A 51,542-nucleotide genomic window follows, 5' to 3' on the forward strand; every position below is an offset into this window, starting at 1 on the left:
GTCGTCGTCTCCACCCGCGACTGCTCACTCCAGCGCCGCCACCAGAAGCTCGTCGAAGAGGCCCCCGCGCCGTTCCTGAGCGAGGCCCAGAACGCCGAGCTGTACGCCGCCTCCAAGGCCATCCTGAAGGAAGCCGGCTACGTCGGCGCCGGCACCGTGGAGTTCCTCGTCTCCGCGGACGGCCTGATCTCCTTCCTGGAGGTCAACACCCGCCTCCAGGTCGAGCACCCGGTCACCGAAGAGGTCTCCGGCATCGACCTGGTCCGCGAGATGTTCCGCATCGCCGACGGCGAGGAACTCGGCTACGGCGACCCCGCCCTGCGCGGCCACTCGATCGAGTTCCGCATCAACGGCGAGGACCCCGGCCGCGGCTTCCTCCCCGCCCCCGGCACCGTCACCAAGTTCAACCCGCCCACCGGCCCCGGCGTCCGCCTCGACACCGGCGTCGAATCCGGCTCGGTCATCGGCCCCGCCTGGGACTCCCTCCTCGCCAAGCTCATCGTCACCGGCGCCACCCGCGAACAGGCCCTCCAGCGCGCCGCCCGCGCCCTGGCCGAGTTCGAGGTCGAGGGCATGGCCACCGCCATCCCCTTCCACCGCGCCGTCGTCACCGACCCCGCATTCACCTCAGATCCCTTCCAGGTCTACACCCGCTGGATCGAGACCGAGTTCGTCAACGAGATCCCGGCCTTCACGGCACCCGCCGCCGAGGAGGCAGAGGACGAGCCGGGCCGCGAGACCCTGATCGTCGAGGTCGGCGGCAAGCGCCTCGCAGTCTCCCTGCCGTCCTCGCCGGGCATGACCCTGGCCCGCACCGCCTCGGCGGGCGGGACCAAGCCCAAGCGCCGTGCCGCCCGGAAGTCCGGCCCGGCCGCATCCGGCGACACCCTCGCCTCCCCGATGCAGGGCACCATCGTCAAGGTCGCCGTCGAGGAGGGCCAGCAGGTCAACGAGGGCGACCTGGTCGTCGTACTCGAGGCCATGAAGATGGAGCAGCCGCTCAACGCGCACCGCTCCGGCACCATCGTCGGCCTGACGGCCGAGGTCGGCGCGTCCCTCACCTCCGGCGCCGCCATCTGCGACATCAAGGCCGAGTCGTGACCGGCGCCACCGTGTCCGAGAGCACGGAGGTCACCGGGTGGACGGAGGTCCCCGGCTGGACGGTGCGGCTGCGCCCCTCGGTCCGTCCTGCCCGCCGGCTGCTCGTCTTCCCGCATGCGGGGGCGGGGCCGGCCACGTACGCCCGGCTGCTCGACGGCCTGCCCGCCGACGTGGAGCTGCTCTGCGTCACCCTCCCCGGCCGCGAGCACCGCGCCGCCGAGCTGCCCGGTACGACCCTGGCCGAAGCCGTGGCGGGCATCACCGGCGAACTGCGGCGCCGGGAGCCGCTGCCCACCGTGTACTACGGGCACAGCATGGGGGCGCTGCTGGCCGCCGGAACGGCCCACGCCGACCCTTCGCTGTGCCGTGCGCTGGTGATCACTGCCGGCCTGCCGGGGCCCGACGCCCTGGAACTGCCCGTCGAGCTGGACACCCCCGAAGGGCTGGAGCTGATGTTCGCCCGGCACCGGGTGCCGCTGCGGGCCCTGGACGCCGAGCTTGCCCGTACCCCGGACGAGTACCTCCTCGCCCACGACCTGGTGCTGGCCCGGGAGGCCCTGCTCTCCGTCGCCGGGGTGCGTCTCGGCTGTCCGGTGACGGCGTTCGGGGGCCGCGACGACCAGCTCGCGCCGGCGTCGGCGATACCGGCCTGGGAGCGGTACACCACGGGGCCGTTCACCCACGCGACGTTGAAGGGCTCCCATTTCTTCCCGTTCCTGCCCAAGAGCGGGCCCGTCGTACTGGCCGCGATCACCCGGGCGCTGGAACCGGTCCTGAACACCCCCACAGGAGGCATTGGATGACCACCCCGGCCAAGGCGCCCTTCCAGGGCGCCCTCAGTCCGGTGACGGAAGAGGTCACCGCCTTCGACCTGCCCGTCACTGGTATCCTCCCGCCCGAACTCGTCGGCCGCTTCCTGCGCAACGGCCCCAACCCGCTGGTTCCCGGCGATCCGCGCAACCACCTCTTCCGGGGTGAGGGCATGGTCCACGGTGTGCGGCTGCGGGACGGGAAGGCCGAGTGGTACCGCAACCGCTGGGTGCGCTCCGCCGCCGTGTCGCGCGCCCTCGGTGAGCCCCGGCGGCGCGGCGCCGCCGCGGCGCGCGCCGACATCTCGCCCAACACGCACGTCATCGGGCACGCCGGACGGACCTTCGCCCTCATCGAGTCCGGGTTCCGTCCGTACGAGCTGAGCGAGGAGCTCGAGACCTTCGGCGCCTGCGATTTCCAGGGCTCCCTGCCGGCGGGCTTCACCGCCCATCCCAAGCTGGACCCGGAGACGGGCGAGCTGCACGCCGTCGCGCACGCCACCCGGTTCCCCTTCATCCAGCACCTCGTCGTCTCGCCGTCCGGACTCGTCACCCGTGTGGTGAACGTCCCGGCACCGCACCGTCCGGTGATGCACGACTTCGGCCTGACCCAGAGGTACGTCGTCCTGTACGACCTGCCGGTGGTGAACAGCCTGGCGGCGGCCGCGGCGGGCGAGCAGATGGTCTACGACTGGGACGCGTCCCGGCCGGCCCGGATCGGGCTGCTGCCGCGCAACGGCACCGAGGTGCGGTGGTTCGAGATCGAGCCGTGCTGGGTCTTCCACACGCTGAACGCCTTCGACGACGGCGACCGTGTCGTGGTCGACGTGATCCGCTACCCGAAGATGTTCGACGGGCTGCGGCTGGACGGCAACACCTTGCCGACGCTGGACCGGTGGGTGGTGGACACCGTATCCGGGAAGGTCACCGAGACGCGTCTGGACGACCGCCCGCAGGAGTTCCCGGGCGTCAGTCCGGCCCGGGTCTCGATGCCGCACCGCTACGGCTATGCCGCCGGCGTTCCCGACCTGCTCGACTACTTCGGCCCGGCCGGCGACGGGCCGGACGCGGACGTCACCGACCGGCTGACCGGCGATGCGCTGCTCAAGCACGACTTCACCGCCGGCACCACCGAGCGGCGGGCCTTCCGCTCCGGCCACTACACGGGGGAGCCCGTGTTCGTGCCGGCCGCTTCCGCCCGCGGCGAGGACGACGGCTGGCTGCTCACCTACGTCTACGACCCCGAGCGCGGCGCCTCCGACCTCGTGGTGCTCTCCGCCGAGGACTTCACCGGCCCGCCCGTGGCGACCGTGCACCTGCCCGCGAGGGTTCCGCTCGGCTTCCACGGCAGCTGGATATCCGACCCGACCTGACCGCAGGAGCTGCGTTGTCCGTTCTGACTGCCGCCCCCGACTCCGTCGTCACCCGCCTGCGGACCGCCTTCACGTCGGGCCGTACCCGGCCGGCCGCGTGGCGCGTCCAGCAGCTCACCGCGCTGCGCGCCCTGTTGGACGGCCACCGTGCGGAGCTCGCCGACGCGCTCCACCAGGACCTGGGCAAGAGCCGGACCGATGCGTTCGCCGTCGAGGTCGACTTCGTCATCCGGGAGATCGACGGCCTGCTCGGCCATCTCGAGGCCTGGATGGAGCCGCAATCAGTGGCGGTGAGCGGCTGCCCGGCCGGCTCGACGGCCGCGGTGCACAACGTGCCGCTGGGCGTGGTCCTCGTCGTCGCGCCGTGGAACTATCCGGTGCAGCTCGCGCTGCTGCCGCTGGCCGGGGCGCTGGCCGCCGGCAATGCGGCCGTGGTCAAGCCGAGCGAGCTCGCCCCGGCGTCGTCCGCGCTGCTGGCCCGGCTGCTGCCGCTCCACCTGGACGCGGAGGCCGTGGCCGTCGTGGAGGGCGGGCCCGGGACGGCGCAGGAGCTGCTCGCGCAGCGCTTCGACCACATCTTCTACACCGGGAGCACGGCCGTGGGCCGGGTGGTGATGCGCGCCGCCGCGGAGCACCTGACCCCCGTCACCCTGGAACTCGGCGGCAAGTCGCCGGTCTTCGTCGACCGGGACGCGCCGTTGGCACACACCGCCAAGCGGCTGGTGCGCGCCAAGTTCACCAACGCCGGCCAGGCGTGCGTCGCCCCCGACTACGTCCTCACCGATCCGGCGACGGCCCGTGCTCTGGAGCCGGAGCTGGTGCGGGCCCTGCACCGGCTGTACGGGCCGGACCCGTCGACCGCGCCGGGGTACGGGCGGATCGTCAGTACCCGCCATTTCGACCGCCTGGCGGGGCTGCTGGACGCGGGGCGGACGGTGACCGGCGGCACCGGCGACCGTGACTCCCGGTACCTGGCCCCGACGGTGCTGGCCGAGGTGCCGGCCGACGCCCCGGTGATGCGGGAAGAGGTGTTCGGTCCGGTGCTGCCCATCACGGAGGTGTCCGGCCTGGACGAGGCCATCGGGTTCATCAACGCCCGGGAACGTCCGCTCGCCGTCTACGCCTTCACCGGCAACGACGAGACCCGCCGGCGGCTGGCCGCCGGGACCACGTCCGGTGCGGTGGTGTTCGGGATGCCCGCGGTGCAGGTGATGGCGCCGGAGCTGCCGTTCGGCGGGGTCGGCGCGAGCGGTACGGGCGCCTACCGGGGGCTGCACTCGCTGGCCGCGTTCAGCCACCGCAAGCCGGTGCTCGACGTGCCGTTCCGCTCCGGCCCACGGCGCTGAGCGGCTCCGATCGGCGCTCCCGGCGCCATCCACTTCTTGAGGAGACAGACCACGTGAAGATGCTGTTCGTGGCGGCGGGAAGCCCCGCGACCGTGTTCGCCCTGACCCCGCTGGCCACTGCCGCGCGCAACGCCGGCCACCAGGTGGTCATGGCCGCCAACGCCGACATGACGCCCGTCGTCACGTCCATGGGCCTGCCCGCCACCGAGACGACCGACCTGCCCATCAAGCACTTCATCACCACCGGCCGCGACGGGAAGCCGGTGCAGATTCCGTCGGACCCGGGCGGGGAGGCGGAATTCACCGGCAGCTGGTTCGCCCGGATGGCTCTGGCCGGGCTGCCGCGCCTGCTGGAACTGGCCGGGCACTGGCGTCCGGACGTGGTGGTCGGCGGCACCCTCAGCTATGTCGCGCCGCTGCTGGCGGCCCACCTGGGCGTCCCCCACGTCCGCCAGACCTGGGACGCGATCGACGCGGACGACATCCACCGCGGCGCGGGGGCCGAACTCGCCCCCGACCTCGCCGCGCTGGGCCTGGACCGGCTGCCCGACCCCGACCTGCTCATCGACATCTGCCCGCCGAGCCTGCGTCCCGCGGACGCCGCTCCGGCCCTGCCGATGCGCCACATCACGGCCGTCCGGCAGGACGGCCGGCTCGAGCCGTGGATGTACTCCCGCGGTGAGCGCCCCCGGATCTGCGTCACCTCCGGAAGCCGCGTCGCCAAGGACAGCTACGACGACAACTTCGCCTTCCTGCGCACCCTTGCGGGCGATCTGGCCGCCTGGGACGCCGAGCTCGTCGTCGCCGCGCCCGAGGGGGTGGCCGAGGCGCTGCGCCCCGAGCTGCCCGGGGCGCGCGTCGGCTGGATGCCCCTGGACGTGGTCGGCCCGACCTGCGACCTGATGGTGCACCACGCCGGCGGGGTGACCACCCTGTCCGGCCTGGCCGCCGGTGTGCCGCAGCTGCTGATCCCCAAGGGCGCGGTGCTGTGCACGCCCGCCCGCCGTGTCGCCGACCAGGGGGCGGCCATCGCGCTGCTGCCCGGCGAGGACACCCGGGAAGCGGTCGCCGCCGCCTGCCGTGACCTGCTCGAACAGCCGGGGTACCGCAAGCGGGCCGGTGACCTGGCCGCGGAGATCGCCCAGATGCCGTCGCCGGCGGCGCTGGTGCCCGTACTCGAACAGCTCGCACGCAGTTGACCCCCGCTGCCCTCCCCGCGCCCCGGCGCGCGGTGGAGTGCACCCCCTCGCGAACCGAAAGGACCCCTCCCATGAAGGCACTGGTTCTGTCAGGCGGGTCGGGCACGCGCCTGCGCCCGTTCAGCTACTCGATGCCCAAGCAGCTCATCCCGGTGGCCAACACCCCGGTCCTCGTCCACGTCCTGCGCAACATCCGGGAACTGGGCATCACGGAGATCGGCGTGGTCGTCGGTGACCGCGCCCCCGAGATCGAGGCGGTCGTCGGCGACGGCTCCCGCTTCGGCGCGAGCGTGACGTACCTGCGCCAGGACGCTCCGCGCGGCCTGGCCCACACGGTTGCCGTGGCCCGCGACTTCCTGGGCGACGACGACTTCGTGATGTACCTGGGCGACATCATGCTGCCCGACGGCATCGTCGCCGCGGCGGACGAGTTCGCGGCACGCCGGCCCGCCGCCCAGGTGGTGGTCCACAAGGTCGCCGACCCGCGGGCGTTCGGTGTGGTGGAGCTCGGTACGGACGGTGAGGTGCAGCGGCTGGTGGAGAAGCCCGAGGACCCCCGGAGCGACCTCGCCCTGTGCGGGGTGTACTTCTTCACGTCCGCCGTGCACGAGGCGGTGGCCGCGATCCCGCCGAGCCCGCGCGGCGAGCTGGAGATCACGGATGCGGTGCAGTGGCTGGTGACGGCCGGCGCGGACGTCCGTGCCCACCTGTACGACGGGTACTGGAAGGACACCGGCAGGGTCGAGGACGTCCTCGAGTGCAACCGGCATCTGCTCGGCCGGCTGGACCGCCTGGTGTCCGGACACGTCGACGCGGAGAGCGAGCTGATCGGGGAGGTCGTGGTGGAGCCGGGGGCGCGGATCGTCCGCTCCCGGATCACCGGACCGGTGATCGTGGGTGCCGGCTCGATCGTCCAGGACAGCCAGCTGGGTCCGTACACCTCGGTGGGCCGTGACTGCGTGGTGACGGGCAGCCGCCTGGCGGACTCCATCGCCCTCGACGGGGCTTCGGTCACCGGCATCGCCGGCCTGCGCCACTCCCTGATCGGACGGTCCGCTTCGGTGGGCGCCGTCACCGAGGAAGGCGACCACGTCCGGCTCGTCGTGGGCGACCACACGCGCGTGGAGGTGGCCGCATGAGGATCCTGGTCACCGGCGCCGCCGGCTTCATCGGTTCCCACTTCGTCCGCCGCCTGCTGGACAACCACTACCCGCAGTGGACGGACGCCCAGGTCACCGCCCTGGACAAACTCACGTACGCCGGGAACCGCGACAACCTTCCGGCCGCCCACCCCCGGCTGCGGTTCGTCCAGGGAGACGTGTGCGACCGGGCGCTGCTGGACGAGCTGCTGCCCGGCCACGACGCGGTGGTCCACTTCGCCGCCGAGTCGCACGTGGACCGTTCCCTGGACGGCGCGAGCGAGTTCTTCCGCACCAACGTGCTGGGCACGCAGACCCTCTTCGACGCGGCGGTGGCCGCCGGGACGGCCCGGGTCGTCCACGTCTCCACCGACGAGGTGTACGGCTCGCTCGACGAGGGCTCGTGGACCGAGGACCTGCCGCTGCTGCCCAACTCCCCGTACGCCGCCTCCAAGGCCGCCTCCGATCTGGTGGCCCGGGCGTACTGGCGCAGCCACGGCCTGAACGTGTCCGTCACGCGGTGTTCCAACAACTACGGGCCGTACCAGCACCCCGAGAAGCTGATACCGCTGTTCGTCACCAACCTTCTGGAGGGCGAGCAGGTCCCGCTGTACGGCGACGGCCGCAACGTCCGCGAGTGGCTCCACGTCGACGACCACTGCCGGGCCATCGCCCTCGTCCTGGACGGCGGCCGGGCCGGCGAGGTCTACAACATCGGCGGCGGCAACGAGCGCACCAACCTCGCCATCACCCAGCAGCTGCTGGAGCTGCTCGGTGCCGGACCGGAGGCGGTCCGGCGGGTGGCCGACCGCAAGGCGCACGACCTGCGCTACTCCATCGACGACTCGAAGATCCGGGAGGAGCTGGGGTACGCCCCGGCGATCGGCTTCGAGCAGGGCCTCGCCGACACCGTCGCCTGGTACCGCGACCGCCCGGACTGGTGGAAGCCGGTGAAGCACGGCTCGGACGGCGTCGCCGGCTGATCACCGCTGATCACCGCGCGCCGGACGGCTGCCCGGAGCCCTCGGGCTCCGGGCGGCCTCACCTGCGTACGTGCCCCCTCACTACCGGAACAGGACCACGCGCATGCACATCGTGGGAAACGGCTTCCTCGCACGGAACCTGCAGCCGCTCGCCGACCGCCACCCCGACACGGTCGCCCTCGCCGCCGGCGTCTCCTGGGCCAGCGGCACCAGCGAGGCGGACTTCGCCCGCGAACGGGCGCTGCTCGCCGACACGGCCCGCCACTGCGCCGCCACCGGCAGGCGGCTGCTCTTCTTCTCCACCTCCTCCGTCGGCCTGTACGGCCGCCTCGACGGGCCGGCCCGCGAGGACGTCCCCGTCACGCCGTCCACCCCGTACGGCGCCCACAAGGTCGCCCAGGAGGAACTGCTGCGCGCCAGCGGGGCCGACCACCTGATCCTGCGCCTGAGCCACCTCGTCGGCCCCGGCCAGCCCGACCACCAGCTGCTGCCCACCCTCGTGCGCAACCTGCGCGAGGGCGCCGTACGCGTCCACCGGGGCGCCACCCGGGACCTCATCGCCGTCGCCGACGTGGTCCGCGTCATCGACCGGCTGCTCGCCCTCCCGCTGCGCTCCGGCACGGTCAACGTCGCGTCCGGCACCGCGGCGCCCGTCGAGGACATCGCCGCGTACCTGCGGCTCCGGCTGGGCGTCGAGGCGCGCACCGAGCACGTGGACGCGGGCCCCGTCCACCCGCACACCGTCTCCATCGACAAGCTGCGGAGCCTCGTAGTGGAGACCGGTGCCCTGGGACTGGACCCCGACTACCACCACCGGCTCCTCGACGACTACCTCGCCGCCACGGAGCCGTGGCCCTCCCCCGCCTGACCTGGCCCCCGCCGCCCCGGAACCGAGGAGAGAACTGGGATGCTGTCCCTCACCCCGAGCCCCACCGCCCCCACCGCCCCCACCGCGTCGCCCACCGCGCTCCAGCCGCGCCAGAGCACGGCGCTCGGCACCCGCCTCGCCATTTCCGCCGCGACCCCCGACGGCGTGCACCTGCGCACCGCGGACTTCGCCGACTGGCTGGCCGACCGCGGCCGCGCCCAGGTCTTCCAGGTCGACCGCATCCCCTTCGACGCCCTGGACGGCTGGTCCTTCGAACCCGGCAGTGGCAACCTGCGCCACCGCACCGGCCGGTTCTTCACCGTCGCGGGGCTGCACGTCCGGCAGGAGGGCGAGCCCCTCGGCGACGGCCCCGCCGCCGAGTGGTACCAGCCCACCATCAGGCAGCCCGAAGTCGGCATCCTCGGCATCCTCGCCAAGGAGTTCGACGGCGTGCTGCACTTCCTGATGCAGGCCAAGATGGAGCCGGGCAACCCCAACCTGCTCCAGCTGTCCCCCACCGTGCAGGCCACCCGCAGCAACTACACGGGCGCCCACCGCGGCGCCGCCGTCCGGTACGTGGAGTACTTCAGCGGGCCCGGACGCGGGCGGGTGCTCGCCGACAGCCTCCAGTCCGAGCACGGCTCGTGGTTCTACCGGAAGGCGAACCGCAACATGGTGGTGGAGGCGCAGGGCGACGTCCCGCTGCACGAGGACTTCTGCTGGCTGACGCTGGGCCAGATCAATGCGCTGCTGTACCGGGACAACACCGTCAACATGGACTCCCGCACCGTGCTGGCCTGCCTGCCCGCGACCCCCGGTCCGTTCACCGGCCAGGCGGTGCTCGGCGACACCGAGCTGCTGTCCTGGATCACCGGCGAGCGCTCCCGCCACCACGTGCGTGCCGAGACCGTCCCGCTGGCCGGGCTGCCCGGCTGGACCCGCGGCAAGGACGCGATCAGCCACGACGAGGGCCGCTACTTCGATGTCGTCGCCGTCGCCGTGCGGGCCGGCAGCCGCGAGGTGTCCGGCTGGACGCAGCCCCTCTTCGCGCCCGTCGACCGCGGGGTCACCGCGTTCCTGATGCGAGAGTTCGGCGGCGTCCCGCACGTACTGGTGCACGCCCGGGTCGAGGGCGGCTTCCTCGACACGGTCGAGCTCGGGCCCACCGTCCAGTACACGCCCGGCAACCACGCCCACCTGCCCCCGGAGCGGCGGCCCCACTTCCTCGACACCGTGCTCGCGGCCCGCCCGGACACCATCCGGTACGAGGCCGTGCACGCGGAGGAGGGCGGACGCTTCTTCCACGCCGAGAGCCGCTACCTCCTCGTCTCCGGTGACGAGGGCAACGCCCCCGCCGACCCGCCGCCCGGCTACGCCTGGGTCACCCCGGCGCAGCTGTCCTCGCTGGCGCAGCACGGCCACTACCTCAACGTCCAGGCCCGCACGCTGCTCGCCTGCCTCAACGCCCTGCCAGGGGGCGCGCGATGACCGACGCCGTGCGGATCGGCGTACTGGGCTGCGCGGACATCTCCGTACGCCGGATGCTGCCCGCCTTCGCCGCGGACCCCGGCACGGTGGTCACGGCCGTCGCCAGCCGGGACGCGGACAAGGCCCGCCGGACGGCCGAGCGCTTCGGCGCCCGGCCCGTGCACGGCTACGCCGAACTCCTCGCCCGGGACGACGTCGACGCCGTGTACCTCCCGCTCCCGGTCGCGCTGCACCCTGCCTGGACCGAGGCCGCTCTCGACGCGGGCAAGCACGTCCTGGTGGAGAAGCCCCTCGGACAGGACGCGGCCACGGCCGCCGGGCTGTGCGAACGGGCGCGGAAGGCCGGCCTGGCCCTGGTGGAGAACGTGATGTTCGTCCACCACCCGCAGCACGCGGCGGTACGGCGGCTGGTCGCCGAGGGTGCGGTCGGTGAAGTCCGCTCCCTGCAGGCCGCGTTCACCATCCCCGCCCCCGCGGACGGCGACATCCGCTACGCCCCGGAACTGGGCGGCGGCGCCCTCGCCGACATCGGCCTGTATCCGGTCCGCGCCGCCCTGCACCTCCTCGGCGGCGAGCTCGAGGTGGTCGGCTCCCACCTCTGGGCCGGACCGGGCCGGCGCGTGGAGACCTCCGGCGCCGCGCTGCTGCGCACCCCGCACGGCGCCACCGCCCACGTGGAGTTCGGGATGGCGCACGCCTACCGGTCGGAGTACCGGATCTGGGGCAGCGAGGGCGGCATCCGCGTCGACCGGGCCTTCACCCCGCCCGCCGGCCACACACCCGACGTCGTCCTGCACCGGGGCGGTCGCACCGAGCGGATCCCCCTGGAGCCCTTCGACCAGGTCGCCGCGGCGGTCCGGGCCTTCGCCGCAGCCGTGCGGGAAGGTGCCGCGCCCGACGGGGCGATGGTCGCGCAGGCGGGGCTGCTGGACGCGGTCCGCCGCGCCGCCGGGGCCCCGCATGATGAGGGTCCGTAGACCGCCCGCCCCGTACACCACAAGAGACACACCGAACGGCACACGAGGAGACCAAGAAATGCAGCAGCAGACCGCAGTGCGGGCCGAGTTCGTCGTGGACGTGATCTGCGCCCACTCCTACATCGGCTGGACCCGGCTCGCCCGGGCCGCTGCCCGCCTGCGCAACGAGGGCGTCGAGGTCCAGCTGGACGTCCTGCCCTTCGAGCTGGCGCCCGGAGCCCCGACCACCGGCCAGCCCCTGCTCACGGTGCTGCGCCACGTCTTCGGCGAGCACGCGGTGACCGACGCCCTGGCCACGGCCGAGCGGGCCACCGCCGACGGCCTGCGCCTGGACTACGAGAACGCCGTGGCCACCGGGACGTTCGAGGCCCACCGGCTGATCCTGCTGGCCGGCCGTCAGGGCCGCGCCGAGCAGATGACGGAACGCCTCTTCCGCGCCCACTTCACGGACGGCCTGCACATCGGCGACCCGCAGGTGCTGGCCCGACTCGCCGCCGAGGCGGGCGTGCGCACCGACGAGGAGGCGGACGCCGACAGCGCCGACGAGCTGAAGGAGCGCCTGGCCCACGTCCGCGGCAAGGGCGTGACGGGAGTACCCGTGTTCGTCGTCGACGGGGTGCCGCCGATGAGCGGTGCGCAGTCCGAGGACACGGTGTACCGCGCCCTGCGGGCCGGCGCCGGCCCCCGGTAGGCCTCCCCGGGGCCGGCGACCACCCCCCGTCGTCGGCCCCGGGCCCTGCGCGGGCGCAGCCCGCCGGCCGCGCTCTGCCCGCGGAACATACAGACCGGCTGGTCCGTTCTAGGCCCCCGCCGCCAGGCAGTCCTCCAGGAAGGTCAGCACCCGCAGGTGGTAGGCGGGGGCCGCGTGGCCGAGGCTGATGTTGTGGCCCGCCGCCGGGAGGTGTTCCAGGGTGACGCGCGGGGACGCGGTGAGGCGGGCGGTCATCGCCGTCAGGGTGGCGGGGGCCAGGTCCCACCAGGCCTCGTGTTCCGCGAAGGTGAGCCGGACCGGGATGCGTACGCGGTCCGCGAGGTCCTCGTACTGGCCCGGCCAGCGCAGGGTTTCCGCCGACTCCCGGGGCGGGGTCGGGGAGAGCAGGGCGCGGCTGGCCTGGAAGGTGCCGCGCGGGTAGAGGGGCAGGGGGCCCCAGTTGAGCTTGGTGGCGCCGCCGCCGAGGGTGGACGGGAAGTGCAGGGCTTCGGGGTTGTAGCGGTAGCCGACGCCCGAGGCGTCCAGGCCGAGGAGGGGCACGCCGCCGGACGCGGCGGCCGTGTGCAGGGCGACCTTGCCGCCGTCCGAGTGGCCGAGGAGGAAGACGCCGGCGCCGATGTCGTACCCGGCGGCGTGCTCCTTGAGGGCCGCGTGGAGGGTTTCCGCCTGCTCGGCGAGGCGCTGGCCCTCGGGGAGCAGGTTCGCCGAGTCCCCGTAGCCCGGCCGGTCGACGGCCAGGACCGCGTGGCCCAGGCTGGTGGCGAGGGGGATGAAGGAGTTCCAGTAGGCCGCCCGCATGCCCCGGCCGTGGATGGCCAGGATCGTGGAGCGGGGCGGTGCTCCGCCCTCCGGCAGGGCGAGGATCGCCGACAGCGGGATGCCCGCCGCGTTCAGGGTGTAGGGGCGCGCGCCGGTCAGGAGAGTGGTCATCGGACCGCCAGCTCCTTCCGCGCCCCGGCCATCGCGTCCACCCAGGCCGTCGGGGATCCGGTGCGCAGCAGCGAGGTGCCGACCAGCAGGCCGCCGAAGCCGGCGTCGAGGAGTCCGGCGGCGGTCGCCGGGCCGTCGATGCCGCTGGCGCTCACCGGGCAGGCGGTGCCGATCGCGCGGAGCGCCGGGAGCAGGTCCAGGGAGCGGCCGAGGTCGCCGGCGCCGCGCTCGCGCGTCTTGATGTCCTTGTTGTTGACCGCGATCACGCACTCCTCGGGGTGGTGGACCGCTTCGAGTTCGGATTCCTCGGTGACCTCCACGAACGGGGTGAGGCCGGTCAGCAGGCATTCCGTGACCAGCGTGCGCATGCTGGAGGCGGGCAGCAGGGCCGCCGTCAGCAGCACCGCGGACGCGCCGAGTTCCTTCGCCGTACGGATCTGGTCCTTCCTCGTGATGAAGTCCTTCTGGAGGAGCGGGAGGTCGGTCAGCGCCGCGACGTCCCGCAGCAGTGCGGGCGAACCGCCGAACCAGCGACCCGTCACCACGGAGATGCAGGGTGCGCCCGCGAGTTCGTACGCCCCCACGATCGCGGCCGGGGTCCGGCCGCCGACCAGGTCGTAGCCGTGGGCGTCGCGCCGTTTCACCTCCATCACCACGGGGGTCGGGGAGGCCTGGAGGGCCTCGAGAAAAGGGAAGCCGGTCCGGTTCTGCTTCGTCATCGCGAAAGCTCCAGTCGGGGGTGGGCGGGGTGGGCGGGAGTGTGCGTGCCGGTGCGCCAGGCGCGGGCCAGGGCGGATATCTCCACGACGCCGAAGCGGCCGGTCGTCAGGTCGCGCGCCGCCGTGTCCACGTCGATGCCGCGGAACCCGGGGTGGTGCACGACCTCCTCGTAGCCGGGCCGGTTGTCCGGGGACAGGCCGCCTGCCAGCAGGAAGGGCCTGGTCAGGCGGGGCAGCAGGGCGGTGAGGCGGGCCGGGTCGAGGGTGCGTCCGGTGCTGCCGATGCGGCCGTCCCCGGTGGCCGTGTCGAGGAGGAAGAGGTCGGTGCCGGCCCGTTCGTACGCGCCGATCAGCGGGCGTTCCACGCAGCCGCCGCCCTCGTCGACGTGCAGCACCTTGACGATGCCGGTCTCGGCGGGGAGCGCCTCGCGCAGCGCCCGTACGACGGCGGGCGGCTGGTAGGCATGGAGCTGGACCCAGCGGACCCCGGTGGCCCGGACGATCCCGGCCAGCTCGGCGGGGTCGGCCAGGAAGGTCACCAGGACCGGGAGGAGGCCGGCCGTACGGGCCGCCGCCGCGAGGGCGGCGAGCCCGTCCGGGTCCAGTTCCGACGGGCCGCCGGGTACGCCGTGCCACAGGCCGACGCAGTCCGCCCCGGCGGCCGCCGCCGCCTCGATGTCCTGCGGGACCGTGGCCCCGCAGACCTTCAGCAGCGTCTGGGACAGGTGGCGGGTGGTGCTCACTTGCCCAGTCCCAGCGTGGAGGCGATGCGGTTGTACTGGATCTCGTTCGAGCCGGAGTAGATCGTGCCGCCGACGGCGTTGCGCACTTCCTGCTCGAGTCCGAACTCCGACATGTAGCCGTGGCCGCCGAAGATCTGCACGGCGGAGAGGCTGCTGGCCAGGTTGGCCTCGCTGGTGACGAGCTTGGCGATGGCGAGGTCCTGGGTGACGTTCTCGCCGGTCTGCAGCTTCTCGCCCGTGTCGTAGAGCCACTTGCGGGCGGTCTCCAGCTGGATCTTCATGTCGACGATCTTGTTGGCGATCGTCTGGTACGAACCGATCGCCTTTCCGAACGACTTACGCGTCTTCGCGTATTCGACACACCGCTCCAGCCGGTGCTGCATCTCGCCCACGTTGACGATGAAGGAGAAGAGGATCTCCCGCTTCATCACGTGGTCCATCACCATGAACCCGCCGCCGACGCGGCCGAGCACCGCGCTCCTGGGCACCCGTACGTCGTCGAAGAACAGCTCGCTGATCGGCGAGGTGCGCAGGCCCATCTTCTTCATGGGCTTGCCGGCGGTGATCCCGGGGGTCTTGCGGTCCACCAGGAACGCCGTCGTTCCGAGCGGCCCGCCGTCCGGGTGGGTCCGGGCGTAGACCACGATCACGTCGGCGACCGGTCCGTTGCTGACGAAGCACTTGCTGCCGTTGATGACGAAGTCGTCCCCGTCACGGACGGCCCTGGTGGCCATCGCCATGGCGTCGGAGCCGCCCTCGGCCTCGGTGATGGCGTGGGCGCCGATCGCCTCGCCCGAGCAGATCAGGGGCAGGTAGCGCTCCTTCTGCCCGACGGTGCCGAACTGCTGGAGCGGGATTCCGGTGGAGCAGATCGAGGTGGTGACCGAGAAGCTGAGGCCCGAGTCGCGGTTGTACTCGCCGAGGCCTTCCAGCACGTACATGGTGGTGAGGATCGACTGCCCGAGGCCTCCGTGGTCCTCTTCGAAGGGCAGCGAGAGGATCCCGGTCTTCTGGACGAGCTTCCACTTGTCCTCCGAGAAGGCGGACTGCTCGTCGAGTTCGATGTGGTCTGCGCTGAGTGCGTCTCCCCACCGCTCCAGGCCTTCACGCAGATCGGCCTGGTCGGCGTTCCAACGGATCACGACGGACCCCTTTGTTTCGGTGGCGGTGCTTCGGATGAGTGGCGCTCCGGATGTGCGCCTACGGGCCTCAGTAGGCGGAGGAGGTGTGGGCGTCGAGGCTGTGGACCTCGTCGCCGCGCAGGGCCGGCGAGAAGACGCAGACCAGGCGCAGGTCCTCGTGCGGGCTGGCGACGAGGTAGTGGGCGTCGTGCTGGTCGAGGGCGTACATCCGGCCGGGGACGATCTCGTGCGAGGTGCCGTCGAGCTCGATGACCTCGCCGGAGCCCTCGATGCAGTAGCAGGCCTCGAGGTGGTTGACGTACTCCAGGCGGGACTTGGTGCCGGCCAGCACGGTGGTGTCGGTGAGCGAGTAGCCCAGGCCGTCCTCGGCAAGGAGGAAGCGGCGGCTGAGGCCGTTGCCCCACTCGACGGTCTTCACGGACTCGATGTCGCGAACGATCATGACGGTCTCCCGGTGTGAGGGTGGTGCGCGGACGTTCCGGATGAGGGGTGGAGCCTTCTTTTTCTGCTGGTCAGGCGGGGCGGTGTGCTTCTTCGGGCAGGACCGAGCGGACGAACTCGCGGAAGGCCCCGGTCACATCGCGACCGGCCTCCTGCGCCCGCTCCACGGCCGCCACCGCGGCGGAGCCGATGATCGCGGCGTCGGCGCCGGCGGCCCCGACCGCCTCGACGTCCTGCCGTGTGCTGACCCCGAAGCCGACGGCGATCGGGGAGTCCGTGTGCGCCCGGAGCCCGGTGACCGTCCGCGCCAGCGCGGCGTGGCCTTCGGCGGGTGCGGTCCCGCTGCGTCCGTAGTGGGCGACGAGGTAGAGGTAGGCCGAGGCGTGTGCGGCGGCCAGGGCCCGGGTCTCGGGCTCGCTCTTGGCGTAGCAGGTGGTGACGACGGGGAGTCCCGCCGCCGCGGCGGACTCCAGGTGTTCGGCGCGCAGCCGCGGCGGCAGCGCGTGCACGAGCAGTCCGTCCGCTCCCGATGCGGCGATCTCGCGGGTGGTGGCGGCCAGGTCCCGGTGCTTGAGGGAGTGGCTCCAGTCGGCGAGCAGGGCGATCCGCAGGTGCGACAGGTGCGGCCGTACGTCCGCGATGAACGCGAGTACGTCGTCCAGTCCGGCCCCGCCGCGGTCCAGGGCCCGGCGCGCGGAGCGCCGGACGACCGGGCCGTCGGTGACCGAGTCGGGGAACGGGACGGCCAGTTCCAGGCAGTCCACGCCCTCCTCGTCGAGCATCGGGACCAGGTCCCGCAGGACCGGCAGGGGCGGGTCGCCCGCGTTGAGGAACAACGCCAGTCCGGGTGCTCCGCCGGCTGCCCGGCGGCCGGGGAAGAAGGGGGCCGGTGCGTGCGCCGCGGTCGAGGCCGCGAGGGTCCCCGCCGTCGTGTGGCTAGGCACCGGCCACCGCCAGGGTGCGCGGGGCCGGGGTGGTGGGCTTGGCGGCCGCCGCGATGCGCTGCGCCAGCTCGTGGGCGGCGCCGGAGCGGACCGCCTCCTCGGCGAGCGAGACCGCGGAGGGCCAGTCCCGGCGGGTGCCGGAGGCCACCACGAGGGCGGCCGCGCCGAGGCAGACCGTACGGGTGGCCACCCGGCCCGCCGTGCCGGAGAGCACGGAGAGGAAGTGGTCGACGGCCCCGGCCGGGTCGGCGGCCGGTCGCAGGTCGCCGAAGGAGCCGTCGCCGGGGGTGAGTTCGCCCGGCCTGATGATCCGGGTCAGGGAGCGGTCCCCGTGGACGGTGTTGGTGGCGAAGGGGAGCAGTTCGTCCGCGCCGGTGTCGTTCGTGACCAGCCAGATCCGTCGGCTGGTGGTGGTCGCGGCGAGCTCCCGCAGGGTGTCGAGCGGTGCGGCCGCCGACACCCCGGTGACCTGGGCGGCCACCGGCAGGTCGGCGAGGAAGGGGCCCAGGGCGTTCAGGAACCGGCCGAAGGGCTTCATGCTCAGCGGGGCCACGGTCCGTGCCAGCCGGGTCAGCTGCGCCGGGTAGACGAACGGCCCGGCGAAGGCGATCCCGTAGGTGGCGAGGGTGTCCTCGGTCTGGGCGTACGAGGAGGTGAGGCGGACCCCGAGCCGTTCCAGCAGGTCGACGGAGCCGAGCGAGCTGGTGTAGGCCCGGGAGCCGGTTTTGACGACCTTGACCCCGGCGGCCGCGGCGACGAACGCCGAGGCGGTGGAGATGTTGAACGTCTTGGGCCCGCCGCCGGTGCCGACGACGTTCACGGTGCCCTCCCAGGGGGTGGTCACCGGGCCCGCCGGCCGGCGCTCGGCGAGCGAGTCCAGCAGGTGGCGCAGGGTCTGGTGGTCGGGGAGCCGGCTGCTCAGAGAGGCCAGCAGGGCGAGGACCTCGGCCTTGTCGAGGCTGCCCGCGCCCAGCTGGTCCCACCAGGACCGCCAGGTCTCGCGGCCGACGGGAGCTTGCTGCTCCAGCAGGCCGGTGAGTGCGTCGTGCACGGTCGTCTCCGTCTCGTCTCCGTCGGGTGGGCCTTGGGTGGTTGGCCTAGGCGGCGGCCGTGCTGCGGGCCTGGGTGATGAAGGTGTCGATGGACTCGACGCTGCGGAAGTTGTTGGGGTCCAGGTCCTCGTCGCCGATGGCGAGCTCGAAGCGGTCCTCGACCCAGGCGATCAGCTTGAGGACGCCCAGGCTGTCGATGACCCCGTCGTTGAGCAGGTCGTGGTCGACCGCGAGTTCGGCGGCCGGGGTGCCCGGGAGGAACTCGGTGATGACGAAGTTCTTGATGGTGTCGACGTTGCTCATGACGGGATTCCTTCGGCGAGAGGTGTGGCGACGGGTGTGGTGGTGGAGCCGGTGCTGAGGGTCAGCCGGTCGAGCCGGTCGAGCGCCTTGCGGTCGACCTTTCCGGTGGCCGTCTTCGGCAGCGGCGCGTCGGTGACGGTGAGCTGGTGGGGCACGGCGGCCCTGGGCAGGTGCCGGGCGCAGTGGGTGCGCAGTTGCAGGCCGGTCAGGGTGGATCCGGGGGCGCGCTGGACGCCGGCGACGAGCCGCTTGCCGGCGATCGGGTCGGGCAGGGCGGCGACTCCCGCTTCCAGGACCTCGGGGTGTTCTTGCAGGACCCGTTCGATCTCGGCGGTGTTGACGGCGACTCCGCGCACCTTGACCTGGAAGTCGGTGCGTCCGGTCAGGTGCAGGGTGCCGGCGCCGTCGCGGCGTACGAGGTCGCCGGTGCGGAACCAGCGGCGGTCGTCGAGGCCGAGCGGGTGGTCGGTGAACTTGTCGGCGTGCCGGGTCCGGTCGAGGTAGCCGCGGGTCTGGAAGGGCGTGGAGACGAACAGCTCTCCGCTGCCGGGGCCTTCGACGGGGGTGAGGGTGTCGGGGTCGAGGACGAGGGCCCGTACGCCGGGCAGCGGCCGCCCGATGGGGACGGGCGGGAACGACACGGCGGACGTGTCGACCTCGTGGATGAAGCTGTCGTTGGTCTCCGTGCAGCCGTAGATGTTGTGGATGCGGGCCTTGGGGAAGAGGGCGGGCAGGGCCGCGAAGGTCCGGTCGGGGATGGCGTCCCCGGTGAACATCACGTGCTCCACGCCCGGGAAGATGTCGCCGGTCTTGGCGGCGGCGTCCTGGAGGAGCCCGAAGGCCATCGGTACGGCCTGCACCACGTGCACTTCGTGGCGCTTCACCAGATCGCTCAGGTGCCGGCCGTGGGCGGCCAGTGCCGGGTCGACGAGGACCACGCGTCCGCCGCGGGCGAGGGTGGTCCAGACGTCGAGGAGGCAGAGGTCGAAGTTGAGGGGGGCGTAGTTGAGGACGGTCCGGTCGGGGCCGATCTCGAAGGCGTTCCCGGCCCACCGCGTGAACCGGTCCACCGCGTCCAGTGTGATCGGGACGATCTTCGGGAGGCTGGTGGAGCCGGAGGTGGTGAGCATGAAGGCCGTGTCGGCGGCCTCGCCGGCCGGCAGCGGCTGGGCGGCGACGTCCGGGTTGGGTGCAACTCGGGCGGTCTCGCCGCCGGGGGCGAGGACGTGGGCGCAGCCGGCCTGGGCGAAGAGATCGGCGAGCAGGGTGTCGGCGAGGGCGGGGGACGGGAGCAGCAGCGGCCGGCGGGCCAGCAGGCATCCGAGTACGAGGGCCACGGCGGCCGGGGACTTGTCGGCGAGGACGCCGACCGGGACGCCGGGGGCGAGCTCCAGCCGGGCGAGCCGGTCCCGTTCCTGCCCCGCCAGCTCGTACAGCTCGCGGTAGGTGGTCTCGGCCCCGTTGAAGAGGAGCGCGGTGGCGTGGGGGCGGTCGCGGACCTGGGTCAGGAATCCGCCGAGGAGCCCGAGTTCGACGACGGGGGTGGCGGGGATCCCGGGTGCGGTGGTGGTCACGGCGCCTCACCCGCCTCCGCCGCGGCCGGCCGGTCGAACGCGATCCAGCCGCTCTTGACGGCCGCGCCCTTCGGGGTCTTGCAGGTGAAGCGGACGACGCGGGCCTCGGCGTCGGGCTGCAAGGTGATCTCCAGCGGGATGCCGGGCGGCACGGGGGCCGAGAAGCGGCAGCCGAGGCCGCGCACCTTGGCGGAGTCGCCGCCCGCGAAGCGGTCCACGGCCTCCTCCACCGCGAGGGCGACGACGCTCATGCCGTGCGCGATGACGGTGTCGAAGCCGGCCCCGCGGGCCGCCTCCTCGTCGAGGTGGATGGGGTTCAGGTCGCCGGAGGCGTGGGCGTACGTACTGATCCAGTCGGTGGTCAGCTCGTGCACCGCGGTCTGCGGCTCGCCGGCCCCGAGCGGGTTGGGTGCGGCGGGGCCGCCCGCGATGTCGCCGAAGGGCTCCAGCAGGGTGGCGCCCACCAGCAGGGCGGAGATGACCAGTTCCGCGAAGGGTTCCGGGCCGTCCTCGCCGTGGAGCCGGACCCGCAGGGCGATCCGGGCGCCGCGCGGCTCCTTGCGTATGCCGAGCACGTCGAGCCGTACGGTCACCTCCTCGCCGGGCCGGACCGGGCGGACGGTGCGGATGTCCTGGCCGAGGTGGACCACCGACACCGGGCCCGGCTCTGCCTCGGTCAGTGCGGCGACGGTCTGCTCGGCCACCGTGTGGGCGAGGACGAAGGTGTGCACGGGCGAGGCCTGGCCGGGGCGGGCGGTGGTCAGCCCGCGCCGGGCGGCGCCGCGGTAGTCGGTGATCTGGGGCTCGGTGACGGTGAGCGTGCGGACCGGGGAGGGCAGCGACAGGAGCGTCATACCGGCGTCACCACCACGGAGGAGTTGTGGCCGCCGAACCCGAAGGAGTTCGTGATCGCGGGTCCCGGGGGCACGGCGCGGGGTGCGCCGTGGACGACGTCGATGTCCATTCCTGGCTCCAGCTGTTCGTGGTTGGCGGTGGGCGGCACCTCGCAGTGCCGCATGGCCTGCACGGTGGCGATGAGTTCGACGGCGCCGGCGGCGCCGATGAGGTGGCCGATGACCGACTTGGGAGCGGTGACGGGCGGCTGGGCGGTGCCGAACACCTTCCGCAGGGCGGCCGCCTCGGACCGGTCGTTGTGCGGGGTCGAGGTGCCGTGCGCGTTGACGTGCACGATGTCGGAGGGGTCGAGGCCGGCGTCGGCGATGGCTCCGGCCATGGCGTCCGCGGCTCCGGCGCCGTCGGGCAGCGGCATCGCGAGGTGGTGGGCGTCGGCGGTGGCGGCGTATCCGGCGACCAGCCCGTACGTCTTCGCGCCGCGGGCGGTCGCGTCCTCGAGCCGTTCCAGTACGACGAACCCGGCGCCCTCTCCCATCACGAAGCCGTCGCGGTCCTTGTCGAAGGGGCGCGAGGCGCGCTCCGGGTCGTCGTTGCGGAAGGAGACCGCGTTGAGGTTGCCGAAGCCGGCCAGGGTGACCGGGGTGAGGGTGTGCTCGGCGCCGCCGGCGATGACGAGGTCGGCGCGGCCGGTCTGCAGGAGCATCAGGGCGTGGCCGATGGCGTCGGCGCCGCTGGCGCAGGTGTTGGCGACGGTGAGGGCGGGTCCGGTCCAGCCGAGCCGGATGGCGATGTGCGCGGCGGCCGCGTTGGGCATCGTCATCAGCGGCATCAGCGGGTTGACCTTGGCCGGGCCGCCTTCGGTGAAGTGGGCGGACTCCAGGTCGCTGGTGGCGCGGCCGCCGACGGCGTTGCCGACGACGATGGCGGTGCGGCCGGCTTCGGCGGTGGGCGATCCCGCGTCGCGGTGGGCGGCGAGGGCCGCGGCCGTTCCGTAGTGGGCGAAGGGGTCCATCCGGCGGGCTTCCTTGGCGGGGACGAGCCCGGCGAGCCCGTCGAGGCCGCGGACCCGGCAGCCGATCCGGACCCGGTGCCGGCTGAGGTCGAAGTGGGTGAGCTCGGCGGCGGTGGACCGGCCGGCCCGCAGCGTCTGCCACAGCTCGTCCGGGGTGCACCCGCCGGGGGTGACCACGCCCATGCCGGTGATGGCTACGGGCGGCCGCGCCGAACTGCCCCTGGACGGTCCAGGCATGTCTGCTCCTTCAGGACGTACTTCAGGCGTGTGAGCGGTCGTCGTGAGGGCGGTCAGATGATCCGGCACTCGCGCGCGGACTTGATGAAGGCGTCGGCGGCGAAGTCGAGGTCGGCCTCGGTGTGGGCGGCGGTGATCGCGATGCGCAGCCGGGCCAGGTCGTTGGGGACGGCCGGGGTGACCACGGGGAGGCCGATGACGCCGTTCTTGCGGGCGACGGTCGCCAGGTCGTAGGCGGCGTGGTCGGAGCCGGCGATGACGGGGACGACGGCGGTCTCGCTGTCGACGGTGCTGATGCCGGCCTCGTTGAGGGTGTCGCGGAAGCGCTGGGACTGCTTCTGGATGAACTCCACCCGCCACGGCTCGCGCTGCAGGATCCGCAGGGACTCCAGGGCGGCGCCGGTCTGGGCTCCGCCGAGGGCCGCGGAGAAGAGGAAGGGGCGGGCCGCGTAGCGCAGGTGGTGGATGAACTCGGCGGAGCCGGCGACCCAGCCGCCCATGGAGGGGATGGCCTTGGAGAGGGTGCCGAGCTTGACGTCGACCTTCACCTCGTGGTTGAAGTGCTCCTCGATGCCCTTGCCGGTGGCGCCGATGACGCCGAGCGCGTGGGCCTCGTCGACCATCAGCAGCGCGTTGTGGGCGTCGCAGACCTTGCGCAGGTCGACCAGGGGGGCGATGTCGCCGTCCATGGAGTAGACGCTGTCGACGATGACGAGGCGGACGCCGGTGTCGGGGGCGGCGGCGAGGCGGCGCTCCAGGTGGGCGACGTCGTTGTGGCGGAAGCGGGTGACGGTGGCGCCGGAGAGCTTGCAGCCGTCGACGATGCTCGCGTGGTCGTACTTGTCGATGAAGACGGTGTCGCCGGGGCCGACGATCGCGCCGACGGTGCCGGTGTTCGCGGCGTAGCCGGAGCCGAAGACGAGGGCCTTCTCGCGGCCGGCCACCTTGGCGACCTCGGCTTCCAGCTCCTCGTGCAGGGGGGTGGTGCCGGCCAGGGCCCGCACGCCGTGGTTGCCGGTGCCGTAGAGGTCGACGGCGGCCTTGGCGGCGGCGACGACGCGCTCGTCGCCGGCGAGGCCGAGGTAGGAGTAGCCCGACATCATCAGCAGCCGGCGGCCGTCCTGGTCGGCGTAGGCGGAGTCCCGCTCGGCCGTGTAGGCGACGAAGCTGTTCTTCCGGTTGGGCTCGTATTCCAGCGATGCGACGCGGTCACGGAAATACGCCAGCTTCGGCTCCAAGCGCTTCCAGGCAGCGGATGAGTTCACGTTGCTTCTCCTCGTCGTGATCGTCCGGCGGACCCGGAACTCCATCGGCGCTCCGCCCTTTTTCCGGCGGGGCTCTAGTGGAATTCCATTAAGGCTCGTGGGGCGCAAGAGCGACGCAAGAGCAGGACGCCGCTATTCTCTGAATCGCACGACCTTGGGGGACTCGGCCGGATGACGACCGTTTCGGAGAGTGCATAGTGCTGATCAGACTCGTAGGCCTTGTCACGATCGAGCCGGACGGAGCACCGCCACAACACCTGTCGAGCGCCCAGGCCCAAGTGGCGTTCGCACGGCTGCTCATGGAGCGGGCCGGGGGCACGGACCGTGACCAACTGGCCGAAACCATCTGGCCCGAGGGGCTGCCCGACACCTGGGCTTCCGCACTGCGCAGCCTGGTGAGCCGGGTGCGCACCTTCGTCACGACGCCCCAGGACCAGCCCGGGGTCACCCCGCTCGTCGCGCAGGGCGGCCGGTACGTCCTGCGGCTGCCGCAGGACGCGGCCGTCGACGTGGAGTGCGCGGAGGTCGCCGTGACGGAGGCCGCCGAGGCGTACGCGACGGGCGCCTACCCAGTCGCGCAGCAGCTCGCGGCCGGCGCGGTGTCGAACCTGCGCGGCTCGTTCCTGCCCTCGCACGAGGGCGAATGGGTCGACGCGATGCGCGTGCAGCTCGAGGAACTCCGCCTGAAGGCGCTGGAGATCGCGAGCCTGTCCTCCTCCGCCCTGGGCGACGAGCACCACTCCCTGCGCTATGCGGAGGAGGCCGTGCGCCGGGCCCCGTTCCGGGAGAGCGCCTACCGCTGCCGGATGGCGGCCCACGCCCGGGCCGGCAACCGCGCCGAAGCGCTGCGCAGCTACCAGCAGTTGCGGGAGGTGCTGGCGGAGGAGCTCGGCATAGACCCCGCGCCGGAGACGGAGGCGGCGTACCTGGAGCTGCTGCGCACCCCGGAGCCCCGGCCGGCCCCGCGCTCCTGCACCTGCCTGGACCCGGTGCTGATGGGGGTCTTCGAGGTGGACCACCGCGCGCCGGGCCCGCGCCGCTCCCCGGCCGGCGACGGGTGCGCCGCGCACGGGGCGGTGTCCTTCCCCGCCGCCTGACCCTCGCCCGTGAAGAAGGCCGCCGCCGCGGGAACTCCGCGGCGGCGGCCTTCTTCGTACGCCCCTCGACAAGGCACGGCGAGCGGCCCCGGCCTCCCCGGGGGGAGGGAGGCCGGGGCCGAGAGGGGGAGGAGATCCGGGGGTCAGGTGATGGAGACTCCGCTGTCGATGCTGATGACCTGGCCCGTCATGCAGTCCTGCTCCAGGAAGAGGCGGGCGCTGCGGGCGACCTCTTCGACCGTGACGAAGCGGGGGATGGGGGCCTTGTCCTCCATGCCCTCGATCACGCGCTCCGGGAGGGTGTTCGTCATGCCGGTGATCATGAAGCCGGGGGACAGCGCGTTGACCGTCACCCCGCGCCGGCCGCACTCGGACGCCAGGGTCCGGGTGAATCCGATGAGACCGGCCTTGGACGCCGAGTACGCCGTCTGCCCGGCCGTCGCGATGATGCCGGACGGGGACACGATGTTGATCACCCGGCCCCACCGCTGCCGCAGCATGTACGGAACGGAGGCGCGGGCGGTGTGGAAGGACCCGATGAGGTTGGTCTGGATGACCTGCGCCCAGTCCGCCGGGTTCTGCATGGCCATCAGGCTGTCCTTGCGGATGGCCCCGTTGTTGACGAGGACGTCCACCGGGCCGAGCTCCTCGGTGATCCGGGCGTAGAGGGCCTGGGTGGCCTCCCAGGACCCGACGTCACCGGTGACCAGCACCGACGGGTTCACGAGTTTCTCCCGGACGGCCTCCGCGGCCTCCTTGGAGCTGTTGTAGTGGACCGCGACCCGGCAGCCCAGCGCGTCCAGCTCCAGCGCCAGGGCCTGGCCGAGGCCGCCCGAGGCGCCGGTCACGAGCGCGACCGGGGACTCCGGGCGCTCACCCGCACTGTTCTTGCTCATGCCGCGACACCGCCCCACTCCATCAGGATCGAACCCCATGTCATGCCGGCTCCGAAGCCGGCCAGCAGGACCTTGTCACCGACCTTGATCCGGCCCTCGTCCAGCGCTTCGGTCAGCGCGATCGGGATCGACGCCGAGGCCGTGTTGCCGTACTTCTGGAGGTTGGTGATCAGGGCCTCCTGGCGCAGGCCGGTGTGCGACAGGATCGAGTTGATGATCCGGATGTTGGCCTGGTGCGGTACGACGTGGTCGACGTCCGCCGCGTCCACCTTGGCGTTCTCCAGCGTCTCGCGCACGGTGCGGACGGTGTAGCGGACGGCGTTGAGGTAGATCTCGTTGCCGTTGATCTGCGCGTAGTGCAGGCCCGCGTCCAGCGTCTCCTGGGTGGTCGGCATCCGGCTGCCGCCGGCGAGCACCTTGAGCGAGCCGGTGCAGGCGCCGTCGGCGCCCAGGTTCCACGCCTTGACCCGGTTCTCGGAGCCGGGCTGCAGGACGATGGCGCCCGCGCCGTCGCCGACGAGGATGGACAGGTCCCGGTCGGCCGGGTTGGCCGTCAGGGTGTGGGTGTCGGAGCCGATCAGCAGGATCGGGCGGGGGTCGATGGCGATCAGCGCCATCGCGGACACCAGCCCGTAGACGAACCCGGCGCACTCGGAGTTGACGTCGTGCGCGCTCCCCGCGATGTCCAGCTCGTGGTGGACGAACGCGGAGGTCGCCGGGGACGGCTGCTCGGGCGTGGCGGTCGCGACGATGAGGTGGGCGATGTCGGCGCCGGTCAGGCCCGCCTTCTCCAGCGCGCGCCGGCCGGCCTCGACGGCCAGGGAGGCGGTGGTCTGCCCCGGGTCGACCGCCCGCCGCTCGCTGATGCCGCAGCGGCTGGTGATCCAGTGCTCGTCCACGCCGAACCGCTCGGCGAGCTCGGCACTGGTGACGATGCGTTCGGGTACGGACATGCCCCACCCGGTGATGTCGAAGCCGGTCACGTCACCCCTCGCTACGCCTGAGCCGGGACGAGGTCGACGATCTTCGCGTACACGTCACGGAGGGTGGTCGTGTCGTCGAGGTCGGCGAAGAGGGACTCGTCGGCCGGGATGTGCGGGTACTGGTTCTGGAACCCGTACAGCCACTCCATCAGGTCCAGCGAGTCGACGTCCGCGATGTGCTGGAGCGGGGCGTCGGGGCTGACCTCCGCAGCACCCGAAACGGCCTCGAGCTGGCTCGCCAGTTCTTCGATGGTGGGCAGCGACATTGGTCGGTCCTCTCTCGGCAATGCAACTCGGCAGTACGTGTCTGGTTTTCGAGAGCGATAAAAGCGCCGCCCCCGCAAGGAACGCGCAACACGCCGCCGGCGGCCGGATCCGGCCCGTCTTGCGCACGCCTTGCGGGGCATCCGGTTTTCTCTGACGCGAATTCGGAAATACGGCCCGCCGGACACGCAGGAAAGAGGATCAGGATGACAACGGTCGCCCCCAAGTCGGTGGACCCCGAGGTCGATGCGATCAGGCACCACTACGAGGTCAGCAACGATTTCTACCGGCTCCTGCTGGGCCCCACGATGATGTACTCCGGCGGCTACTGGGAGGACGGCGAGGACCTCGTCGCCACCCTGGACGAGGCCCAGGAGCGCAAGCTCGACAAGTTCGCCGAGCTCGCGGGCGTCCGCGCCGGCTCCACCCGGCGGGTCCTGGACATCGGCTGCGGCTGGGGCACCATGCTCAACCGCCTCACCACCGTGCACGGCGCCGAGCAGGCCGTCGGCCTGACCCTGTCCCGCACCCAGGAAGCCTTCATCGACGGGCTGAACAACCCGAAGATCACCACGCTGGTCCAGAGCTGGGCGGACTACAAGGTCGCCGACGACAGCGAGAAGTACGACGCCGCGTTCTGCATCAACGCGCTGGAGCACTTCGTCTCCTCCAACCTGCCGCCGAAGGAGCGCACCAAGCGCTACCGCTACTTCTTCCAGCAGGTCGCGAACGCCCTCAACCCGGGCGCGAAGTTCGTGCTGCACACCATGACCGCCGAGGCGCTGCCGATGAACCGCGCGCTCCTGGACGACCTGAAGTTCCTGCAGCGCTCCGAGTTCGAGGGCTGCCACATCCCCCACCTGCACGAGCTGAGCTCGGCCGCCGAGGGCCTCTTCGAGATCGACGAGGTCGTCAACGAGCGCGAGTCCTTCGCGATGGCCTGCCGCGCCTGGCTGGTCCTGCTGGCCGAGCGCCGGGACGAGGCCGTGGCGATGGAGGGCGAGGAGGTCGTCTCCCGCTTCGAGCGCTACCTCGACATCTTCGCGTACACGCTCGAGGACAAGTTCTTCAACAACTTCCGCGTCACCATCACGCGCCGTTAAGGAGGCCGACGTGGCGAGCATTCTCAACCCGGCCAAGGACGGCGGGGCGCTGACGGGCACCGCGTCGGTCCCCGGCAGCGGCGGCGGCCCGACCCGCCACCTGCGGGTCGCGGTCATCGGCACCGGCTTCTCGGGCCTGGGCACCGCGATCCGGCTGCTGCAGTCGGGCATCGACGACTTCCTGGTGTTCGAGCGGGCCGACGAGGTCGGCGGCACCTGGCGCGACAACAGCTATCCGGGTTGTGCGTGCGACGTCATGTCCCACCTCTACTCGTTCTCGTTCGCCCAGAACCCGAACTGGAAGTCCACCTTCGGCAAGCGCGACGAGCTGTACGCGTACCTGCGCGACACGGCCGACCGCTTCGGGGTGCGCCCCCACATCCGGTTCGGGCACGAACTGGTCGCCGCCCGCTGGGACGACGGCGAGCGGCACTGGAAGATCGAGACCTCGCAGGGCGAGTACACCGCGCAGGTCCTGGTCACCGGCACCGGCTACCTCAGCGAGGCGGCCGTGCCGGACATCAAGGGCCTCGGCGACTTCGAGGGGAAGGTCTTCCACTCCTCGAACTGGGACCACGACCACGACCTGGCCGGCCGCCGCGTCGCCGTCATCGGTACGGGCGCCTCGGCCATCCAGTTCGTACCGCAGATCCAGCCCGAGGTCGGGCACATGGACCTCTACCAGCGCACGCCCCCGTGGATCGGCCCGAAGAACGACAAGCCGACCAGCCCGCTCCAGGCCAAGCTGCTGCGCTCGCTGCCCGGCTACCAGAACTTCCGGCGGAACTTCAACATGTGGGGCCGGGAGATCCTGGCCTTCGTCATGGCCCGCCCGAAGGTCGCCGGGAAGATGCAGAAGATGGCGAGCGACCACCTGAAGAAGTCGGTCCCGGACGAGGCGCTGCGCGCCAAGCTCACCCCCGACTACGTGATGGCCTGCAAGCGCCTCCTCTTCAGCAACACCTGGTACCCGGCGATCCAGCAGTCCAACGTGGACCTGGTCACCGACGGGATCGCCGAGGTCCGCGCCAAGTCGATCGTCGGCAAGGACGGGGTCGAGCGCGAGGTCGACACCATCATCCTGGGCACCGGCTTCCAGGCCACCGACCGCCCCGTCGCGAAGCGGATCTGGGGCCGGGACGGCGTGCAGCTGCGCGAGGCGTGGAAGGACGGCATGTCCGCGCACCGCGGCACGACCATCGCCGGCTTCCCCAACCTCTTCATGCTGCTGGGCCCGAACACGACCCTGGGGCACTCCTCGCAGGTCGTGATGATCGAGGCGCAGATCGCGTACGTCCTCGACGCGCTGAAGCAGATCGAGAAGCGCGGCCTGGCCAGCGTCGAGGTCCGCCAGGAGGCGCAGGACGCGTACAACAAGGCGCTCGACGCCAAGCTCGACGGCACCGTGTGGAACGCGGGCAACTGCCAGAGCTGGTACCTGGACGCCAGTGGCCGCAATCCGTCGATCTGGCCGACGTACACCTGGCGCTTCCGCGGCGCCACCAAGCGCTTCGACCTGAGCGAGTACCAGCTCGCCTCACAGGTGCGCACCAGCAAGCCGGTACCTCACCAGTAGTACGCCCACGGGATTCGGGAGACGCACCCAGATGAGCACTACCCCAAGAACCACCGCCGGCCCCTCCGCCGACTCCGCCGGCGCCGTCGCGCAGCCTTCGCGGCGCAGGATCCTCGGCGGCATCGCCGCCACCGCCGTCGCGGTCGTCGGCTGGAACGCGGTCGACCAGAGCTGGGCGACGGCCGCCGAGGCCGCGGGCAACGCGAACATCGTCCCGGTTCCGGGACTGGCCGGCACCCTGACGACGGACCCGGCCACGGTCGACTCCTTCGGCCACGACTTCGGCCACCTGTGGGACAACGCGAAGCCGTGGGCGGTGCTGCGGCCCGCCGGGATCGACGACATCGTCAAGATCGTCAACTTCGCCCGGGTCAACGGCATCAAGGTCGCCGTCAACGGCCAGGGCGGCACCGGCAACGACATCGAGTCGCACTCGGTGTACGGCCAGGCCCGGGTCCCGGGCGGCATCTCCATCGACGCCAAGGGCATGTCGAAGATCCTGTCCATCGGCAGCGACTACGCCGTGGTCGAGGCCGGCGTGACGTGGGGCCAGCTGACCGACGCCACCCTCGCGCTCGGCAAGACCCCGCCGGCCCTCCCGGACTACCTGTACATCTCCATCGGCGGGACGATCTCCATCGGCGGCATCGGCGGCACCGTGCAGAAGTACGGCCTGATGTGCGACACGGTCCAGGCCATCGACATCATCACGGGCGACGGCAAGCTGGTCACGGCCACCCCGTGGCTGCGCCCGGACCTGTTCAACGCGGCCCTGTCGGGCGGCGGCCAGGTCGGCATCATCGTCCGGGTCAACGTCAAGCTGATCCCGGCGCCGACGCGCTCGGTCATCTTCAGCCTCTTCTACAACGACGTGACCACCTACCTCGCCGACTCCGAGAAGGTCATGGCCGAGGGCCGGTTCCAGGTCCACGCGGGCGAAATGCTGCAGAAGCCCGACGGGTCGGGCTGGCGCTACAAGATGGAGGTCGGCGCCACCTACACGACGACCCCGCCGGACCGGAACGTGCTCCTCGCGGACCTGAGCGACGTACGGGCCGAGGCGGTCATCGAGGACGTCTCGTACCGGGACTACATGTTCCGCCTGGACGCCTACGAGGCGTACCTCAAGGAATCCGGCCACTGGTACCAGCCCAAGCCGTGGCTGAGCATGTTCCTGCCGGCGTCGAAGACGAAGACCTTCATGCAGCAGGTCGAGCGGGAGATGAACGCCGAGTCGCTGGGCGGCGGGTTCCTGCTCTTCTACCCGTACTTCACCTCGAAGATCAAGCGGCCCCTCGCCGTGCAGCCCAACGAGTCGGTCGGCTACCTCTTCGACCTGCTGCGCTTCCCCAACCCGGGCGCGGACATCCAGGGCATGCTCGACCAGAACCGCCGCCTGTACGAGATCGCGCGCGCCATGGGCGCCAAGCGCTACCTGGTGGGCTCGATCCCGAACATGACCCGGGACGACTGGAAGGCCCACTTCGGCAACCGCTGGACGGCCTTCTGCAACGCCAAGCGGAAGTACGACCCCAACAACACCTTCACGCCCGGCCAGGGCTTCTTCGCCTGACGGCGGCCCTACCGGTCGTGGAGTTCCGGCGGGGGCGGGGAGAGGGACCCCGCCCCCGCCACTCCCTTTTCCTGGACGTTTCTCCACTGGAGGCTTCGACATGACGACGTACGACCTGATCGACGAGGCGGTGATCGACGCCCCGGCGGACGCCGTCTGGGACGCCCTCCTCGCCGAGTTCCGCGGCGCGCAGAAGTGGTGGGTCCCCGCCAACACGTTCACCACCATCTCCGGCTCCCCCGACGAGGTCGGCGGCAAAGTGGGCGTGACCGTACACACCAAGGGCTCCGACAAGGGCGGGCTGAAGCTGCGCTTCACCTCGCGCACGGTGGCGGTGGAGCCGGGCCGCCGGCTCGACATCGAGTACGTGGACGGGGTCTTCCGGGGCCCGAGCACCTTCCGCCTCGACCCGCTCCCCGACGGCCGCACCCGGATCTCCATGCACTTCGTGGGCACCCCCCACGGCTGGCTGAAGCTGCTCTCCAAAGTCGCCGACCTGGGCGCGGAGCACTCCAAGGGCACCCTCGCCGCCTTCGAATCCCTGGGCCGGCAGCTGTCGGCGGTGCCGCGGTGACGACGACCCCCGAGACCACCCACGAGCTAACAATCCGTACGGACGACGGCGCCGACCTGGCGGTCACCGTGCTAGCCCCACTCCCAGGCACCCCTTCATCCGGCGATGTGGTCCTCGTCCACGGCTGGGCGCACGCACGCCGGGCGTGGGGCACGGTCGCGGACCGGCTGATCCGGGCCGGCCACCGGGTGGTGCTGTACGACCAGCGCGGCCACGGCGCCTCCACGGAGGGCCGCACGCCGGTCTCGGTGGAACGCCTCGGCTCCGACCTGGCGGCAGTACTCGCGGAGACGGGCGCCCGCGAAGCGGTGGTCGTCGGCCACTCGGGCGGCGGTTTCGCCGCTCTCTCGTACGCCGCGACCTCCCCCTCCGCGGGCAGGCTGCGCGGCCTCGTCCTGCTGGGCACGGCGGCGCACGGCCAGGACACCCCGGACAGCGAGGTGAAGATGATGGGCAGCCCCGTCTTCTCCCGCGCCCTGCGCCGCCCGTGGCTGGGCCGCAAACTGCTCGGCTCCACGATGGCCAAAGGCGTAGATCCGATCATCCTCGACGTCAACCGCCAGATGTTCGCCGCGACGCTCCCCCGGGTCCGGGCGGACTTCTTCCGCTGCACCCGTGGCTGGGACCTCCGAGAGGCGCTGGCGTCCGTTACGATCCCGGCGGTGGTCCTGCACGGGGAGGCCGACAAGGTGATCGACATCGCGCTGGCGGAAACCCTCGCGGGCGTCCTACCCGGCGCCCGCTTCGAACGGGTCCCGGACGCGGGCCACATGCTCCCCCTCGAACGACCGCACCTAGCCGTGTCCGCGGTCTCCGAACTCACCTCGCTCGCCTCGCGGTGAGGTGACCCGGCCTTGATCGAGGAACTCCTCCCCCCGGGCGTCACGTCGTCGGAAGCCTTCGACGACGCGGCGCCCGCTCCTCTGTTCCCGGCCGAGGCGGCCCTGATGGAGGGCCGCCGGGAGCGTCGGCGCCTGCAATTCGCGACGGCCCGCGCCTGCGCCCGCCGCTGCCTCGCGGATCTCGGCGCCCCTCCGGTCGCCCTGCTCCCGGGTCCGGGCGGCGCCCCCCAGTGGCCGTCGGGCGTGGTGGGCAGCATCACCCACTGCGAGGGCTACCGGGGCGCGGTGGCGGCCCGCGCCTCCTCACTGGCGGCCCTGGGCATCGACGCGGAACCGGCCGGCCCGCTCCCCAAGGGCGTCCTCTCCCTGATCGCCTCCGCCAAGGAACGCGCCCACCTGGCCGCCCTCACCACCGCCGACCCCTCCCTCTCCTGGGACCGCATCTTCTTCTCCGCGAAGGAGGCCGCCTACAAGGCCTGGTACCCGGCCACCGGCATCTGGCTCGGCTTCCGCGAAGCCACCCTCACCCTCTCCCCCACGGGCACCTTCAAGGCCACCCTCCACCCCCCGGTCCCCCCACCCGTAGACCCGGTATACGAGGGCCGCTGGCTGGCGGGCCCGGCCCTGGTGCTCACCGCCGTGGCCCGCGCCGTCCCCCAGCCCGCACTCGCGACGATCTCCGCGGCCGCGTCCTCGTAGGGGAGCGAGCCGCACGCCAAGCCCGTACAGGCCACCGCAGATTGCAGTCCACCCACCCGTGGCCGGGGCGGCCGGCCGCGAGGGCAAGGCGGGCGCTGCTTCGGCAACGGCCAATGAACGGGCGGAAGTTGATGTGCTCTGTGTTGACGGACGGATCGTGTCGGCCTCTTCCTGCTACGGTCGTCCGTTCGCCGAGGAGGTCGTGATGACTGTTTCCCTGCCCGTTGCTGCCCAGGTGGATCTGCGCCGTCAGCCGGTGGAAGAGGTGCTGGAGCGCGTGGAAGAGGCCCTGCATGTGCGACTGGATCGGCAGGCGCTGGTACGCAAGCGCCGTTCCTTGGGCGGCCGTACGGAGCGGGGTACGTGGGTGCGGATCGAGCGGCGGGGATTCGAGCGGATCGGCCCCCAGGGCTGGAACGGGACCGAGGCCGCCGCTGTGCTGCAAGGGGTTGTGATGCCCGAGTGGTACCAGGGTGTGGCGTGGCGCGAGCCGGGCGAGCCGGTGATGTGGCGCGCGGATGAGCTGGAGCTGATTGCGTCGCCGCCTGTCGGCAAGGGCGCCCTGGTGCTCGAAGATCCGGGCCTGCCGGACTCGTGGTGGGAGGCGCTGAACACTTCACTGGACGCGCTTGCCGCACAGCGGACGCCGCGGATCGCGACGCCGGACACGGTGACGATCACGCAGGAGCAGGTGACGCGGACCCTCGGGGAGGTCTTCCCTGGCATCACCGATACGAGGATCGAGCGGTGGGCGCCGGCTCATGCGGATCTGACCTGGGCCAACGTGATGGGACCGGAGTTCTCCATCATCGACTGGGAGGACTGGGGCATGGCGCCCCGGGGCCTGGACGCCGCAACCTTGTGGGGCAACGCACTTGCCGTCCCGGTTCTTGCGGACCGCGTCCGCCATGAGCGGCGTGCGGACTTGGCGAGCCGGGACGGCAAGCTGATGTCGCTGTTCTTCCTGTCGAAGATCGTCGGACCCTACGCGTACGAGGAGGATCCGCTGCTGGCGCCGGCCCGGAAGGAGGCCGAACGCCTGGTGGCCGAGCTTCAGCTCTGACGGTGCCCGTGGAGGGCCCACAGGTACTGACTGACAGCGGTGGTGTCCACCTCTGCCCCCAGGGCCTGGACCAGCTGGGTCAGGTGGCCTGGGTCGTCGGTGCCGACCGCCACCGCGGTAGCGCTCGGCAGGTGGAACGCGGTCCGGAACGCCGCCTGTATGCGGGACAGATCCCCGTCATGCGGTCGCAGGAACGGCCGAGGGTCGAACTCCTCCCATACCTTCCCGTGTCCGCCCCCGAAGGGGCTCATGCCCCAGGTCTCGCCCGCCTGCCAGTCGGTGCCCAGGACGGTGGTGGCGTCGAGGAGGTCGATGCCCACGAGGAACCCGGCCCGGACCATGAGGACGTCCGGAGACGGCAGGTTGTCCACCCGGACCCTGCCGAGCGGCCTGGCGTCCCAGGAGGCCACACCCCAGGCGTGGCACAGGCCGTCACGGGCGGCGTCGGCCAGGGCAGTGCAGGCGTTGCCGAGGAGGACATGGCCCTCGGCTGGGGACAGGCCCGTGAGGCTCAGTTCGGGGTTGTGGAGGAGCACGGTGTCAGGTTCCCTGCCGAGTTCCCGGGCCGCCTTCTCGATGGCCAGGCGCAGCCGGCTCGGATCGAGGGAGTGCTCAGCACCTCCGGTGCCCGGGAAGAAGCCCACCTTCGTGGAGAGGGCGAACTTCGGCAGTAGATCGGTCGCAGTCTCGGCCAGTACCGCGTGTGAGCGGAATCCGAGATAGGGAGCCGCGGTGTCCAGGGCGGTGACGCCGAGGTCGAGTGCGGCCGTCAGGATGTCGCGGTGGTGACCAGACCGGTGTAGGCCGAGGACAAGGCGGGGGTCAGCTCCGTGCACAGCTCCTCCTTCAGCAGGATCTCGGCGAGCTGTTCCACGTCCAGGCCGGTCTTCTCGGCGGCATCGGCGATGTCGACGGGGTGGCCGCTCAGCAGCAGGGCGAGGGCGGGGTACGCCTTGCCGGTGAACGTGAGCTTCTTGCCCGCGGCGAGCACGTCCACGGTTTCGCCGTGCTGCTTGACCACGGGCTCGAAATCGGTGACGCACACCACGGCCGCGGGCTTGCCGAACAGGCCGGTGGCCGGGATGTGCCGGGCGGCCAGACGTTCCCGCTCGCGGGCATCGAGGAAGTCCTGCGGGTTCAGCTTCGTAGCCATCTCGGCGACGGCGTCGGCCAGGAGCCGCTGCTGCCCCTCCCACTGGCCAGGGGAGTTCCAACGGCCCAGGTCGTACCGGAACAGCTCCTGCGTGCGAGCCTGGTCGGCGAGCCAGGCCAGCCAGTTCACGCCAACGCGCTTCACGATGCCGAAGGTGGCGTGCAGGCTGTAGCCGTCGCCCTGGTCGTCCCGGGTGGCCTGGTGCCAGAAGCCCCGCGGGATGTGCATCACGTCGCCGGGCTCCATGACGCCCTGCCACACGATCTCATCGCTGGGCTCGGCGTTGCGGGCGGAGTCGCGGTACATCGGAACCTTGCGCGAGGTACCACGGACTTCCCAGCTCTTGCGGCCGGCGAGCTGGACGATCACGGTGTCGTGGTCGTCCCAGTGGAGCTTGAAGCCGCTGGCGTCCTGGGTGGTCAGGTAGGCGTTCACCTGCACCAGCTCGCGGGCCCACCACTGGAGCGCGCGGCAGGTCGCCTCCATGGCCGGGTCGAAGAAGTCGACCTCGTCCAGAACCATGGTGCAGCCCTCACGCATCAGCGCGCCGACGCGGTGCATGTCGGCCATGGGGATGGCCTGTCCCCGCCGGGTGACGGAGGGGTGGATGTAGCGGCCAGGGTGCAGTTCGGCCCCGTCCTGGAAGATGCGGAACTGGGGCGTGGTGACGCTGCGGCGCATCACCAGGTCCAGCAGCTTCCTGGGATTGAGCAGGCGATCGAGCAGATCAAGGTCACCGATCGTTCCCCGGGCAAAAGCGGCTCCGAGTTCACCGGGGCCATCCCAGCCGAGGGCTTTCTCCATCCCGGTAACGAAGTGGTGGTCCACGTGTTCCTCCGGTCTGCGTCATGGGGGTGAGGGCGGGGGGCCCGCCGTAGACGACGGGCCACCGGCTGGTGCAGCGGCGTGCTGGTGGCGCTACTCCTGCGGCAGGTTCAGGCCGTCGCGGTTCTCACCGTCGTCGCCTGCGGAGGTGCCGGTGGAGTCGGACTCCGCCGCCGCGGCGGTGAAACGGTCCTGAACCTTGATCAGGCTCTCGACGCTGATCAGGAGGTTCTCCGTCTGCGCTGCCATGTGTGTCTCCATTTCCTGGAAGTCCAGGGCCGACGGGTGCCGGCCCAGCCCCGATGGGGGCGTGCCTCACCAGCCCTGTTGTTGCCGGGCGTGGGAGGAGACGGGGGGTGGCACGAGGCCACGAATCGAGCGAACGCGGGCTTCGTTACGGAAGCCGGTTGCCGCGGCCGGGATCGCCAGCGATGGCCAGGGCGACCACCAGGACGGTGACGGCAGCGGCGTAGAGGCGCACGGCGAGCTGTTGGCGCCAGCCCCACGGGGCTTGACCACGGACCCGGGATTCTCGCTCGCACCCACTACGCAGCCCCCGGCGCGATGGACGCTGACTGAAGGGCACGCGCCGAAGACGACGCACCGCCACAGCGGGGGCACTGGCACGGGGGGTAGCGGCCGGGGTTGGAGAGGATGTCGAACGGTTCGCCTTCCAGGACCTGCGTGCTCGGCGACCACGTCCGGCCCGAGTCCCGCGATACCCGGATGCTCATCAGGACGCGGGGTTCTATGCCCAGGTCAGGGGTTCTCCCGAGGGCCGTACGCTCTGTGTCAGGAGTTCCCGCCGAATCGTTCAAGGCGGTCGTGCTAGGTCGCTTCGCCATGTCCAGAAGGATCGCGATCAGGACGACTGGCCAGAAAGGCCCAGCGGATTACCCAACTTGGGTAACATCACGGTCGGTTGAGCCCCTGAAGCGATCCGTAGTCTTCCTCCGGAGCGTGCCCCATGCCCGAGCCACGTCGCACGAAGGAACTACCGGCAAGTCTGCTCACCGATCCCGAGATGATCGACGCGTGCCGCGTACGTGACTTCGCGAGGGTCTTTCGCCTGGTCAAGGCTCGGGCAGGCATCTACCCGTCGATGATCGCGCGCCAGTGCGAGCTGACGCCGAGCCGGGTGGGTGAGGTAATCGCAGGCCAGCGGCAGCTCCTCCACATGGACGTGATCGAGCGGATTGCCGACGGCTTGCGCATCCCGGGGCACATGCTCGGGCTTGCGCGACGGGAGTGGGAAACGCCGGCTGCGCTTGCCTTGGCCGAACGTGAGCCACCGGAGGCTATGCACTCGCCCGCCGATCCCAGACCGCTTGCGGCTTTACCCGGGGTGGAGGTGGACAGCATCCTTGCCTTGGCTGCCGGGGCCAAGCCGAGCCCTTCCACTCTCCAGGCGCTCCGGTCCTCGATCGAGGACTACTGGCGACGCGATGACGAGCACGGAGGGGAGACCCTTCGACCGGCCGTCGTCGGCCAGCTTCGATACGTCGAGGGGCTGCTGAAGGATCAGCGGCCAACACCGATACAGCACGGCCTGTACGGCGTTGCGGCGGAGCTGGCGCGACTGACCGGGTGGACGTACTTCGATGCTCGGCAGTACCACCAAGCCCGCGCGTACTTCTCGGAAGCCCTGCAACTAGCCAGGGAGATCGACGACCATCCCTTCATGGCCAACGTGCTGGCCTGCATGAGCCTGCAAGCGACCTACCAGGACAAGCCGGCGGATGCCCTTGCCCTCGTGTCGGCCGCCCAGGACCAGGCCCGTGCCGCCATCGGGACGACGCCGAGGGTGCGGGCGATGCTGGCCATGCGCGAAGCCTTCGCCCACGCGACGTTGGGGGACCGGAGGGCGACACATGCCGCGATCTCCGAGGCCCACAGCCAGTTCGAGCGCATCCACGACGGCGACCCGGACCCGGCATGGGTGACGTACTTCGATGAGCCGAAGCTCATCGTGGACACGGGCATCGCGCACGGCCGTCTCGGCGAGGCGGCGATCGCCGAACCGCTGATCGCGGATGCGCTGGCGCGGGAGGATCCTGCGAACCAGCGGGGCCGGGCGTTCCATGCCTTATGGCTGGCCCGTACGCAGCTCCAGCGAGGCAAGCTCGACCAGGCTTGCCACACAGCGATAGGGGCACTGGCGCCCGCCACCGCTGTGTCGTCCGAGCGTGTGACCGGGCACCTTCGCGAGTTCTACGAGCAGCTTGCGCCCTATCGCGAGGTGCCGGCCGCGGTTGCCTTCGAGGCACGTCTACGAGCAGTGCTTCCCCCGCCGGGTCAGCGAACCCCTTCGTCCATCAGGACGTAGAGGAGGCCGACGAGAGAGCCGCTGCTGACGATCTCGCGGCGGTCGATCATGCCCCGGATGTTCGCCAGCGGGATCCACTCGATCCGGTCCGACTCGTTCTTCTCGGTCGGCGGCCCGTCGTACGTGGCGCCGTCGGCGCGGAACAGGTGGTGCTGCGAGTCCGTGATGCCGTTCGCCGGTTCGGCGTAGATCAGCGGCTTCATCGGGCCTGGACGCCAGCCGGTCTCTTCTAGGACTTCACGGGCAGCAGCCTCGCCGGGGGTCTCATCCGCCTCGACCAGGCCCATGGGCAGTTCCCAGGCCCAGGCATCCGTGATGAAGCGGTGGCGCCACATCATCAGGACCTCTTGGCGGTCATTGATGACAGCGGCCACGGCCAGGTGGCGGAGCTTGACGACGTGGTGTTCCCAACGGTGCCCGTCCGGCGTCTCGACATCGGTGAGCCACAGGTTCACCCATGGGTTCTCGTAGATCGGACGTTCCCCGTGGATCTTCCACTGCATTGCTGCTGCCCCTCTCGATCGGCGTCCAGCATCGCAGAGCTAGGCTGAACTACGGCCGAGTTCAGGCAAATTCACGTCACAGTGACGAATACGGCGGTGCCTTCGCGGCCCGTCCGGGGCCAGTGAACCAGGTGTGGACCAAATAGCCTCCGGTCGGCCGGTGCCGGGCGACACAGTGTCGCAGGCCCGGTCGGGAAGCCACTCACCACGGCCTCACGAGGCGCCTCGATTCCGCTCCCGCATGAGTGCTGTCGCCGGCCTCCACCGCCGCGCCGCGACGGCGAGACGTGTGGTCGAGGCCAGCAGAACAAGCGAGGGCCCCAAGACGAATTTGTCTTGGGGCTGCTCATATATTTCCTCTGGTGCACAGTGTCGTGAAGCAGGAGCACGCGTCACCTTTCCTGACAGGAAAGGTGACGTGCAGTCGGCTTCCTCATGCTGTGCGCCGGAGCGACACAACGTTGTTGCGCCTCGGCTCGGCGACCGGTCCGAGGCCGTAGTACGTGATGTTGCCGTGGCGCTGCGCCACCTTCAGCCAGCCGGCTGCCGTGAGGATCGGCAGCTGCTTGCTGAACGTCGTCCGGTTCATCTCGATCGACTCCGCGATCTCCTGGCCGGACATGACCACCCCGTACGAGAACACGGGGTCCTTCTCAGCGGTCAGATAGAACAGCACGATACGCATTTGCGGATGGGGCAGGGACAGGGTCTGGCGTAGGACGGCGGGATCGACCCCATCCTCGACAAGTCTGTATTCGCTCATGCCGTACGTCCTTTCTGCTGAGAGATGCCGGGGGCGACGGGCAGACGGTAGGCGGTGGCATCCTCTTGCTGCTGCTTCCCGCCGCTCCGCGAGGCATGGTGCGGAGTGGCCCGGTAATAGATGGTCCGCCCGTGCCGTTCCGCCTCGAAGATCCATCCGCCCTTGGTGAGCTTCTTGATCGCTGAGGCCACGGTACGTGCCGTGATGCCGAGGTAGTCGGCCATCGCCTGCCGGGACCAGCGGAGTACGTCTCCGCACCTCTCGGGGCCGTGCACATGGAGCGCGAGCACGTCCCGGTCCGAGGGGGTCAGCCCGGACTCCTTGCTCAGGATCGCCAGGCCGGTTCGGTTGCTTACTGCGGAGAATCCTCCAGGGAAGTTGTAGGGGGTCGTCCGGGTAGCGGCGTCCAGGTCTTCGAACTCCTGGATCAGACCAGTCTCGCGGTCGGCGAACCGCCGTACACGCGCGGGCTTTGCTGACATCTCAGCAAGGCGCACCTTTCCCCTGGGGAACAGTTACAGGAAGACCGTTTCACGACACTGTTCCTCAGGGCAACACTGCACATGTGTCGCAAATCTGTTCCCTTTCCCGGCAGTTCAGACCCCCGGTGAATGATGAAACCAGAGACAGGTCACCGTCTCTCAGGGCCACACTGACAGGCTCCCAGTTTCACCATGTCATGAAGTGAGAGACCGGTTCCGAAGACACGTTTTCGCAGGTCAAAGACAGTTCTGTCGCGGATCCCTCTAAATACGGTTCCAATGCAGGCCGCCGACAAGGGCCAGGCGCCACGCTGCACTGCGGGCCAACTGTGGCTCTGCGCAACAGGCGTTCGCACACAGCCAGGCAGCCCGTCTCCACGATCGTGTCAGCCGCGCCGTACGGGGCTGGGTTCCTCGGGGGCCCGGCCCCGTACGGCCCCCGGCCGGCGGTCGCTGCCCGACCTGTCGCTCAGTTCACGCGCGGCTCGTCGCCCTCGGCCTGGTGGTGGGGGTGCGCGGCAGGGTGTGGTCCCGCCGGGCCCGGGGGCCCGTCGCGCCCCCACTGGGTTCGCGTCCGCCATCGGCGGCCGCGGGCCCGTGGCGGGCTTCAAAGCCGGCTACGTGGCTGATCAGAGTGGTGGGCTGAGCGAGCCCCGAACGCCCGGCATTCGGCCTGCGGGCTTCGCGTGGGCGCACCTTCTGTGGCTTGGGTCGTCAAGGTGGGCAAGGGGTTGCGCACTCATCGAGAGAGCAGCTTCGCCGGCAGCCAGCGTTCAGACGCGTACGCGAGCGCCTCCTGCCCTCGCAGCACGGCCCTGGGTTCTCGGGCAGTACAGCGGCTCCCGCAGGTGGCACAGGGCCGTACGCGAAGACCCGAACGGGCGTACGGCAGTCCGTCCGGCCTCAACGCCCGGGTAGCACCACCGTGCGCGGCGGCTGCCCGTCCGACGGCGGGGCCGCCGCGGTCGCCGCGGCGCCGCTGCGGAACTCCTGGGGGCTCACCCCGCGGACCCGCTTGAAGGCGGTCGAGAGGGCGAACGCCGAGCTGTAGCCCACGCGCCGGGCCACCGTGGCGACCGTGGCGTCCGGTTCGCGGAGCAGATCGGCGGCGAGGGCGAGGCGCCAGCCGGTCAGGTAGGCCACCGGGGGCTCGCCCACGATGTCCGTGAACCGGCGGGCCAGGGAGGCCCGCGAGACGCCGACCTTCAGGGCGAGTTCCTCGACGGTCCAGCCGTACGCCGGGTTCTCGTGCAGCATCCGCAGCGCGGGGCCGACCACCGGGTCGCTCTGGGCGCGGTACCAGGCGGGGGCGCCGCTGCCGGGCGCCGCCAGCCAGGTCCGCAGGACCCCGATGAGGAGCAGGTCCAGGAGCCGGTCCAGGACGATCTCCTGGCCCGGTTCATCCTTGGAGATCTCCGAGGTCAGCAGGGTGACCAGGGTGTTGTCGGCGGCTTCGGCCGGTCGTACGAGGATGGTCGGCAGGGCGCTCAGCAGCCGGCGGCCGATCTCGCTCGGCGCCTGGTAGGTGCCGCTGAGCATGACCGCCGAGCCGGCGTCCTGGAAACCGTCGCCCCAGGTGCGTACGCCCAGCGCCATGGTGTCGGTGACGTCCTCCCCCTCCTCCGTGCTGCACCGCTGCTCCGGGCCGACGGTGATCTGGACGGGGGTGTCGGGGGCGTCGGCGACGGTGTAGGCCTCGGGACCCCGTACGACGGCCACGTCGCCCGGCCTGATCTGCACCGGGTCCCCGTGGTCGGGGACCAGCCAGGCGTCGCCGTGCACCATCGTGACGACGGACAGCGGCGCCCGGTCCTCGACGCGCAGCGACCAGGGCGGGTTGAAGACGGACTTGAGGAGGAAGGCCCCCCGGGCCTTGGGGCCTTCGAGCAGGCCGGTCAGCGTGTCCATGCGCACATCCTCTCCGACGCCCCTGCGAAATGCGGCACGTGCACGGCGAAGCGCCCGCTCTGCCGCGGGGGACGGAGAGAGAGCGGGCGCCGTTCACGGGGGTGGTGCGACAGCGGCAGGGTCTACGCCGCCGATCCGCGGCCGTGCAGGGTCAGTACGCGGCCCAGCGCGGCGAGGGCCGCCGTACAGGCCACCGTGCGCACGACGTTGCCGGAGGTCCAGCGGCCGCCGAAGCGGGTGCGGGCGGCCGAGACGTCGGCGCCGGCCCGCGCGAGCTGGTTGTTGAGGGGGATGTTCACGATCGCCGTCACGAGCAGCGACAGCCCGTACAGGGCGAAGGCCACCCAGCCCCAGCGCGCCGCGTCGGGGCGGCCGCCGCGCTGCTGCTGCGCGGCCGCGATCCCGGTCGCGAGGAAGGCGCCCAGGAAGAGCAGGCCGAACAGGCCGTTGTCGATGGCCTCGTTCATGTTCCGCATCGCGGTCACGTAGGTCTGGTCGTCGCCGCGGCCGAGGCCCGGCATCACCGAGATGTCGAAGGCGAAGTACAGGCCGGCCATCAGTCCGGTGCCCACCGTCGCCGCCACCAGGGTCACGGATTGCGTCGTCGTGCTGGTCACTTGAGGATTCCCTTCAGCGTGCGCTCGTACCGCCTCTTCAACAGCGTCGCACCGATCAGCCGGACGGGGGGCGGAATCGTCGCGGAGACGTGGGCGACGGAGCGGCTGGTCGCGCCGTCGAACATCCACGGCTGGAGGTACGTCATCACGCGCATCGGGGCGCTGGAGACGACCTTGCGCTCCTCGGCGAGGTAGGCGCGCTCGCCGAGCCGGTCGAAGACGGGGAAGACAATGCGCTCCTCGTCACGGAGGTGGTCGCGCAGGACGCCTTCGAAGGTCGAGGCCGCCCGGACCAGGTCCTCGCCGCGGCGGGAGATCGCCGTCGACACGGCCGCCATGGCCGCGTCGAGTTCCTCGTGGTCCTCGTGCAGTTCACGTGCCTGGGCGTCGAAGTCGGCGTCCCGGCGGCGCAGTCCGGGCCACAGGACGTCGTCCTCGCTGATGTGGTGCCATTCGACGACCTCGCGGAACCGCTGCCACCACTCGGCTCCCGCTCCGTTCCACGTGGTGGCGGCGGTACGCAGGCGGGCCGCGTCGCGCCGCATCGCGATGTGCATCAGGGCGAAGCCGTGGAAGTGCGGGGGAAGGGAGTCCAGTCCGTGTTCGCTGGAGAACGACTTGGGAGTGGGCACGGGAGCCTCCTGCCGGTCGGTCGTGCGTGGTGCGCGGGTGGTGCGTGGTGCGTGAGTGCTTCCCCGGGGGCCCTGCGTACCGGGCGGCGGCCGTACCAGAGTCGCCGCCCGGTAGGCGGGCACATGGGGAAGCGCTTGGTCAGACGTTCCAGACGCCGGTCGCGGCCGCCTCGCGGGCGAAGTCCGCGAAGTCCTTGGGCTTGCGGCCCAGGGCCTCCTCGACACCGTGCACCAGGTGCGCGTTGCGCCCGTCGAGGATCATGGTGAAGAGGTCGGCGAACTCCTCCGGGAGGCCGTTCTCCCGCAGGACCGCGCGGTACTCCTCGTTGGTGACGGAGATGAACTTGATCTCGCGTCCGGTGGCCTTCGTCAGCTCGACGGCGACGTCGCCGTAGCTGAGCAGGCGCGGGCCGGACAGCTCGTAGGTCTTGCCGATGTGCTTGTCGTCGGTCAGCGCGGCCACCACGACGTCCGCGATGTCGTCGGCGTCGACGAAGGCCTCCACGGCGTCCCCGGTCGGCAGGGCAATCTCGCCGGCCAGGACGGGCTCCAGGAAGAAGCTCTCGGAGAAGTTCTGGTTGAACCAGCTGGAGCGGACGATGGTCCAGTCGGCGCCGGAGGCCTTCAGGTTCTCCTCGCTGACCTCGGCGGCCTCCTCGCCGCGGCCGGACAGCAGCACCAGGCGGCCCGCGCCGTTCGCGACGGCCACCTTGGAGAACTCGCCGACCTGCTCGGCGGCGCCGGGGAAGGCGAGGTCGGGGTAGTAGGTCACGTACACCCGGTCGACGCCCTCGAGCGCCGGCTCCCAGGTGGAGGGCTCGTTCCAGTCGAAGGCGGGCTCGCCGCTGCGGGAGCCGATGCGGACCTGGCGGCCCTGGGCGGAGAGCTTCTCGGCGACGCGGCGTCCGGTCTTGCCGTGTCCGCCGATGACGAGGGTGATGTTCGCGTTCTGAGTCATGAGTACAGTCAATTCCAGTCTCGTGAGACGGGCCATAGCCACAAAGCTCAGTTCCATGTGCGTGCGTCTACGAGGGGTCGGCTCGGAGCACGACTTGGGAAAGTGCGGCTTCGGTATGAGCCCGAGAATCGTAGACACGCGCAGGGGAGCCCGGCCAGGTCGTCTTGAGCGGCCCTCGACCCCGTCTCGACCGGCCTTCCAGTGCTCCCTGAGCGGCCCCCGACGGGCGCCTGACCAGTCCTCTACGCCGAGACTTGAGCGGTTCTCCGGCGCGGCCCGACACCATCGGGCGTGGAGTAACGACCCGCCCGCTGGGAGGCCGCATGAACGCCACTCCGGACCATCCGGAGCTCGACCAGTTGTCCGCCGACCTGGCCGGTCTGCTCGGACGGATCGGGCTCGACCCGGCCGGCGAGTGGCCCGCGGGCCGGGACCGCATCGACGTCCGATTCGCGGCCGCGGCCGCCCGCCATCCGGGCCGGGTCGCCGCCCAGGACGCGCAGGAGAAGGCGACCTACCTCGAACTGGAGTGGGCGGCGGACGACATCGCGCGCCGCCTGTCGGGGCGGACCGGCCCCGGTTCGGCCGTCGCCGTGCGCGTACAGCGGTCCTGCATGGCGGCCGCGGCCGTGGTGGGCGCGCTGCGCACCGGGGCGGCGGTGCTGCCGCTGGAGCCCGGACACAACGCGGGGCTGCAGGAGTTCCTGATGCGCGACGCGGGCGCCGAGATGGTCGTCTCGGACGGCGGGCTTCTGCGCGACGAGATCCCGGTGGCCAAGGCGGGCCGGTTCGTCATCGCGGTCCGGCCGGAGATGGCGGTGCGCCGCGAGGTCCCGCCGCAGACGGCCTTCATGGCGCTGCCCTCGGGCGGCGATCCGGGGCGGGCGGTGGCCGTGCGGCCGGTGACCCACCTGGACGTGCTGTCGTGGGTGGACGGTTGTGTCCCGATGCTGGAGACGGGCCCGGACGACGTGTGGACGTACTTCCACTCCATGAGCCTGGACCTGGGCATGCGCGAGATGTGGGGGCCGCTGCTGTCGGGCGGACGGGCCGTCGTCGTGGACCGGGAGACGGCCTCCGACGCGGGCAGGTTCGTACGGATGCTGGCGGAGCGGGAGGTGACGGTGGTGACGCAGCTGCCGTCCGCGTTCGCCCGGATGACCGCGGCGGGCCGCGGGAGCAGCCTGCCGGCGCTGCGGCACGTCCTGCTGGCGGACGAGCGGGTGGACCCCGCGGTGCTGGCCGAGTGGCGGGCTTCCGGGATCGCCCCGCAGGCCGTCGTACGGGACGTGTCGGGGTCGCCGACCATCCTGTGAGGAGCAGTGGACGCACCGAGGGCCCCGGCCGATCGAACCGGCCGGGGCCCTCTCGCACGTCCGGCGCCGATGCGGCCTCAGTAATTCCCCAGGCCGCCGCACACGTTGAGCGCCTGCGCGGTGATGGAGGCCGCGAGGTCGGTGGTCAGGTAGCCCACCAGACCCGCGACCTCCTCCGAGGTGGAGTAGCGGCCGAGCGGGATCTTGGCCTCGAACTGCTCCTGGATGTACTCCTCGGTGGTGTCCCACGCCTGCGCGTACCCGCTGCGCACCCGGGCCGCCATGGGCGTCTCCACGTAGCCGGGGCAGACCGCGTTGACGGTGGTCCCGGTCGTGGCGAGCTCCTTGCCGAGCGACTTGGTGAAGCCGATCACCGCGTGCTTGGACGCCGAGTAGGGGGCGCCGAGCAGCACCCCGTGCTTGCCCGCGGTGGAGGCGATGTTGACGATGCGCCCCCAGGGCTCGGCGCCGAGGCCGCCGCTGGTGAGCACCTCGCGGGTCAGCAGGAACACGCTGTTGAGGTTGGTGTCGATGACGTCGTGCCACAGCTCGTCGGTGATCCCGGCGGTGGCGCCGCCGCCGCTGCGGCCCGCGTTGTTGACGAGGATGCTGACGGGCGCTCCGTACGTCGTCACGGCCGCGGCGACCAGCGCCTCCACGGCGGCACGGTCGCGCACGTCGGCGGCCGTGCCCTCCACGGTGAGCCCTTCGGCCCGCAGGTCCTCCACGGTCTGCTTGACCGCGGACCGGGTGCGGGCGCAGACGAACACCCGGTGGCCGCGGGCCCCCAGATCCCGGGCGACGGCCAGCCCGATGCCGCTGGTGGCCCCGGTCACCAGCGCCACGGGCCTCTCGGGAGCCCTGCCCATCGCGTTCACCGTCATCTGCCATCCCTCCGTCGCTCGCCTGGACGCGTCGAGCGTGTCCCAGGACACTCGGGGCGCGGCGGAAGTGGGATGGAGGCGTCAGATCAGGCCTTGCGCCAGCATCGCGTCGGCCACCCGCTCGAAGCCGGCGAGGTTCGCGCCCGCCACGTAGTCGCCGGGGCGGCCGTAGCGCTCGGCCGTCTCGTACGCCGTGTCGTGGATGCGGCGCATGACCCCCGCCAGCTCGTCCTCGACCCGGGTGAAGGGCCACGCCTCGCGGGCGGCGTTCTGGCTCATCTCCAGGGCGCTGGTGGCCACCCCGCCCGCGTTCGCGGCCTTCCCGGGGCCGAAGGCGACGCCGGCCGCCTGCAGGACGCGTACGGCCTCGGGCGTGGTCGGCATGTTGGCGCCCTCCGACACGGCCTTCACTCCGCCCCGCACCAGGTTCAGGGCGTCGGCCTCGGTCAGCTCGTTCTGCGTGGCGGACGGCAGCGCCACGTCGGTCGGCACGTCCCACACGCTGCCGCCGGCGACGTAGCGGGCGGAGCCGCCGCGGCGCTCGGCGTAGTCGCTGATCCGGCCGCGCTCGACCTCCTTGACCTGCTTGAGCAGTTCCAGGTCGAGCCCCTTCTCGTCAACCACATACCCGGCGGAGTCCGACACGGTCAGCACGTGCGCGCCCAGCGCCTGCGCCTTCTCGACGGTGTAGATGGCGACGTTGCCCGAGCCGGACACGGTGACCCGCTGCCCGTCGAGGTCCTCGCCGCGCACGCGGAGCATCTCACTCGTGAAGAGCACGTTGCCGTAGCCGGTGGCCTCGGTGCGGACGTGGGAGCCGCCCCATCCGATGCCCTTCCCGGTGAGGACGCCGGCCTCCCAGCGGTTGGTGATGCGCCGGTACTGCCCGAAGAGGTAGCCGATCTCGCGGCCGCCGACGCCGATGTCACCGGCCGGAACGTCGGTCTGCTCGCCCAGATGCCGCTGCAACTCGGTCATGAAGGCCTGGCAGAACCGCATGACCTCGGCGTCGGACCGCCCCCGCGGATCGAAGTCGCTGCCGCCCTTGCCACCACCGATGCCCAGCCCCGTCAGGGCGTTCTTGAAGATCTGCTCGAACCCGAGGAACTTCACGATCCCGAGGTTCACCGACGGGTGGAAGCGCAGGCCGCCCTTGTAGGGGCCGAGCGCGCTGTTGAACTCCACCCGGTAGCCGCGGTTGACCTGCGTACGGCCCTCGTCGTCCTGCCACACCACCCGGAAGAGGATCTGCCGCTCGGGCTCGGTGATCCGCTCCATCACACTGGCCTCGCGCAGTTCGGGGCGCGCGTCGAAGACCGGCGCGAGCGTCTCCAACACCTCCCGCACGGCCTGGTGGAACTCCGGCTCCCCGGGGTCACGGCGCTCGATCCGCTGCTCCAGCGCGGCGAGCCAGGCGGTCGTGGTGGTGATCGACGTCGACGGCATCAGGGCGGTTCCTCTTCTCTGAGTCCGGGAGACACGTTGCGCTCAACCGCCTGATGGTGCGCCCCGCCACTTGAGTCCCGGATGTGCGCGGACCTCGCCCCACCCAACCCACCGCCGCCCCGCCCGAGCCGACCCGCCGCCGCCCCGCCCGGCGCCGTCCCGCACCGCCCCGACCCGCCGCCGCACCGCCCAGCCCCGCCCCGCCCCGCCCCGCCCCGCCCCGCCGGCCTGTCGACCCGGGGAGGCCCACGGCACCGCGAGCCGAAATCCAGTCGGCCGGTCCGGGGCCGGACCCTAAACTGCCCCCATGATCGCCACGGCCACCCCCGCCTCCGCCTCTCCCTCCCCCCGCCTGGAGCCCGTCACCGCGGACAACGTCGACACGGTGTGCGCCGTACAGATCCGCCCCGACCAGGACCATGTCGTCTCCCCCGTGGTGAAGTCCCTGGCCGAGGCGTACGTCCACGGCGAGGTCGCCTGGCCGCGGGCCATCGTCGACGGCGACGAGGTGGTCGGCTTCGTCATGGCCTTCCTCGACATCGCCTGGAACCCCGCCAAGGACCCCGCCGACCGGCGCTCGGGCATCTGGCGCCTGAACATCGCCGCCGAGCACCAGGGCAAGGGGTACGGCCGCTTCGCGGTCCAGGCGGTCGCCGAGGAGATCCGCCGCCGGGGCGGCTCGCAGGCGTACGTCACCTGGCACGCCGGCGAGGGCAGCCCGGAGCCGTTCTACCTGGGCCTCGGCTTCCAGCGGACCGGCGAGCTCAGCGGCGGCCAGCCGGTCGGCGTACTCCCCCTGACCGGCTGACCGCCTGTCCGCACGGCCCCGCCCCTTACTCCGGATCCGCCGCCACCTGCGTGTTCTGGCACGCGGTCAGCAACCAGCGCCCGCCCTCACCGGCTTCCCGGGTCATCACGTACAGCGGAGCACCCTCGCTGCCCACCCCGTCCGCGCCCCGGTAGACCTGGCGCACCTTCACCGCCGCCACGTCGGGCCGCAGGAACTGGGTGTGCACCACCTCGTAGGTGACCTCCCCGTCCCAGCTCGCCGCCGGCAGCACCTTGCGCGTGAACTCGGCTATCGCGTCGAAGCCGATGAGGACCTTCCCGTGCGCGGTGGTCCAGAGCGCATCCGGGTGGAACAGGGCGAGGAACCCCTCGGCGTCCTTGCCCCGCTGCGTACGCTCGACGGTGGCGACCACGTTGGCGATCGCCTCGATCTCAGCGGCATTCGCCGCAATCTGGCTGCTCATGCTCCCCATCCTGGTACCTCAAGTATGGTCAAGGTCAAGCAATATGATCATATTGCGGCATGACCACGAAGACTCTCTATCTGCTCTGCTCCGCCGCTCCGCCCGTCTTCGACGTGGCCCACGTGGTCGAGGACGCCCAGGCCCGCGGCTGGGACGTCTGCCTGGGCCTCACCCCCACCGCGGCGCACTGGCTGGGCGCGAGCCTCGACGGACTGGCCGCCCTGACGGGCCACCCGGTGCGCTGGCAGTACAAGCTCCCCGGCGAGCCCGACGTCTGGCCCGCGGCCGACGCCCTGCTCTTCGCCCCGGCCACCTTCAACTCGGTCAACGCCTGGGCCCTCGGCCTGACCGACCGCTTCGTGGTGGGGGTCGCCGCCGAGGCCATCGGCAAGGGCACTCCCGTCGTCGCCATGCCCTGCACGAACGCCGCCCTCGCCGCGCACCCCCAGTTCGACCAGTCCGTGGCCGTCCTGCGCACCGCGGGCGTCGATTTCCTCTACGGCGAGGACGGTTTCACCCCCGGCCCGGCCGGCCCCGACGCCCCGCCCCACTTCCCGTGGCAGCCGGCCCTCGACGCCGTGGACCGCACCACCACCCCGGCCTGACCGGGCGCCGGCCCCGGCACCCGGCCCCTACTCCCCGGTCACCCCGTCGATCGCCTCGCGCAACAGGTCCGCATGCCCGTTGTGACGGGCGTACTCCTCGATCATGTGCCCGAGGATGTAGCGCAGCGAGTACCGCTCCTCCCCGAAGGACCCGGTCGCGTCCAGCGAGCCGGCGGCCGCCACGATCGCCCGCGACCGCTCGCAGGTGTCCTCCCACACCTTGAACGACTCCGCCGGATCCGCGTTCTCGACGTGGAACTCCGTCCACTCCCCGGCCTCGTTCTTCGGGAAGTAGCCCCGCACGTCCTCGCCACCGAAGACGTTGCGGAACCAGCCCCGCTCGACCTCCGCCAGGTGCCGCACCAGCCCCAGCAGGCTCAGGCCCGACGGCGCCACTGCCTTCAGCCGCAACTGCTCGGCGGTCAGGCCTGCGCACTTCATCATCAAGGTGTCCCGCTGCCACTGCAGCAGGCTGGTCAGGGTGGCGCGCTCATCGCCCACCAGCACAGGCGGGGTCCTGCCCTCATCATTCATCAGATGATCATCCCATCCGCAGTTCGCGGAAGAACGCCCGCACGTCCCCCACCAACAGCTCCGGCACCTCCATGGCCGCAAAGTGCCCGCCCCGGTCGTACGAAGTCCACCGCACGACGGAGTCGGTCCGCGCGGCCACGTGCCGCAGCGGAACGAAGTTGTCCCGCGGGAAGTCGGCCAGCGCGGTCGGCGTCCGCGACACCTCGACCGGCTGCCCGGCGTACGCGGCGTGTGCCCGCTCGTAGTAGATCCGGGCGGCGGAGCCAGCCGTGCCGGTGAGCCAGTACAGCATCACATTCGTCAGCATCTGGTCCCGGTCGATCGGGCACCGGGGATCGCTCCACTCGGCGAACTTCTCCCCGATCCAGGCGAGCAGCCCGACCGGCGAATCGTTCAGCCCGTACGCGAGGGTCTGCGGCCGGGTCGCCTGGATGTCGGCGTAGCCCTGCCGCTCGCGCGCCCACACCCGGTAGCGCTCCCAAGAGGCCCATGTCCGCTCCCGCTCCTCCGGACTCAGCGCGGCGAGCTCCTCCTCCCCGGGCTCGGCGGTGGCCCCGCCCCCGGGCAGCAGGTTCAGGTGCACCCCCACCACGTTCTGCGGCCGCAACCGCCCGAGCTCCCGCGAGATCGCGGCGCCCCAGTCCCCGCCCTGCACCCCGTACTCGGCGTACCCGAGCCGCTCCATCAGCGTCCCGAAGGCCCGCGCCACCCGCTTGAACTCCCAGCCGGCCTCCGTCGTCGGCCCGGACAGGCCGAAGCCCGGGATGTGGGGCAGCACCAGATGGAAGGCATCGGCCGGATCCCCGCCGTGCGCCCGCGGATCGGTGAGCGGACCCGCGACCTTCTGGAACTCCACGAACGATCCCGGCCAGCCATGGGTCATCAGCAGCGGCACGGCGTCCGGCTCGGGCGACCGGATGTGCGCGAAGTGCACCCGCGCCCCGTCGATGACCGTCGTCCACTGCGGCCACTCGCCCAGCCGCGCCTCGGCCGCCCGCCAGTCGTATTCCTCGCGCCAGTACCGCACGAGCTCGCGCATCTCGCCGAGCGGAATCCCGTAGGCCCACTCCACTCCGGGCAGCTCGTCGGGCCACCGCACCCGCTCCAGCCGCTCACGGAGGTCGTCCAACTCCCCCTGCGCCACGTCGAGCCGGAACTCATCAAGATCGTCCACGGCCGCCAGACTAGGGGGGTCTTTCGGATCAGGCCGGGCCCGGATCCGCACCTCATGCCTCAGACCCGTACGAGCCTCTCGCTCCGGAAATCCGCTCCAGCGGCACCGGCCACCGCGGCCAGGCTCTCCGGAGCCGCCGTCAGGATCGAGCGCTGCAAGCGCCGCAGCACCACGGACGGCTCCAGCCCCAGTTCCCGTACGAGGGTCGCGCGCAGCCGCTGGTAGACGTCGAGGGCCTCACCCCGCCGGCCCGACCGGTGCAGGGCGAGCATGAACTGCCC

The 51,542-nt window shown here is 71.6% G+C and carries 54 protein-coding genes; 23 read left to right on the forward strand and 31 right to left on the reverse strand.

The genetic code is table 11. The features are described from left to right. The 11 genes from AB0O21_RS34705 to AB0O21_RS34755 all read left to right on the forward strand — a co-directional run. On the forward strand, positions 1 to 1,101 hold a 1,101-nt coding region (locus AB0O21_RS34705; RefSeq protein WP_365178060.1), incomplete at its 5' end, for a biotin/lipoyl-containing protein. Beyond that, positions 1,098 to 1,904: an alpha/beta fold hydrolase gene (locus AB0O21_RS34710; protein WP_365178062.1), complete on the forward strand. Its 807-nt coding sequence runs from the start codon at positions 1,098 to 1,100 to the stop codon at positions 1,902 to 1,904. The genes AB0O21_RS34705 and AB0O21_RS34710, both read left to right, overlap by 4 nt. Continuing rightward, a complete protein-coding gene (locus tag AB0O21_RS34715; protein ID WP_365178065.1) occupies positions 1,901 to 3,283 on the forward strand; it encodes a carotenoid oxygenase family protein in 1,383 nt (460 codons plus the stop codon). The genes AB0O21_RS34710 and AB0O21_RS34715 overlap by 4 nt, the downstream gene beginning before the upstream one ends. Before the next feature lie 14 nt (positions 3,284 to 3,297). After that, complete coding sequence (locus tag AB0O21_RS34720; protein WP_365178068.1) at positions 3,298 to 4,629, forward strand: aldehyde dehydrogenase family protein; 1,332 nt, start codon at positions 3,298 to 3,300, stop codon at positions 4,627 to 4,629. 59 nt (positions 4,630 to 4,688) lie between these two features. Continuing rightward, the gene (locus AB0O21_RS34725) at positions 4,689 to 5,828 is read left to right on the forward strand and encodes a nucleotide disphospho-sugar-binding domain-containing protein (protein ID WP_365178197.1); all 1,140 of its coding nucleotides are present in this window, start codon (positions 4,689 to 4,691) and stop codon (positions 5,826 to 5,828) included. Positions 5,829 to 5,899: 71 nt separating this feature from the next. Further along, on the forward strand, positions 5,900 to 6,967 hold the full coding sequence (locus tag AB0O21_RS34730; RefSeq protein ID WP_365178071.1) for a glucose-1-phosphate thymidylyltransferase: 1,068 nt from the start codon (positions 5,900 to 5,902) through the stop codon (positions 6,965 to 6,967). Continuing rightward, positions 6,964 to 7,950: a dTDP-glucose 4,6-dehydratase gene (gene rfbB / locus AB0O21_RS34735; RefSeq protein WP_365178074.1), complete on the forward strand. Its 987-nt coding sequence runs from the start codon at positions 6,964 to 6,966 to the stop codon at positions 7,948 to 7,950. Before AB0O21_RS34730 ends, rfbB begins: the two co-directional genes overlap by 4 nt. Positions 7,951 to 8,053: 103 nt before the next feature. Next, positions 8,054 to 8,818, forward strand: coding sequence for an NAD-dependent epimerase/dehydratase family protein (locus AB0O21_RS34740; RefSeq protein ID WP_365178077.1), 765 nt, complete (start codon positions 8,054 to 8,056; stop codon positions 8,816 to 8,818). Between the two features lie 39 nt (positions 8,819 to 8,857). Then, the gene (locus AB0O21_RS34745; RefSeq protein ID WP_365178080.1) at positions 8,858 to 10,306 is read left to right on the forward strand and encodes an NDP-hexose 2,3-dehydratase family protein; all 1,449 of its coding nucleotides are present in this window, start codon (positions 8,858 to 8,860) and stop codon (positions 10,304 to 10,306) included. Next, positions 10,303 to 11,283 carry a Gfo/Idh/MocA family oxidoreductase gene (locus AB0O21_RS34750; protein ID WP_365178083.1) on the forward strand — a complete coding sequence of 327 codons (981 nt, stop codon included), beginning with the start codon at positions 10,303 to 10,305 and terminating at the stop codon, positions 11,281 to 11,283. Before AB0O21_RS34745 ends, AB0O21_RS34750 begins: the two co-directional genes overlap by 4 nt. A 58-nt stretch (positions 11,284 to 11,341) precedes the next feature. Continuing rightward, the gene (locus tag AB0O21_RS34755) at positions 11,342 to 11,974 is read left to right on the forward strand and encodes a DsbA family protein (protein ID WP_365178086.1); all 633 of its coding nucleotides are present in this window, start codon (positions 11,342 to 11,344) and stop codon (positions 11,972 to 11,974) included. Positions 11,975 to 12,082: 108 nt separating this feature from the next. On the opposite strand, the gene AB0O21_RS34760 is transcribed toward AB0O21_RS34755, so the two are convergent. The 12 genes from AB0O21_RS34760 to AB0O21_RS34815 form a co-directional block, all read right to left on the reverse strand. Beyond that, positions 12,083 to 12,925: an alpha/beta fold hydrolase gene (locus AB0O21_RS34760; protein WP_365178089.1), complete on the reverse strand. Its 843-nt coding sequence runs from the start codon at positions 12,923 to 12,925 to the stop codon at positions 12,083 to 12,085. Continuing rightward, on the reverse strand, positions 12,922 to 13,644 hold the full coding sequence (locus tag AB0O21_RS34765) for an indole-3-glycerol-phosphate synthase (protein WP_365178091.1): 723 nt from the start codon (positions 13,642 to 13,644) through the stop codon (positions 12,922 to 12,924). The genes AB0O21_RS34760 and AB0O21_RS34765 overlap by 4 nt, the downstream gene beginning before the upstream one ends. Beyond that, entirely contained in the window at positions 13,641 to 14,387 is a 747-nt protein-coding gene (locus AB0O21_RS34770) for an N-(5'-phosphoribosyl)anthranilate isomerase (RefSeq protein ID WP_365178093.1), read from the reverse strand. The genes AB0O21_RS34765 and AB0O21_RS34770 overlap by 4 nt, the downstream gene beginning before the upstream one ends. Beyond that, positions 14,384 to 15,529, reverse strand: coding sequence for an acyl-CoA dehydrogenase family protein (locus AB0O21_RS34775; protein ID WP_365178095.1), 1,146 nt, complete (start codon positions 15,527 to 15,529; stop codon positions 14,384 to 14,386). The genes AB0O21_RS34770 and AB0O21_RS34775 overlap by 4 nt, the downstream gene beginning before the upstream one ends. A gap of 67 nt (positions 15,530 to 15,596) precedes the next feature. Then, complete coding sequence (locus tag AB0O21_RS34780) at positions 15,597 to 15,971, reverse strand: ectoine synthase (protein WP_360869686.1); 375 nt, start codon at positions 15,969 to 15,971, stop codon at positions 15,597 to 15,599. A 70-nt stretch (positions 15,972 to 16,041) separates the two neighbouring features. After that, positions 16,042 to 16,914, reverse strand: coding sequence for a tryptophan synthase subunit alpha (gene trpA / locus AB0O21_RS34785; RefSeq protein WP_365178098.1), 873 nt, complete (start codon positions 16,912 to 16,914; stop codon positions 16,042 to 16,044). Beyond that, the gene (locus AB0O21_RS34790) at positions 16,907 to 17,965 is read right to left on the reverse strand and encodes a hypothetical protein (protein ID WP_365178101.1); all 1,059 of its coding nucleotides are present in this window, start codon (positions 17,963 to 17,965) and stop codon (positions 16,907 to 16,909) included. The genes trpA and AB0O21_RS34790 overlap by 8 nt, the downstream gene beginning before the upstream one ends. Before the next feature lie 46 nt (positions 17,966 to 18,011). Then, positions 18,012 to 18,269 carry a phosphopantetheine-binding protein gene (locus AB0O21_RS34795; RefSeq protein ID WP_365178104.1) on the reverse strand — a complete coding sequence of 86 codons (258 nt, stop codon included), beginning with the start codon at positions 18,267 to 18,269 and terminating at the stop codon, positions 18,012 to 18,014. Beyond that, a complete protein-coding gene (locus AB0O21_RS34800; RefSeq protein WP_365178106.1) occupies positions 18,266 to 19,843 on the reverse strand; it encodes an AMP-binding protein in 1,578 nt (525 codons plus the stop codon). The genes AB0O21_RS34795 and AB0O21_RS34800 overlap by 4 nt, the downstream gene beginning before the upstream one ends. After that, positions 19,840 to 20,697 (reverse strand): MaoC family dehydratase, encoded by an 858-nt coding sequence (locus tag AB0O21_RS34805; protein ID WP_365178109.1) that lies wholly within the window; start codon positions 20,695 to 20,697, stop codon positions 19,840 to 19,842. Before AB0O21_RS34805 ends, AB0O21_RS34800 begins: the two co-directional genes overlap by 4 nt. Further along, entirely contained in the window at positions 20,694 to 21,947 is a 1,254-nt protein-coding gene (locus AB0O21_RS34810) for a beta-ketoacyl-[acyl-carrier-protein] synthase family protein (RefSeq protein WP_365178112.1), read from the reverse strand. Before AB0O21_RS34810 ends, AB0O21_RS34805 begins: the two co-directional genes overlap by 4 nt. A 53-nt stretch (positions 21,948 to 22,000) precedes the next feature. Next, on the reverse strand, positions 22,001 to 23,212 hold the full coding sequence (locus tag AB0O21_RS34815; RefSeq protein ID WP_365178115.1) for an aminotransferase class I/II-fold pyridoxal phosphate-dependent enzyme: 1,212 nt from the start codon (positions 23,210 to 23,212) through the stop codon (positions 22,001 to 22,003). Between the two features lie 197 nt (positions 23,213 to 23,409). Here AB0O21_RS34815 and AB0O21_RS34820 point away from each other — a divergent pair, with 197 nt between their 5' ends. Further along, a complete protein-coding gene (locus AB0O21_RS34820) occupies positions 23,410 to 24,309 on the forward strand; it encodes a bacterial transcriptional activator domain-containing protein (protein WP_365178118.1) in 900 nt (299 codons plus the stop codon). 143 nt (positions 24,310 to 24,452) lie between these two features. Here AB0O21_RS34820 and AB0O21_RS34825 read toward each other — a convergent pair whose 3' ends face one another. From AB0O21_RS34825 to AB0O21_RS34835, 3 genes are read right to left on the reverse strand one after another with little or no spacing between them, the layout of a single operon-like run. Further along, a complete protein-coding gene (locus AB0O21_RS34825) occupies positions 24,453 to 25,205 on the reverse strand; it encodes an SDR family NAD(P)-dependent oxidoreductase (RefSeq protein ID WP_365178121.1) in 753 nt (250 codons plus the stop codon). Continuing rightward, a complete protein-coding gene (locus tag AB0O21_RS34830; protein WP_365178124.1) occupies positions 25,202 to 26,188 on the reverse strand; it encodes a ketoacyl-ACP synthase III in 987 nt (328 codons plus the stop codon). Before AB0O21_RS34830 ends, AB0O21_RS34825 begins: the two co-directional genes overlap by 4 nt. Positions 26,189 to 26,199: 11 nt before the next feature. Continuing rightward, complete coding sequence (locus AB0O21_RS34835) at positions 26,200 to 26,454, reverse strand: hypothetical protein (protein WP_030390264.1); 255 nt, start codon at positions 26,452 to 26,454, stop codon at positions 26,200 to 26,202. A gap of 204 nt (positions 26,455 to 26,658) precedes the next feature. Between AB0O21_RS34835 and AB0O21_RS34840 the strand changes: the two genes are divergently transcribed. From AB0O21_RS34840 to AB0O21_RS34870, 7 genes are all read left to right on the forward strand, one after another. After that, complete coding sequence (locus AB0O21_RS34840; protein ID WP_365178127.1) at positions 26,659 to 27,555, forward strand: class I SAM-dependent methyltransferase; 897 nt, start codon at positions 26,659 to 26,661, stop codon at positions 27,553 to 27,555. Between the two features lie 10 nt (positions 27,556 to 27,565). Beyond that, positions 27,566 to 29,131 carry an NAD(P)/FAD-dependent oxidoreductase gene (locus tag AB0O21_RS34845; protein WP_365178129.1) on the forward strand — a complete coding sequence of 522 codons (1,566 nt, stop codon included), beginning with the start codon at positions 27,566 to 27,568 and terminating at the stop codon, positions 29,129 to 29,131. Between the two features lie 31 nt (positions 29,132 to 29,162). Then, complete coding sequence (locus tag AB0O21_RS34850; protein WP_365178132.1) at positions 29,163 to 30,704, forward strand: FAD-binding protein; 1,542 nt, start codon at positions 29,163 to 29,165, stop codon at positions 30,702 to 30,704. 100 nt (positions 30,705 to 30,804) lie between these two features. Further along, positions 30,805 to 31,278, forward strand: a complete 474-nt coding sequence (locus AB0O21_RS34855; protein WP_365178135.1) for an SRPBCC family protein — start codon at positions 30,805 to 30,807, stop codon at positions 31,276 to 31,278. Then, positions 31,275 to 32,120 (forward strand): alpha/beta hydrolase, encoded by an 846-nt coding sequence (locus AB0O21_RS34860; protein ID WP_365178138.1) that lies wholly within the window; start codon positions 31,275 to 31,277, stop codon positions 32,118 to 32,120. The genes AB0O21_RS34855 and AB0O21_RS34860 overlap by 4 nt, the downstream gene beginning before the upstream one ends. Positions 32,121 to 32,132: 12 nt before the next feature. Further along, complete coding sequence (locus AB0O21_RS34865) at positions 32,133 to 32,819, forward strand: 4'-phosphopantetheinyl transferase superfamily protein (protein ID WP_365178140.1); 687 nt, start codon at positions 32,133 to 32,135, stop codon at positions 32,817 to 32,819. Positions 32,820 to 33,024: 205 nt separating this feature from the next. Continuing rightward, entirely contained in the window at positions 33,025 to 33,882 is an 858-nt protein-coding gene (locus AB0O21_RS34870) for a hypothetical protein (RefSeq protein WP_365178200.1), read from the forward strand. Here AB0O21_RS34870 and AB0O21_RS34875 read toward each other — a convergent pair. From AB0O21_RS34875 to AB0O21_RS34885, 3 genes are all read right to left on the reverse strand, one after another. Then, positions 33,873 to 34,718 (reverse strand): aldo/keto reductase, encoded by an 846-nt coding sequence (locus tag AB0O21_RS34875; protein ID WP_365178143.1) that lies wholly within the window; start codon positions 34,716 to 34,718, stop codon positions 33,873 to 33,875. The genes AB0O21_RS34870 and AB0O21_RS34875 overlap by 10 nt on opposite strands. Then, positions 34,652 to 35,863, reverse strand: coding sequence for a cupin domain-containing protein (locus tag AB0O21_RS34880; RefSeq protein WP_365178146.1), 1,212 nt, complete (start codon positions 35,861 to 35,863; stop codon positions 34,652 to 34,654). The genes AB0O21_RS34875 and AB0O21_RS34880 overlap by 67 nt, the downstream gene beginning before the upstream one ends. Before the next feature lie 90 nt (positions 35,864 to 35,953). Further along, the gene (locus AB0O21_RS34885) at positions 35,954 to 36,109 is read right to left on the reverse strand and encodes a hypothetical protein (protein WP_365178149.1); all 156 of its coding nucleotides are present in this window, start codon (positions 36,107 to 36,109) and stop codon (positions 35,954 to 35,956) included. 718 nt (positions 36,110 to 36,827) lie between these two features. On the opposite strand from AB0O21_RS34885, the gene AB0O21_RS34890 reads away from it, so the two are divergent. Further along, positions 36,828 to 38,186 carry a helix-turn-helix domain-containing protein gene (locus AB0O21_RS34890; RefSeq protein WP_365178151.1) on the forward strand — a complete coding sequence of 453 codons (1,359 nt, stop codon included), beginning with the start codon at positions 36,828 to 36,830 and terminating at the stop codon, positions 38,184 to 38,186. Here AB0O21_RS34890 and AB0O21_RS34895 read toward each other — a convergent pair. The 7 genes from AB0O21_RS34895 to AB0O21_RS34925 all read right to left on the reverse strand — a co-directional run bounded on the left by AB0O21_RS34895 (position 38,156) and on the right by AB0O21_RS34925 (position 44,049). Then, positions 38,156 to 38,689 carry an NUDIX hydrolase gene (locus tag AB0O21_RS34895; RefSeq protein ID WP_365178154.1) on the reverse strand — a complete coding sequence of 178 codons (534 nt, stop codon included), beginning with the start codon at positions 38,687 to 38,689 and terminating at the stop codon, positions 38,156 to 38,158. The genes AB0O21_RS34890 and AB0O21_RS34895 overlap by 31 nt on opposite strands. Positions 38,690 to 39,122: 433 nt before the next feature. After that, on the reverse strand, positions 39,123 to 39,452 hold the full coding sequence (locus AB0O21_RS34900) for a hypothetical protein (protein ID WP_365178156.1): 330 nt from the start codon (positions 39,450 to 39,452) through the stop codon (positions 39,123 to 39,125). Next, on the reverse strand, positions 39,449 to 39,934 hold the full coding sequence (locus AB0O21_RS34905; RefSeq protein ID WP_365178158.1) for a winged helix-turn-helix domain-containing protein: 486 nt from the start codon (positions 39,932 to 39,934) through the stop codon (positions 39,449 to 39,451). The genes AB0O21_RS34900 and AB0O21_RS34905 overlap by 4 nt, the downstream gene beginning before the upstream one ends. A 903-nt stretch (positions 39,935 to 40,837) precedes the next feature. Next, complete coding sequence (locus AB0O21_RS34910) at positions 40,838 to 41,842, reverse strand: AraC family transcriptional regulator (RefSeq protein WP_365178161.1); 1,005 nt, start codon at positions 41,840 to 41,842, stop codon at positions 40,838 to 40,840. A gap of 122 nt (positions 41,843 to 41,964) precedes the next feature. Continuing rightward, positions 41,965 to 42,459 carry an anthrone oxygenase family protein gene (locus tag AB0O21_RS34915; protein WP_365178163.1) on the reverse strand — a complete coding sequence of 165 codons (495 nt, stop codon included), beginning with the start codon at positions 42,457 to 42,459 and terminating at the stop codon, positions 41,965 to 41,967. Beyond that, positions 42,456 to 43,091, reverse strand: coding sequence for a hemerythrin domain-containing protein (locus AB0O21_RS34920; protein ID WP_365178166.1), 636 nt, complete (start codon positions 43,089 to 43,091; stop codon positions 42,456 to 42,458). Before AB0O21_RS34920 ends, AB0O21_RS34915 begins: the two co-directional genes overlap by 4 nt. A gap of 139 nt (positions 43,092 to 43,230) precedes the next feature. Then, positions 43,231 to 44,049, reverse strand: coding sequence for an NAD(P)H-binding protein (locus tag AB0O21_RS34925; RefSeq protein ID WP_365178168.1), 819 nt, complete (start codon positions 44,047 to 44,049; stop codon positions 43,231 to 43,233). Between the two features lie 323 nt (positions 44,050 to 44,372). Between AB0O21_RS34925 and AB0O21_RS34930 the strand changes: the two genes are divergently transcribed. Beyond that, a complete protein-coding gene (locus AB0O21_RS34930) occupies positions 44,373 to 45,365 on the forward strand; it encodes an AMP-binding protein (RefSeq protein ID WP_365178171.1) in 993 nt (330 codons plus the stop codon). A gap of 77 nt (positions 45,366 to 45,442) precedes the next feature. Here the strand turns inward: AB0O21_RS34930 and AB0O21_RS34935 are convergent, their stop codons facing one another. After that, positions 45,443 to 46,249, reverse strand: coding sequence for an SDR family NAD(P)-dependent oxidoreductase (locus tag AB0O21_RS34935; RefSeq protein ID WP_365178174.1), 807 nt, complete (start codon positions 46,247 to 46,249; stop codon positions 45,443 to 45,445). Positions 46,250 to 46,330: 81 nt separating this feature from the next. Further along, entirely contained in the window at positions 46,331 to 47,695 is a 1,365-nt protein-coding gene (gene gdhA, locus AB0O21_RS34940) for an NADP-specific glutamate dehydrogenase (RefSeq protein WP_365178177.1), read from the reverse strand. A gap of 307 nt (positions 47,696 to 48,002) precedes the next feature. Between gdhA and AB0O21_RS34945 the strand changes: the two genes are divergently transcribed. After that, positions 48,003 to 48,503, forward strand: coding sequence for a GNAT family N-acetyltransferase (locus AB0O21_RS34945; protein WP_365178180.1), 501 nt, complete (start codon positions 48,003 to 48,005; stop codon positions 48,501 to 48,503). 25 nt (positions 48,504 to 48,528) lie between these two features. Here the strand turns inward: AB0O21_RS34945 and AB0O21_RS34950 are convergent, their stop codons facing one another. After that, positions 48,529 to 48,948: an SgcJ/EcaC family oxidoreductase gene (locus AB0O21_RS34950; protein ID WP_365178183.1), complete on the reverse strand. Its 420-nt coding sequence runs from the start codon at positions 48,946 to 48,948 to the stop codon at positions 48,529 to 48,531. A gap of 59 nt (positions 48,949 to 49,007) precedes the next feature. Here AB0O21_RS34950 and AB0O21_RS34955 point away from each other — a divergent pair, with 59 nt between their 5' ends. Beyond that, the gene (locus AB0O21_RS34955; protein ID WP_365178186.1) at positions 49,008 to 49,553 is read left to right on the forward strand and encodes a flavoprotein; all 546 of its coding nucleotides are present in this window, start codon (positions 49,008 to 49,010) and stop codon (positions 49,551 to 49,553) included. A 27-nt stretch (positions 49,554 to 49,580) separates the two neighbouring features. On the opposite strand, the gene AB0O21_RS34960 is transcribed toward AB0O21_RS34955, so the two are convergent. The 3 genes from AB0O21_RS34960 to AB0O21_RS34970 all read right to left on the reverse strand — a co-directional run. Continuing rightward, positions 49,581 to 50,087, reverse strand: a complete 507-nt coding sequence (locus AB0O21_RS34960; RefSeq protein WP_365178189.1) for a DinB family protein — start codon at positions 50,085 to 50,087, stop codon at positions 49,581 to 49,583. 7 nt (positions 50,088 to 50,094) lie between these two features. After that, a complete protein-coding gene (locus tag AB0O21_RS34965; protein WP_365178192.1) occupies positions 50,095 to 51,261 on the reverse strand; it encodes an epoxide hydrolase family protein in 1,167 nt (388 codons plus the stop codon). 59 nt (positions 51,262 to 51,320) lie between these two features. Next, a partial coding sequence (locus tag AB0O21_RS34970) for a BTAD domain-containing putative transcriptional regulator (protein WP_365178194.1) occupies positions 51,321 to 51,542 on the reverse strand: 222 nt, incomplete at its 5' end.

This window comes from Streptomyces sp. NPDC091371 (assembly GCF_040684275.1).
Classification (GTDB): Bacteria; Actinomycetota; Actinomycetes; order Streptomycetales; family Streptomycetaceae; genus Streptomyces.

Excerpts from the sequence above, each read along its gene's own strand:
- AB0O21_RS34805 (WP_365178109.1), bottom strand. The coding sequence starts at position 20,697 with ATGACGCTCCTGTCGCTGCCCTCCCCGGTCCGCACGCTCACCGTCACC.
- AB0O21_RS34945 (WP_365178180.1), top strand. The coding sequence starts at position 48,003 with ATGATCGCCACGGCCACCCCCGCCTCCGCCTCTCCCTCCCCCCGCCTG.
- AB0O21_RS34930 (WP_365178171.1), top strand. The coding sequence starts at position 44,373 with ATGAACGCCACTCCGGACCATCCGGAGCTCGACCAGTTGTCCGCCGAC.
- AB0O21_RS34780 (WP_360869686.1), bottom strand. The coding sequence starts at position 15,971 with ATGATCGTTCGCGACATCGAGTCCGTGAAGACCGTCGAGTGGGGCAAC.
- AB0O21_RS34955 (WP_365178186.1), top strand. The coding sequence starts at position 49,008 with ATGACCACGAAGACTCTCTATCTGCTCTGCTCCGCCGCTCCGCCCGTC.
- AB0O21_RS34950 (WP_365178183.1), bottom strand. The coding sequence starts at position 48,948 with ATGAGCAGCCAGATTGCGGCGAATGCCGCTGAGATCGAGGCGATCGCC.
- AB0O21_RS34895 (WP_365178154.1), bottom strand. The coding sequence starts at position 38,689 with ATGCAGTGGAAGATCCACGGGGAACGTCCGATCTACGAGAACCCATGG.
- AB0O21_RS34850 (WP_365178132.1), top strand. The coding sequence starts at position 29,163 with ATGAGCACTACCCCAAGAACCACCGCCGGCCCCTCCGCCGACTCCGCC.
- AB0O21_RS34905 (WP_365178158.1), bottom strand. The coding sequence starts at position 39,934 with ATGTCAGCAAAGCCCGCGCGTGTACGGCGGTTCGCCGACCGCGAGACT.
- AB0O21_RS34900 (WP_365178156.1), bottom strand. The coding sequence starts at position 39,452 with ATGAGCGAATACAGACTTGTCGAGGATGGGGTCGATCCCGCCGTCCTA.
- AB0O21_RS34855 (WP_365178135.1), top strand. The coding sequence starts at position 30,805 with ATGACGACGTACGACCTGATCGACGAGGCGGTGATCGACGCCCCGGCG.
- AB0O21_RS34715 (WP_365178065.1), top strand. The coding sequence starts at position 1,901 with ATGACCACCCCGGCCAAGGCGCCCTTCCAGGGCGCCCTCAGTCCGGTG.
- rfbB (WP_365178074.1), top strand. The coding sequence starts at position 6,964 with ATGAGGATCCTGGTCACCGGCGCCGCCGGCTTCATCGGTTCCCACTTC.
- AB0O21_RS34925 (WP_365178168.1), bottom strand. The coding sequence starts at position 44,049 with ATGACTCAGAACGCGAACATCACCCTCGTCATCGGCGGACACGGCAAG.
- AB0O21_RS34885 (WP_365178149.1), bottom strand. The coding sequence starts at position 36,109 with ATGGCAGCGCAGACGGAGAACCTCCTGATCAGCGTCGAGAGCCTGATC.
- AB0O21_RS34760 (WP_365178089.1), bottom strand. The coding sequence starts at position 12,925 with ATGACCACTCTCCTGACCGGCGCGCGCCCCTACACCCTGAACGCGGCG.
- AB0O21_RS34840 (WP_365178127.1), top strand. The coding sequence starts at position 26,659 with ATGACAACGGTCGCCCCCAAGTCGGTGGACCCCGAGGTCGATGCGATC.
- AB0O21_RS34870 (WP_365178200.1), top strand. The coding sequence starts at position 33,025 with ATGACTGTTTCCCTGCCCGTTGCTGCCCAGGTGGATCTGCGCCGTCAG.
- AB0O21_RS34795 (WP_365178104.1), bottom strand. The coding sequence starts at position 18,269 with ATGAGCAACGTCGACACCATCAAGAACTTCGTCATCACCGAGTTCCTC.
- AB0O21_RS34765 (WP_365178091.1), bottom strand. The coding sequence starts at position 13,644 with ATGACGAAGCAGAACCGGACCGGCTTCCCTTTTCTCGAGGCCCTCCAG.
- AB0O21_RS34730 (WP_365178071.1), top strand. The coding sequence starts at position 5,900 with ATGAAGGCACTGGTTCTGTCAGGCGGGTCGGGCACGCGCCTGCGCCCG.
- AB0O21_RS34910 (WP_365178161.1), bottom strand. The coding sequence starts at position 41,842 with ATGGACACGCTGACCGGCCTGCTCGAAGGCCCCAAGGCCCGGGGGGCC.
- AB0O21_RS34750 (WP_365178083.1), top strand. The coding sequence starts at position 10,303 with ATGACCGACGCCGTGCGGATCGGCGTACTGGGCTGCGCGGACATCTCC.
- AB0O21_RS34725 (WP_365178197.1), top strand. The coding sequence starts at position 4,689 with ATGCTGTTCGTGGCGGCGGGAAGCCCCGCGACCGTGTTCGCCCTGACC.
- AB0O21_RS34960 (WP_365178189.1), bottom strand. The coding sequence starts at position 50,087 with ATGAATGATGAGGGCAGGACCCCGCCTGTGCTGGTGGGCGATGAGCGC.
- AB0O21_RS34740 (WP_365178077.1), top strand. The coding sequence starts at position 8,054 with ATGCACATCGTGGGAAACGGCTTCCTCGCACGGAACCTGCAGCCGCTC.
- AB0O21_RS34890 (WP_365178151.1), top strand. The coding sequence starts at position 36,828 with ATGCCCGAGCCACGTCGCACGAAGGAACTACCGGCAAGTCTGCTCACC.
- gdhA (WP_365178177.1), bottom strand. The coding sequence starts at position 47,695 with ATGCCGTCGACGTCGATCACCACCACGACCGCCTGGCTCGCCGCGCTG.
- AB0O21_RS34810 (WP_365178112.1), bottom strand. The coding sequence starts at position 21,947 with ATGCCTGGACCGTCCAGGGGCAGTTCGGCGCGGCCGCCCGTAGCCATC.
- AB0O21_RS34825 (WP_365178121.1), bottom strand. The coding sequence starts at position 25,205 with ATGAGCAAGAACAGTGCGGGTGAGCGCCCGGAGTCCCCGGTCGCGCTC.
- AB0O21_RS34755 (WP_365178086.1), top strand. The coding sequence starts at position 11,342 with ATGCAGCAGCAGACCGCAGTGCGGGCCGAGTTCGTCGTGGACGTGATC.
- AB0O21_RS34745 (WP_365178080.1), top strand. The coding sequence starts at position 8,858 with ATGCTGTCCCTCACCCCGAGCCCCACCGCCCCCACCGCCCCCACCGCG.
- AB0O21_RS34835 (WP_030390264.1), bottom strand. The coding sequence starts at position 26,454 with ATGTCGCTGCCCACCATCGAAGAACTGGCGAGCCAGCTCGAGGCCGTT.
- AB0O21_RS34935 (WP_365178174.1), bottom strand. The coding sequence starts at position 46,249 with ATGACGGTGAACGCGATGGGCAGGGCTCCCGAGAGGCCCGTGGCGCTG.